We start from the raw sequence: 57,314 nt of genomic DNA on the forward strand, positions 1-57,314 counted from the left end.
CGCTGACCGGCCGCGGCGCCGAGCCGGCGGCGCTCGTGGTGCACGCGAGCGGGCTGCTCGAATCGCTGATGGGCCTGTTCGAGGCGGTGTGGCGGGACGCGCTGCCGCTGCGGCTGGGCGCCGGCGGCCGCGACGTCGTCGAGGACGGGGCCGGCCCCGACGCGACCGACCTGGAGATCCTGTCGCTGCTGCTCGCCGGGATGACGGACGCCAGCGCCGCCAAGCAGCTGGATCTCGGCCTGCGGACCGTGCAGCGCCGGGTCAAGGGCCTGATGGAGCTCACCGGAGTGACGACCCGGCTCCAGTTGGGCTGGCACGCCTACGAGCGGGGCTGGGTGGCCCGCTGACCCTCGCGCCCGCGGCGCCGCGATCGCCCGGAACTGCGGGAACGGGCCGCTTCCTGCACCCTTGGCAGATGGGTGTGTGGCAGCTCCTCGCGGTCGGGGCGGTGATCCTCATGGGCCTGTGCGGCGTGCTGGTGCCCGGTATTCCGGGGCAGGCGATCGTGTGGGCCGCCCTGGCGTGGTGGGCGCTCGACGACGCGAGCGGCCTCGCCTGGGCCGTCCTCGCGGGGGCCACCGGCGTCCTCCTCCTGAACCAGGCACTCAGGCCGTTCCTGCCGCCGCGCCGCTTCAAGGCGGCCGGGGTGTCCAAGCGGTCGGTGCTGACCGCGGGCGCGGCGTCCGTCGCGGGGTTCTTCGTGCTGCCGGTGGTGGGCGGGATCGCCGGGTTCCTCGGCGGGCTCTACGGCGCGGAACGGGTGCGCCTGGGCAGCCACGCGAGCGGCTGGGCCTCGGCCCGTACGATCCTGCGCGCGGGCGGCTACTCGGTGATGGCCGAGCTCTTCGCCTGCCTCCTGGTGACGGGTGCCTGGATCGGCGCGGTCGTGTGGGGGTGACCGGGCACGGCGTACGACCGAAGTCCTGGGCCCGCGTGCCGATGACGGGGCGGCGGCGGGCGTGTGAGGGTGATCCCATGACCGAATTCAGCGAGGCCGAGCGCACCTATCTCAAGAGCCAGCGCCTTGGCCGGCTCGCCACCGTGGACGGCAAGGGCCAGCCGCAGGCGAACCCCGTCGGTTTCTTCCCGCAGGACGACGGGACGATCCTCATCGGCGGCTACGCACTGGGCACGACGAAGAAGTGGCGCAACCTCCAGGGCAACCCGAAGGCCGCCCTGGTGATCGACGACGTGGTGAGCGTACGCCCGTGGAAGGTGCGCGGGGTCGAGATCCGCGGCACGGCCGAACTCCTCACCGGGCCGCATGCGTTGGGGCCGCACTTCAGTGAGGAGCTCATCCGCATCCACCCGGACAAGATCCACAGCTGGGGCCTGGACGAGGAGCCCGGCCCCAGCTAGGCGGCGGCTACGACAGCTTCACCTCCGGCTTGTACAGGTCGAGCCAGATCGCGAGGTCCAGGGAGCGCTCAAGGCCGCGGCGCGAGGCCTGGTGGATCTGCGGGGCGCTCACCTCGGCGGCACGGCGCAGGCCGTCCCGGTCGATGAGGTCGAAGACCGGGTGGGAGGGCTGGGCCAGCAGGTCCTTGGCGTGGGCCTGGAGTGCGGTGGCGTACTTCGGGTCCTGCGTGGAGGGGTAGGGGCTCTTGACCCGGTCGTACACCGACTGCGGGATGACGTCCCTGGCCGCCTCGCGCAGCAGGCTCTTCTCGCGGCCGTCGAAGGACTTCACCGACCAGGGCGCGTTGTAGACGTACTCGACGAGGCGGTGGTCGCAGAACGGCACGCGCACTTCGAGCCCGACGGCCATGCTCGCGCGGTCCTTGCGGTCGAGCAGGACGCGCACGAAGCGGGTCAGGTGGAGGTGGCAGATCTTGCGCATCCGGTACTCGAAGTCGCTCTCGCCGTCGAGGCGTTGGATGCCGGCGACGGCGGTGTCGTAGGAGTCCTTGACGTAGGCGGGGACGTTCAGCGCGGCGGTCAGGTCGGGGCGCAGCAGGCCCGAGTCGTCGCCGAACTGCTCGGCGAACTTGACGAGCCAGGGGAAGGTGTCGGCGGCCCGCGCGTCCTCGTCGAAGAACTGCTTGTAGCCGCCGAAGACCTCGTCGGCGGACTCGCCGGACAGCGCGACCGTGGAGTGCTCGCGTATCGCCTTGAACAGCAGGTAGAGGGAGGCGTCCATGTCGCCGAAGCCCATGGGGATGTCGCGGGCGCGGATGACCTTGGCGCGCACCGCGGGGTCGGCGAGCGCCTGGGCGTCCAGGACGATGTCCTGGTGGAGGGTGCCGGAGGTGCGGGCCACGTCGTGGACGTAGGGCGTGTCGGGGGTGGCGCGGAGTTCGTCGGCGACGAAGTTCTCCGTCTGGCCGACGAAGTCCACCGCGAAGCTGCGTACCTGCTGGTCCACCTCGCCGAGCTGGCGGGCGGCGATGGCGGTGAGCGCCGAGGAGTCGAGGCCGCCGGAGAGCAGCATGCAGCGCGGCACGTCGGCGACGAGCTGACGCCGGACGATGTCGTCGAGCAGGTCGCGGACGTGGGCGATGCTGGTGGCGCGGTCGTCCTCGTGCGGGCGGGTCTCCAAGGACCAGTAGGTGTGGGTGCGCAGTCCGCCGCGGTCGACGGTGACGACGGTGCCGGGCTCGACCTCCTTCATGCCGTCCCACACGGCGTGACCGGGGGTCTTGACGAAGGTGAACAGCTCGCGCAGCCCGTCGAGCGAGACGGAGCGCCGGGCCAACGGGTTGGCGAGGATCGCCTTGGGCTCGGAGCCGAAGAGGACGCCGTCGGGCGTCTCGTAGTAGTAGAAGGGCTTGATGCCCATCCGGTCGCGGATCATGACGAGGCGCTGGACGCGCTCGTCCCAGATCGCGAACGCGTACATGCCGTTGAGGCGTTCGGCGACGGCCTCGCCCCATTCGAGGTAGCCGTGCAGGACGACCTCGGTGTCGGAGTCGGTGGTGAACCGGTGCCCGCGGGCGGCGAGTTCGGACTTGAGCTCGGTGAAGTTGTAGGCCTCGCCGGAGTAGACGAGGGCGACGCTGCGGCCGCCTGCTTCGACGGTCATGGGCTGGCGCCCGCCCGGAAGGTCGATGATCGCGAGCCTGCGGTGGCCGAGGGCGGCCGGCCCGGCGGCCCAGATCCCGCGGTCGTCGGGACCGCGGCAGTCCATCGTCTCGGTCATCGCGTCCAGGGTGTCCCGCTCGGCGCGCAGTTCACGGTCGAAGGAGATCCAGCCGGTGATGCCACACATGGTGCCTCCTGCCTCGCCGCTCCGGCCGGAGGGGGGACGTGCCGCCGGCCCAAGCGGATGTATTGAGCAACTACCTACGTTTCGATCGTGTGACTCGACAGGGGGGTCCGTCAACGGGGCGATGGTGGGGGTGGCTTGAATGGGGTGGGTCGACGGCTGGGACGCGCGGGTCGGGGTGTGTGCCGAGCCCCTTTCCGCGCAGTTCCCCGCGCCCCTTGTGGGGCTCGGCAGGAGGCAACCTCAGCCTGTCATGCGGGTCCCCCCTGGCCCGTGAGGCCTTGGGGAGATTGCGTACGAGCGCCCTTGAGGCGCGAACGGGGCCCGGGGCGGAGCCCCAGGGGGTCAGGGGCTGACTGCCAGGACGATGTACGCGGCGAACAGCGAAAGGTGCACCCCGCCCTGCATCAGCGTGGCCCGCCCCGGCACAACCGTCAGAATCCCGACCGCGACGGTCAACGCGAGCAGCACCATGTGGCTCGCGCCGAGCCCGAGCACCAACGGCCCGGAGAGCCAGATCGTGGCGAGCGCGACGGCCGGAATGGTCAGGCCGATACTGGCCATGGCCGAGCCGAGCGCCAGATTGAGGCTGGTCTGGACACGGTCGCGCCGCGCCGCACGCACCGCGGCGATCGTCTCGGGCAGCAGCACCAGCAGCGCGATGACCACGCCCACCACCGAGGCGGGCAGCCCGGCCGCCGCCACACCCCGCTCGATGGTGGGCGACACGCCCTTGGCCAGGCCCACGACCGCGACGAGCGCCACCCCGAGCAGGGCGACGCTGATCCAGGCGGTGCGCGCGGAGGGCGGGTTGGCATGGGCGTCGTCCCGCATCACCTCGCCCTGCTGGGTCACCGGCAGGAAGTAGTCCCGGTGGCGCACGGTCTGGGTCGCGACGAAGAGTCCGTACAGGAAGACCGAGGCGATCGCGGCGAAGATCAGCTGTGCCGGCGAGAACTCGGGGCCCGGCTTGCTGGTGGTGAAGGTCGGCAGGGCCAGGCTGAGCCCCGCGAGCGTGGTGACCGTGGCGAACGCGGTGACGGTGCCCTCGGCGTTGAAGACGGTGACCCTGCGGCGCAGCGCTCCCACCAGGAGGCACACCCCGACGATGCCGTTGCAGGTGATCATCACGGCGGCGAAGACGGTGTCGCGGGCCAGGGACGCGCTCTTGTCGCCGCCGTCCGACATCAGGGTGACGATCAGCGCGACCTCGATGACCGTCACCGCGACGGCGAGCACCAGGGATCCGAACGGTTCGCCCACCCGGTGGGCGACCACCTCGGCGTGGTGCACCGCGGCGAGCACCGCGCCGGCCAGGAAGCAGGCGACCAGCGCCACGAGCCCGGCGGGCAGCGAGCGCCCCCAGGTGAGCGCGAGCAGCACGACGGCGAGCAGCGGCATCACCGCCGACCAGCGGTCCAGGGGCAGGCGCGCGAGACGGATCATGCCTCCGACGTTCTCAGAAGTGGCCGGTACCCGCCCGTCGGACTACTGCTCCCCTGCCGCCGCGACCGCCATGTGGCGCCGGGCGTAGGAGCGCCACGGCCGCCAGGCGTCCTCCCCCGTCGCCGCCCCCACGTCCGGGTCGCCGAGCGCCCGGGTCCGGATCACCGCGACGGTCTCGTCGTCCATGCCGGGCAGCGTACGCAGTACCCGTACAGCCTCCTCGCGGTCGGCGCCGGCGTCCAGGCGCAGCGCTGTGTCGGCCAGGGCGGTGGCGAGGGCGGCGATGCGCTGATCGGGGTGGGCGGCGAGCGCGGCGGGCTCGGGGAACAGGTGGGTGAGCGTGCCGCAGGGCACGTCGAGCCGTTTGCCGTACGTCTCGACGAGGGCGGCCGCGCGGTCCCGGCCGGCCAGGGCCCGCACCGCGCACTCGTCGGGGTCCGCGGCGCCCGGCGAGCGAAGGCCCGGGGTCCGCGCGACGAGCGGCGCGAGCAGCGGGTCGGCACCGAGCCGCTCGTCCACGGCGTACGGGTCGGCGTCCAGGTCGAACAGGCGCCGCAGGCGCTGCACGGCGGTGGTGAGGTCGCGCAGGTCCGTGAGGTGGATCCGGGCCTCGAGCCAGCCCTGGCGGACCGCGGTGTGCGCGGGGGCCGCCTCGTCGACGGCCACGACGGCGGTGCCGTGGGGCAGCCGCAGCGTACGGCGGTAGATGCGCGAGCCCGGCCCGCCCGTGACCGCCTCGACATGCTCGACGGCTTCGGCGGCCAGCAGGTCGAAGGTCTCCTTCACCGCGTACGCGCCCCGGTAGGCGAGCCGCAGCGGGACCCCGGCGGCGGTGGCGACGCCCGGCCTGACGGCGCGGGTACCGGCCTCTTCGCGCAGGGCGCTGGGGGTACGGGCGTAGATCTGCCGGATCGTGTCGTTGAACTGGCGCACGCTGGCGAATCCGGCGGCGAAGGCGATCTCGGTGACGGGCAGCGAGGTCGTCTGGAGCAGGACGCGGGCCGTGTGGGCGCGCTGGGCTCGGGCGAGGGCGACGGGGCCCGCGCCCACCTCGGCGGTGAGCTGGCGCTGCACCTGGCGGGTGCTGTAGCCGAGCCGCGTGGCGAGTCCGGGCACGCCCTCGCGGTCCACCACGCCGTCACCGATCATGCGCATGGCACGGCCCACGACGTCGGCTCGGGCGTTCCACGCCGCGGAGCCGGGCACGGCGTCCGGGCGGCAGCGGCGGCATGCGCGGAATCCGTTGCCCTGGGCGGCGGCGGCGCTGGGGAAGAACCGGACGTTCTTGCGGCGGGGGGTGACCGCGGGGCAGCTCGGACGGCAGTAGATGCCGGTCGTCGCCACGGCGAAGAAGAACTCGCCGTCGAAACGGGCGTCCCTGCTGCTGACGGCCTCGTACTGGGCTTCTGCGTCCATCACGGTGTCCATTGTGCGGGGTCCCCTGCGGGGTTGCTGGCGGATTTCAGACACCCAGGTATCCCCCACCCGGGGCTCCGCCCCGGACCCCGTTCGCCCGTTTTCCCACCCTCCCGCCCGTGCGGCTACTTGAGGAGTGCGGCTCCCTGGGGCTCCGCCCCAGACCCCGTATCGCGCCTTAGGGGCGCTCGTCCTCAATCTCCCCCAAGGCCTTAAGGGCCAGGGGGGACCCCCATGACGGGCTGAGGATGCCCATGCCGCCCGGCACCGAGCAGCTAAGGGGCGCGGGGCTGTGACACTGCGCGGCTCCGCCGCGGTGGGCGCGAGCCGTCGGCGCCCGGGTGCCCTACAGGGGCGCGGGGAACTGCGCGAGAAGCGAGCACGGTCCGCACACGAAAACGGGGTTAGGGGCGCGGGGAACTGCGCGAGAGGCGGGCACGGTCCGCACCCGAAAACCGGCCGTTCAAGGGGCGCGGGGAACTGCGCGAGAAGCGGGCACGGTCCGCACCCGAAAACCGGCCGTTCAAGGGGCGCGGGGAACTGCGCGAGCGGCCCCCACCGGCCCGCAGACGAAAGCGAACCGGGCTCAGGGCGTGCCCAGCCGGGCGGGGGCGGGGGCGCCCCGCTCGGCTCGGCCAACTGCTACGGCTCAGCGCATGCGCCCCCGCTTCGCCTCCCCCCGGGCCCGCCCCTCCGCCCCCTTCGCCTTCCAGTCGCGCCGAATCTCCGCCCGCATCCGCGCGTCCGTCTTCGCCACGATGCGCTGGTTCTCGCGCAGCAGCTTGCGGTAGCTGTCCAGGCGCCGCTCGGGCAGCGAGCCGTCCTCGATCGCGGCACGCACCGCGCACCCCGGCTCCGCGTGGTGCGCGCAGTCGTGGAAGCGGCAGCCGGCGGCCAGTTCCTCGATCTCGGAGAACACCTGGCCGACGCCGCTCTCCGCGTCGTACAGGCCGACGCCCCGCAGCCCCGGGGTGTCGATGAGCGTGCCGCCGCCGGGCAGCACGAGGAGGTTGCGCGTGGTCGTGGTGTGGCGGCCCTTGCCGTCGACCTCGCGGGCCGCCTGGACCGCCATCACCTCCTCGCCGAGCAGCGCGTTGGCGAGCGTGGACTTGCCCGCACCTGACTGCCCGAGCAGCACACTGGTGCCGCCCGCGACGACCGCGCGGAGGACCTCGACGCCCTCACCGGTCCTCGCGCTGACGGGAACGACCCGCACGCCGGGCGCGGTGGTCTCGACGTCCTGGACGAGGTAGGAGAGCCCGACCGGGTCGGGGACCAGGTCGCACTTGGTGAGGACGACCACGGGCTGCGCACCCGACTCCCAGGCGAGGGCCAGGAAGCGCTCGATGCGGCCGAGGTCGAGCTCCACGGCCAGCGACACCGCGATGATCGCGTGGTCGACGTTGGCCGCGAGGATCTGCGCCTCGGAGCGGTTGGAGGAGGTGCTGCGCACGAAGGCGGTGCGGCGCGGCAGATACGTACGGACGAACAGGGGGTCGCCGCCCGGCTCGACGGCGGCCCAGTCGCCCGTGCAGATGACCCGCATCGGGTCGTGCGGGGTGACGAACGCGGTGTCGGCACGCAGCGTGCCGGAAGCGGTCACCACGTCGCACAGGCCGCGGTCGACGCGTACGACGCGGCCGGGCACCAGGCCCTGCGCGGCGTACGGGGCGAACTCCGCGGCCCAGTCGTCGTCCCAGCCGTAGGCGGCGAGCGGACGCGAGGGGGCGGAGGTGTTGAGCGACGTCGTGCAGGAAACGGCGGTGTCGCAGGCAGAGTTGTTCAACGCGGTGGAGAACGAGGAAGACAAGGGGAACCCTTCGAAGGGCGGTCCCGGCGCCACGCACACGGGCGTGGAGGACGATACGGTCGGTCAGCCGGAGACCACGGGGATATGAGGGATGAGCTTCGGGATGCGGGCAGCGCCCTTCGCAACGACAGCCATCGGTCACACCTCCCCGTACATGTCTCAACACCGGCGACGACGTGGTGTCGTCCCGCTCGAACAGTCCCGACTCTAGGGGCCGCCGGCCCGCGGCGCCAGGGAATTGTCGACGGTGCGCGGCGCGTCCCGCCTACCTCACGTCTCGCCCGTGCGGGGCGTTCTCGCGCAACACCGCACCGCGGACAAAAGCGTCAACTTACAGTGCCATCATGGGATTTCAGGTGCGTTCGGCGGAGCAGATGCGCCGCTACGCCTTTCGGCTGGACGAGTGGAACCGCTCCCTGGGCGACGGCTTCGGCTGGACCATCCTGCTCATCGGCGACGGCGGCCCGACGACCCGGGAGTTCCTGCTGCGCCACGGGGTGGACCTCAGCGTGAAGACGGCACACCGGGTGCGCTTCGCCTTCTTCTCGGACCTTTCCGAGAGGGAGACGCAGCGCTTCGAGTGGGAGCGCGCCTACGGCGGACGCTCCTCGCGGTCCTTCCTCGACCTGCTGCGGACGACGTTGGGCCGCATGTCCGGGCGCCACCATCCGCTCGACTGGGAGGGGGAAGGCTGGCGGGAGCTGCGCCCGGAGGCGCTCGCGCCCTTCACCGGCTCGGGACAGATCCATGCGCACCTCCACGACGCGGAGCGCTTCTTCGAGGGAGCGGTCCCGGGCACCGACGCGGCGGCCGAGTTCGCCGCGAAGCTGGGGATCGGGCGCCATGTGCCCTGTCTGCTGATGTTCACCGACCTCGGCGCTCCCCACTACCACGTGCTGCCGTTCGAGGATCTGTCCGCCTCCGAGGTCTACGACCGGGTGCGCGGCTGGGTCGACGCGTACTACGAGATCAACCGCGAGCTCCTGGCGCACTGGTCGTCCGTCGAGCAGCGCATCCACCAGCTGTCGTCGCGGGCCGGCGCCTCCCTGGCCCGCATCAGGCACTGGCCGGTCCAACGCCGCGACGACTGGGCCCAGTTGAGCCTCCTGTCGGAGTCGGCCCGCATCGCACGGGCGGATCCGGACGCGGCGGCGGAAGAGCTGGAGTCGTTGACGCGAAGCCATCGCATCTCGACGCGGTTCGGCGACGAGGTGCGGGATCTGCGGGGCCGGGTCCGCGAGCTGTGCGTGCGCGAGGAGCAGGCGGCCCGGCTGACCCGGATCGCCGAAAGGCTCCGGGAGACCGACGACCCGGCCCGGCTCTCGCACGTCCTGACGGCGCTGGCCCGCAAGGAGCACCCCGGCCTGGGCGGGAGCACCCGGCAGCTGGCCAAGGAGACCGCCGCCCTGGTCGCCGGGCCGTGGCCGGCCACCCCCGAGGAGGAATTGTTCCGCTGGTGGCGGCGGCATTCCCCACCCACGGCCAAGTGGCAGGTGCTGGCTCAACTCCTGTCGGATCACGGCGATTCCGGGCACGCGGAGGCGGGCCGGGGGGCCCGGACCGACCCCGCCCCGCACCCCGGCCACGCCGCTTCCCCGCACCCCGACCACGCCGCTTTCTGGTCCGCCCTCGGAGCGTGCCCGCTGGAGGCCGACGCCGAGGACACCGCGGGCCGCGCGCTCGCCGCCCTGGCCGCCCACTACGGCGTCTCCCCCACGGCACCCGCCTGGACGAACGCCTCCGCGAACCTGCGTCACCACCTGACCGAGAGCGTGCGCGGCGCCCAACGCGGCGCTCCCGCATGGCTGTTGCGGCCGCGTCCCGCAGTACTGCTGTGCGAGTGCCTGTTCACCGAGGGCCCTCACGACGACGACGCGCTGCGGAAGTACCTCGCCTCGCGCCCCCGTCCGGCCGCCGCCCTGCGCGACATCACCGATGATCCCGAGCAGTTCGCCGCGGACGCGAAGGAGCGCCTGGCTCGTGTCCTGGCCCGGCGGGACGCCGTCGTGCGGGCGCTGGCCGAGGACGCGCACCGGACGGCGACCCGGCCGGTGGACCGGGCCACGCTCGGCCGGCACATCGGCGACACCCTGGAGAGCGTGCGCGCGACGTTCCGGGCGGAGGTCGAGCGCAACGGCCGGGACCAGGTCTCCCGGGAGGCGGGGATCGCCCATCTGGCGAAGGACCTGGAGACGGCGGCCCGCCTCGACTCGGCCCTGCGGCAGTACGACGAGGCGGTCCGCGGGGTGGTCCATCCGCACGTCGACGACCCGCTCGTCATCCCCCTGACCGGCGCCTCCACGGTGGCCGGCGCCCTGCGGCTCGGCCCCGTACCCACCGCGTCCCAGGCCGAGGAGATGCTGCACGCGACCTACGAACAGACACGGGAGGCCACCCGCCGGGCGCTTGCGGGGCACGAGCGGGCGCAGCGGGAGGGTGAGCACTGGGATCCGGACGTCCGCTTCGGACGGGTACTGGCCTCGGTGCTGCCCGCGCCCCGGGCCGCCGACGTCCTCGCGGCGTTCCCCGGTTCCGCACCCGACGACAGGGCGACCCGTGCGGCGCGGGAGCAGCGGGCGGCGGAGGTGCTGGGCCGGCTCAGCCGCGACGAGTTGGCGGCGGTCCTGGACCGGGCCCGCCCCGCGGGGCTCCCCGAGCCACGGGTGCGGCCCGGGGAGCGGATCACGCCCGCCCTGGTGCTTTCCGTGTTCGGGCTGTGCACCGCGCCGCGCGTCTTCATCTCGTACGCCCACGAGGACGACGGCGGGGCCCACATCGACCGGGTGCGTGCGCTGTGGCGGCTCCTTCGATCCCTCGGCATCGACGCACGCCTCGACCTGCCGGCCGGCGAGGCCCCCCAGGACTGGGCGCTGTGGACGCACGAGCAGTACAGGGCGGCGGACTTCGTCCTGGTCATCGCCTCGCCGGCCTACAAGCGCCGCGCCGAGGGCACCGAGGCACCCGGCACCGGCGCGGGCGTCATCTGGGAGGCCCGTCTCATCCGCGGCGAGATCTACGACCGCCCCGACGACTGGTACCGGCGCATCCTGAGGGTCGTCCTTCCCGGGTGCTCCCTCGACGACCTGCCGGACTATCTCGGCGGACGCACCACCACGTACTACGAGGTCGCGCCGCTGACCGCCGAGGGCGCCGAGAGGCTGGTCCGCTACCTCACCGACCAGCCGTACGAGACGGGCACCCCGATCGGCACCGTTCCGCACCTGCCGCCCCGCCCCCGGGATTGAGGCCGCCCGCGCTCCCGCCTTCCGTCAACTTCCTCTGACGCACGGCCGGTTGGGACGCCACGGCAGGCCGTCCCGGACCCCGGACCGCGGCGCTCGCAGCCCTTATTTGCACATCAGCGCAATAAGCGGCAGACTGCATGCGGCACCAAAAGCCGCATCGCCGGTATCCACCCATATTCACGGATATCCACCGACTTCACGGAAGGGGGCAGTCATGGACGCCGATCCTCCCAGTACGCGCTGCCCCGCCGACCGCGCCTGACTCCCAGCACCCCGCCCCGCCCCGCCCCGCTCCGGGGTCCGGGCGTACGGCGAGCGGTTCTTCACGGGGTTCTCCAGGGCCGGCGGCCCTCCCCCCCTTGCTTCCGCTTTCCCTTTCTCACCACGCCGGGCCCGCGCCCCGCCGGGGTGCGCCGTCGCGCGCCCTCCGGGGCTCCCGTGCCCCACAGCGTGGTCGGAGGTTTCCTGTGATGTCGTTCCGGACGAGCCGCCCCGCACCGCGGCCCGCCTCCCGTTCCGCCGGGCGCCCTGCCCGCCTGAGCTGGGTCGACGCGGTGATCGCGGCGGCCGTGCTCGTACTCTTCTACGTCGTGCTCCACGTGGGGCACGGGACCACGGTCCGCTTCTCCACCGATCAGTCGATCAAGGTCGACACCGATCCCTCCCAGCTGCCCTACGATGCGGCGCGTTCGCTGCTGCGCATGTTCATCGCGCTGGCCGCTTCGATCGTCTTCACGTTCGTCTACGCCCTGGCCGCCGCGAAGAGCAGGCGCCTCGAACGCGTCCTGATCCCGGCGCTCGACATCCTCCAGTCGGTGCCGGTGCTCGGCTTCCTGACGGTCGCCGTCAGCGGGTTCGTCGCCCTGTTCCCGGGCTCCCTCCTCGGCCTGGAGTGCGCCTCGATCTTCGCGATCTTCACCTCGCAGGCCTGGAACATGACGTTCGGCTTCTACCACTCCCTGACCTCGCTCCCCCGCGAACTCGACGAACTGTCAAGGTCGTTCGGCTTCACACGCTGGATGCGGTTCTGGCAGGTCGAGCTTCCGTCGGGAATGATCGGGCTCGTCTGGAACGGCATGATGAGCTTCGGCGGAGGCTGGTTCTTCCTCGTGGCCTCCGAGGCGATCAGCGTCAACAACAAGGACTACGCGCTGCCCGGCGTCGGTTCGTACGCGGGCGCCGCCATCGCCGACGGCGACCTCGGCAAGGTCGGCTGGGCCATCCTCACCATGGCCGTCATGGTCATCGGGGTGAACTTCCTCTTCTGGCGGCCGCTGACCGCGTGGGCCGAGAAGTTCAAGAACGAACAGTCGGAGGCGAGCGAGGTCCAGCGTTCGGTGGTGCTCGGCTTCCTGCGCCGCTCCCACTGGCCTCGGCTGCTGGGCAAGCTGTTCCGCCCGGTGGGGCGGACGCTGAGCCGCGTGGGCCGGATCTTCGGCACCGACGACCGGCCGCTCGCCGTCGACCCGGCCAGGCGGCGCACCGGCGACATCGTGTTCGCCGTCGTCGCGGGCGCCCTCATCCTGTGGGGCCTGTTCGACCTGGGCCGCTACCTCCACGACGAGACGGGCCTCGGCGTCTTCGGCGAACCACTGCTCCTCGGGCTCGCCACGCTCGCCCGGGTGGTGGTCCTGGTGGCCGCGGCCACCGTCATCTGGGTGCCGGTCGGCGTGAGGATCGGCTTCTCGCCGCGGCTGACCCGGATCGCCCAGCCCGTCGTACAGGTCCTCGCGAGCTTCCCCGCCAACTTCCTCTTCCCGCTGGCCGTCTGGTTCTTCCTGAAGACCGGCCTGTCGATCAACATCGGCGGCATCCTCCTGATGGCGCTCGGCGCCCAGTGGTACATCCTCTTCAACACCATCGCGGGCGCCATGTCGATCCCCAGCGATCTGCGCGAGGCCATGGACGACTTGGGCGTACGGGGCTGGCAGCGCTGGAAGCGGCTGATCCTGCCCGGCGTCTTCCCGGCGTACGTCACCGGCGGCATCACCGCGTCGGGCGGCGCCTGGAACGCCTCGATCGTCGCGGAGGTCGTCACCTTCGGCGGCACCACCCTGACGGCCACCGGCCTCGGCGCCTACATCGCGCAGGCCACGGCATCCGGCGATTTCCCGCACCTGCTCGCGGGCGTGGCGGTGATGAGCCTGTACGTCGTCGCTCTCAACCGCCTGCTGTGGCGCCGCCTGTACCGACTCGCCGACACCCGCTTCGTCCTCTGACGGTGCCGATTACGGCAACGCGACCGCAGCAACTGCCGCCGCTCACTCCTTTTTTGACTACACGTCACTTCTCTTGCGTCTGGAGCTCCTCATGGTTCTGAACACCCTTCGCACCCTGCGCGGCGCGCGGCGCACCACCGCCCCGAGGGCGCCCCGCCCCGTCGACGGCGAGATCCTGCTCGAAACGGTGGGCCTCACCAAGGCGTACGCCGGTGCCGACGGCGAGCTGCCCGTGCTCGGCGGCATCGACCTCCAGGTACGGGCCGGCGAAGTCGTCGCGCTGCTCGGCAAGTCGGGGTCGGGCAAGTCGACGCTGCTGCGCTGCCTGGCCGGGCTCGTGCCGCCGAGCTCCGGCACGGTCTCCTACCGAGGCTCCCCGCTGACCGGCGCCAACCCGGGCACCGCCATGGTGTTCCAGACCTTCGCGCTGCTGCCCTGGCTGACCGTGCTCCAGAACGTCGAACTCGGCCTCGAGGCACGGGGCGTGGCCGCCGACGCGCGGGCCGACGCGGCACGCCAGGCCATCGACCTGATCGGTCTCGACGGCTTCGAGTCGGCCTACCCCAAGGAGCTGTCCGGCGGCATGCGTCAGCGCGTCGGCTTCGCGCGGGCGCTGGTCGTCGAGCCGGACGTCCTGATGATGGACGAGCCGTTCTCCGCGCTCGACGTGCTGACCGCGGAGAACCTGCGCGGCGAGCTGATGGAGCTGTGGGAGTCGGGGCAGTTCCCGACCCGGGCGATCGTCCTGGTCACCCACAACATCGAGGAGGCCGTCCTGATGGCCGACCGGATCGTCGTGCTCGGATCGCGGCCGTACGGCACGATCCGCGAGACGTTCGAGGTGGGGCTCGACCGGCCGCGCGACCGCGAGGCGGCCGCCTTCGACGAGCTCATCGACCGTGTGTACCGCACGATGACGGGCCGCACGAAGGAGACGTCGCCGCCCGCCGTGCACGCCGTCCGGGCGGCGCGGGCGCCGTCCGCCGCCGGTCACCCCGCGGGGGCCGGGGGCGTCGGTGTCGAGGGCGTCGACGCGGACCGGCGCACCCCCGCGAACACGCCGCTTCCCGGTGCGAGCGTGGACGGACTGTCGGGGCTCGCCGAGATGGTCGCCCACCGCGGTGGCGGCTGCGACCTGGCCGACCTGGCCGACGATCTCGGCCTGGAGATCGACGACGTGCTGCCGCTGGTGGACGCCCTTGAGCTGCTCGGCTTCGCGGCCGTCGGCGGGGACGACCTGGTGCTGACCGACCGGGGCGCGACGTTCGCCGGCGCGGACGTGCGCCGCTCGAAGGAGATCTTCGCGGACGCCGCGCCGGACGCCCCGCTGATCCACCTGATCACGACCAGCCTCCGCCAGAGCCCCGACGGCGCCCTGCGTGCGGGCTTTTTCCGCGACGTTCTGGCCCACCACTACACGAGCGAACAGGTGGCGCGGCAACTGGAGACCGCGACGGACTGGGGCCGGTACGGGGAGCTGTACGGGTACGACGCGGAGCGGGAGGAGTACGCGCTGGACGAGGGCGCGGGCGATGCGCCCCCGGACGCGTGAGGTGGCCGTCCGCCTCCCGGCCGGAGGTGGTCGCTCGCGCAGTTCCCCGCGCCCCTTCGGGTGCCCTCGTGCCGTTACGCTATTTGCATGGGAGCGCAAGTGGAGAGCTGGGACGCCGAGCGGGCCGAGCGGGCGGTCGGGGTGCTGAAGGCGGTGGCGGATCCGTCGCGGTACCGGCTTCTGTGGGCGCTGAGCGGGGCCGAACTGCCGGTCAGCGCGCTCGCCGAGCTCCTCGGCGCTCATGTCGCCGCCACCTCCCAGCACTTGGCCAAGCTGCGTGCGGCGGGGCTCGTCACCTCGCGCCGGGACGGTACGCGGATCTTCTACCGGGCGGCCGGACCGGGGGTGCGCGCCCTGCTGGAGGAGGCATCGGTCGTGGCGCTCGCCGTCTCCCCCGAGCCCGACGAACGGGCCTCCTCCTCCCTGGCCGAAACCCCCGCGCCAGTACGAGCACCCCGCAGGACAAGGGCCCCGCGCCCGGCGACCGAATGACAAGGGGCGCGGGGACTCCGCCCCGAAGGGGCGCGGGGAACCGCGCGAGCAACCACGCCCGGCGCGCGGACGAACACCCACGCCGAACAACCCCTGACGCACCCCGCGGGGCGTCCGTTTCGTTCAAGACGGACCCGTCCCGCCCTGCCTACGGTGGCGTCATGACTCCACGACTCGACGCCTTCGGCCTTGTGGTGGCCGACATGGCCGCATCCCTCGCCTTCTACCGCCGTCTCGGCCTCGACCTCCCCGCCGACGCCGACACCCAGCCGCATGTGGAGTGCACGCTCCCTGGCGGCACCCGGATCCTGTGGGACACCGAGGACACCGTCCGCTCCTTCGACCCCGCCTGGACGCGCCCCGAGGGCACGGGCCGCGCGGGCCTCGCCTTCGCCTGCGCGACGCCCGCCGAGGTGGACGCGGCGTACGAGGCGCTGACCGCGGCGGGACACCACGGGCATCTCAAGCCCTGGGACGCGTTCTGGGGCCAGCGTTACGCGATCGTCCACGACCCGGACGGCACCGAGGTGTCCCTGTTCGCCGCCTCGGCGTAGTCGGTCAGGGTCATCCCGGCCAGCGCCCGCATCTCGCGTGCCAGGTGGGCCTGATCGGCGCAGCCCGCGGCGAGCGCGGCCTCGGCGTACGGCACGCCGCGCCGTACCAGGTCGAGGGCGCGCTGGAGGCGCAGGATGCGGGCCAGCGTCTTGGGCCCGTAGCCGAACGCGTCCAGACAGCGCCGGTGCAGCCGGCGGACGCCGAGGCCCGCGTCCGCGGCCGTGGCGGCCACGCTCCATCCGGCCTCGATGCGGTCGGCGACGGCCCGGATCAGCGGGTCGGGCGCGGGCTCCCTGGCCAGGGCCACGGCTTCGAGGGCCGCCGCCGGGGCCGCCGCCTCCCCGATCCGTTCGGCGAGCAGCCGCACCTCGGCGCCGGACCAGATCCCGTCGAGCGCCACCCTGCTGTCACGCACCTCGTGTGCGGGCACGCCGAGGACGGCGGGCCCGGCGCCGGGCGCGAACCGGATCCCGGCGTAGCGCGTGCCCGGGGCCGCACCGGGCACGTGGGCGCGGGTGTCGGGGCCCGCCACCAGGAGGCGTCCTTCGCACCAGAGCAGGTCCATGCAGCCGTCGGGGAGCACGGGCCGCGCGTCGTCGTCGCCCATGGTCCGGGTCCACACGACCGCTCCGGCCAGCCGTGAGGGCCGCTCTCGGTACATGCTTCGAGGGTAGTCCGGGTGGTCCCGCGCCCGCCGGTGGTGCCGGCCCGTCAGTCGTGGTGGTGGCGGCGCGGGGACTTCTCGTGGTCGCGAGGCCCCTTCTCGGGCTCCTTCTCGGGGCCCTTCTCCGCCGGCTTGTCCTCGTGCTTCTTCACCGTGTGCAGCCGGGACTTGACGTCCTCGGGGGGCAGGAACTTCGACCAGCGTTCGGGGAACTCGGACGGCATGCCCGGATCGTTGCCCTCGTCCGCGTCCTCCTCGCCGTCCTCGTCGCCGTCGTCGAAGAGCGTCGGCTCGAAGTAGTGGGCGCGGGCCACCAGCTCGGCGGCCTGGGCGGCACGGGCCCGTTCGCCCGCGGCGCGGGCCGCGGCCGTGGCCACCGACGGCCAGACCCGGTCGATGGCCGCGTTGACGGCCGCGCCGACCAGGACCGCGAACGCCGAGATGCCGATCCAGAGCAGCACCGCGATGGGCGCCGCGAGCGAGCCGTAGATGGTGGGGCCCTCGACCGTACTGGTCAGGTAGATCCGCAGCAGGAACGAGCCGAGCACCCACATCGCGAGGGCCACCAGGGCGCCCGGCACGTCCTCGATCCAGGGCGAGCGCACCGGCACCGAGACGTGGAAGAGCGTGGTGAGGAAGGCGATGGAGAGCAGGATCATCGTGGGCCAGTACAGGAAGCTGATCACGTCCGTGCCCCACGGGACCCACTCCACGACCCGGTCGGGACCCACCACCGCGAGCGGCAGCACGACCGCGCCGATGAGCAGCGCCACGATGTAGAGCAGCAGGGAGAGCAGCCGGGTCTTCACGATGCCGCGCTGCCCGTCGAGCCCGTACATCACGGTGATGGTGTCGATGAAGACGTTGACGGCCCGCGAGCCCGACCACAGGGCGATCGCGAAGCCGATGGAGACGATGTCGGGGCGCTTGCCCTTGGTGACGTCCTCGAGGAGCGGCTGCGCGAACTCGTGGACGCCGCGGTCGGAGAGAACGGTTCCGGCCGCGTTGAGGATGTTCTGTTCGATGCTGGCGACGGTGTGGGTACTGGTCCAGCCGTCCACGTAGCCGAGCAGCGCGATGACGCTGAGCAGCAGCGGGGGCAGCGAGAGCAGGGTGAAGAACGCGGCCTCGGCGGCCAGGCCCAGGATCCGGTACTCGACGCAGGAGTTGACGGTGTCCTTGAGGAGCAGCCAGCCCAATTTCCGCTTCGAGACGTTGCGGTAGACGACGCGGGCCCGATGGAGGCGGCCGGATGTCCGCTCGGGTGTTTCATTTGCTGGCTGCACGTCCATACCGTATCGGCATGGCAGCCACCACCCACACAGTGACCAACCAGGCTCCGCCCCTGGTGGGGTACGACGTCTTCACCGCCGACCGGGCCCTTGGCGAGGCGGTCGAGCGGCACACCGCGCCGGAGCTCGTCGACGAGGTACGAGAGGAGCTCGCCGGTCTGGGAAGGACCGCGGGATCGGCCCAGGCCCAGGAATGGGGGGTGCTGGCCAACGAGAACCCGCCGAAGCTGCGCACCCACGACCGGTACGGCAATCGGATCGACGAGGTCGAGTTCCATCCGAGCTGGCACCGCCTGCTCGGCAAGGCCGTCACGTCGGGGCTCACCGACGCCTGGGGGCGCCCCGCCGGCCACGTGCGGCGCGCGGCCGGATTCCTGGTGTGGACCCAGGCGGAGGGCGGGCACGGCTGCCCGGTCTCCATGACGCACGCGGCGGTGCCGGCGCTGCGCACCGACCCGGCGCTCGCCGCCGAGTGGGAGCCGCGGCTCACCTCCCACGTGTACGAGCAGGGGCTGCGGCCCGCCGCCGAGAAGGCCGGCGTGCTTTTCGGCATGGGCATGACGGAGAAGCAGGGCGGCAGCGACGTACGGGCGAACACCACGTCCGCTGCGCCGCTTTCCGCCGACGGCGAGTACGTGCTGACCGGGCACAAGTGGTTCTGCTCGGCGCCGATGAGCGACGGGTTCCTGGTCCTGGCCCAGGCTCCGGGCGGCCTCACCTGCTTCCTGGTGCCGCGGGTGCTCGCCGACGGCACCCGCAACGCATTCGCGATCCAGCGGCTCAAGGACAAGCTGGGCAACAAGTCGAACGCGTCCAGCGAGGTCGAGTTCGACGGGACGTGGGCGCGCCGGGTCGGCGAGGAGGGGCGCGGGGTGCGCACCATCATCGAGATGGTGGCGGCGACGCGGCTCGACTGTGTGATCGGCTCGGCGGCGATCATGCGCCAGGCGGTGACGCAGGCCGTGCACCACGCCTCGTACCGCAGCGCGTTCGGCGGGCTGCTCGTCGACAAGCCGCTGATGCGCAACGTACTGGCCGATCTGGCCCTGGAGTCGGAGGCCGCCACGACGCTGGCGCTCCGCCTGGCGGCCGCCTACGACGCGGACACCGAGCAGGAGCGGGCGTTCCTGCGGCTCGCGGTGCCGGCCGCCAAGTACTGGGTCACCAAGCGGTGTACGCCGGTGGCGGGCGAGGCGCTGGAATGCCTGGGCGGCAACGGGTACGTGGAGGAGTCGGGGATGCCGCGGCTGCTGCGCGAGGCGCCGCTCAACTCGATCTGGGAGGGTTCGGGCAACGTCCAGGCGCTCGACGTCCTGCGGGCGCTCCAGCGCGAGCCGCAGGCGATCAACGCGTTCCTCCAGGAGGTCGGCACGGCGCGCGGCGCCGACCACCGCCTGGACGCGGCCATCAAGGACCTGCTGACCGAACTCGCCGATCTGGACGGCATCGAGGGGCGGGCGCGGCGCCTGGTGGAGCGGATGGCGCTGGTCCTCCAGGGGTCGCTGCTCGTGCGCTGGGCACCGCCCGCGGTCGCGGACGCGTTCTGTGCCTCGCGGCTCGGCGGCGACTGGGGTGCGGCCTTCGGGACACTGCCCCACTCGCTCGACCTGGCGTCGGTGGTGGAGCGGGCGCGCGCCGAGGCGTGAGGAGCCGCCCGCGGCGCGGTAGGGAGCCGGCGCCCCGGGCGGCCCGTCGGGGGTGGTGCCGCGCCGACACGGCGCCACCCCCTCGCTCTCATGCCTCCGTGGATGAAGCATGACGACCGGACAACCGGTGCATGCTCACCTTCGTCTCTCCGTGTGCGGCCCGCGAGAGTTGCACGGGGTTGCAACCCGAGCGGGGCCCGCGCGCGGAGGCCGTGCGGTGTCAACCACCGCACGGACAGGACGAGTTGAGCACGTCCGGGCGCCGGTCGCCGGTTGCCGGGCGGGCGTCGGAGCCGACCGCAGGAGGTTCGCGTGGAGACCAGCACGCTCGATGTGGCCCGGCTGGCCGCCATGGACTCCCGGGAGGCGACGCGGCTCCTGCAGCGCGTGCGCGCGGCCGCCCTCGCCGGCCGGCGCTCGACGGTCGTGCCGCGCAGGGAGATCGGCGAGTCCTGGCGACGGGCGCTGCGCAGCGGGCTCGACCCCGACGGCGACAGCCACCCGGGCCTGCTGCCGCCGGCCGAGGTCGAACGGCGCCGGCGCCACTCGCCGTTGACGCAGGTCCTGCCGGTCCTCAGGGACGCCTTGGTGTCGGTCGCCGACGCGGCGCAGCACATCATGGTCGTCTCGGACGCCGAGGGGAGGGTGTTGTGGCGCGAGGGCCACTCCTCGGTGCTGAGGCTGGCCGACACCCTGGGCTTCGAGGTGGGCGCCGACTGGAGCGAGCCGGCCGTCGGCACCAACGGGGTGGGCACGCCGCTCGTCACCGGGCGGCCGGTGCAGGTGTTCTCGGCCGAGCACTTCGTCGCCGCCCACCACACGTGGACCTGTGCGGGCTCGCCCGTCGTCGATCCGCGCGACGGGCGGCTGATCGGCGTGGTCGACATCAGCGGACCGCTCGCCACCATGCACCCGGCCACGCTGTCCTTCGTGACGTCGGTGACCCGGCTGGCCGCGGCCGAGCTGCGCGCCCAGCATCTGCTCGCCCTGGAACGCCTGCGCGCGGTCGCCGCGCCGGTGCTCTGCCGGGTCGGCGGGCGTGCGCTGGCCGTCGACGCCAACGGCTGGGTGGCCGCGGTGACCGGCATGCCGCCGAAGGACCGGCTCGCGCTGCCGGCGCCGTTGGCCACGGGCCGCGTGTGGCTTCCCTCGCTCGGCATGTGCACCGTCGAGCCGCTGCCGGGCGGCCGGCTCGTCCAGGCCGTCGACGGGGCCCGCGGCGCGCCGGCCGCGCGGACCCTGCGGGTGGTGCTCGACCTCAGCAGGCCGCGGCACTGCTCGGTGACGGTGTCGGGGGACGCGGGCAGCTGGGCCCAGGGGCTCAGCCCACGCCATGCCGAGCTCCTGTTCGTCCTCGCCCTGCACCGGGAGGGGCGCAGCGCCGCGCAGCTCGCGCAGGACATCTTCGAGGACCCGACGCGCACGGTGACGGTACGGGCCGAGATGTCGCGGCTGCGCCGCCGGCTCGCGGAGGTGCTCGCCCATCGCCCCTACCGTTTCGGCGAGGACGTGCGGGTGGAGGTGGTCCGGCCGGAGCGCGCCGCGGACCTGCTGCCCCGCTCCTCGTCGCCCGCCGTCAGACAGGCCCGGGAGCGGCAGTCCTGACCTGCGTTGTACGCCGCGGCGGCCGCATGATTGCCTGGCCCGCATGAGTACCACCGTGACCATCTGGTCCCTGGAGCAGACCTCCGCCGCCGATCTGCGCCCGGCCGCCGAGCCGACGGGCGACATCACGATCGTGCGCGCCGAGGTCCCCTCGCCCGAGTTCAGCCGCTTCCTCTATACGGCGGTCGGTGGCGACATCATGTGGACCGACCGGCTCGGCATGACGTACGCCGAGTGGGAGCGAGCCCTGGACCGGCCGGGCACGGAGACCTGGGTCGCCTACGAGCGGGGCACCCCCGCGGGCTACGTCGAGCTGGAGGCGCAGCCCGGCGGCACCGTCGAGATCGTCTACTTCGGTCTGATCCCGGCCTTCCGCGGGCGGCGCATCGGCGGCCACCTCCTGACGCACGGGGTCCGGCGGGCCTGGGACCTGGCCGGGCGCTGGCCCGGTCTGCCCGCCACCGAGCGGGTGTGGCTGCACACCTGCTCGCTCGACGGCGAGCACGCCATGGACAACTACCTGCGGCGCGGTTTCAAGCTCTTCGACACGAAGGAGGAGCAGGCGAAGGACGCCGCCGCGCCGGGTCCTTGGCCCGGCGCTTTCTGAACCGCCGACCGCGCGGACGCGGGCCCGACCAGTGATCCGAAACACACTGTCTCGTTCTTCGAGACACTAGTGTCCACATTTTGGATAGTGGTGGACTGGGTCCAAAGTCCCGTGACACGCTTCCGTCATGTCTGGAACTGGAATTGCCTTGGTGAGTCGGCGGCACGTCGACCTCGGCCGCATGTCCAGCGCCATCTGTCCGGCACGCTGACGCCTCCGGCAGCGCCGCGAACCCGTTTCTTCCTCACCTGCCTGCGCACCGCCGCGCCGAAGCGCGAGTGTGCAGGTCAGAGCCGCCCTCCTGCAGTCCCGAAGGACATATGCCATGGCCGCCAGCCCAGAAAACCCTGCCCCGACGACGCCCCGCCGCAAGCCGGGCCGCCACCGTGGTGAAGGCCAGTGGGCCGTCGGGCACTTCACCCCGCTCAACGGCAACGAGCAGGTGAAGAAGGACGACGACGGTCTCAATGTGCGGACACGCATTGAGACGATCTACTCCAAGCGCGGTTTCGACTCCATCGACCCCAGCGACCTGCGCGGCCGGATGCGCTGGTGGGGGCTCTACACCCAGCGCCGGCAGGGCATCGACGGTGGCAAGACGGCCATCCTGGAGCCGGAGGAGCTGGACGACGAGTTCTTCATGCTGCGCGTCCGCATCGACGGCGGCCGGCTGACCACCGAGCAGCTGCGGGTCATCGGCGAGATCTCGCAGGAGTTCGCGCGCGGCACCGCCGACCTCACCGACCGGCAGAACGTCCAGTACCACTGGATCCGCATCGAGGACGTCCCGGAGATCTGGAACCGTCTCGAAGCGGTCGGCCTCTCCACCACCGAGGCGTGCGGCGACACCCCGCGCACCATCCTCGGCTCGCCGGTCGCCGGGATCGCGGCGGACGAGATCATCGACGGCACCCCGGCCGTCGACGAGATCCACCGCCGCTTCATCGGCAACCCCGCCTTCTCCAACCTGCCCCGCAAGTTCAAGACGGCGATCTCCGGCTCGCCGCAGCTGGACGTCGCGCACGAGATCAACGACATCGCGTTCGTCGGCGTCGAACACCCCGAGCACGGCCCCGGCTTCGACCTGTGGGTCGGCGGCGGCCTCTCCACCAACCCCAAGCTCGGTGTGCGGCTCGGCGCGTGGGTGCCGCTCGACGACGTGCCGGACGTCTTCGAGGGCGTCATCTCGATCTTCCGCGACTACGGCTACCGGCGGCTGCGCACCCGCGCCCGTCTGAAGTTCCTCGTCGCCGACTGGGGCCCGGAGAAGTTCCGCCAGGTCCTCCAGGACGAGTACCTCAAGCGCGACCTGCTCGACGGGCCCGCCCCCGAGCTCCCCAAGGACGTCTGGCGCGACCACCTGGGGGTGCACCGCCAGAACGACGGCCGCTTCTACATCGGCTTCGCCCCGCGCGTCGGACGCGTGGACGGCGCGACCCTGAGCAAGATCGCCGAGCTCGCCGAGACACACGGCTCGGGCCGCCTGCGCACCACCACCGAACAGAAGCTGATCGTGCTCGACGTCGAGGAGGCCCGCGTCGACTCGCTCGTGGCCGGCCTGGAGGCCCTCGGGCTCAAGGTCAACGCCTCGCCGTTCCGGCGCGGCACGATGGCCTGCACCGGCATCGAGTTCTGCAAGCTCGCCATCGTCGAGACCAAGGCGCGCGGCGCGTCCCTCATCGACGAACTGGAGCGCCGCCTGCCGGAGTTCGACGAGCCGATCACCATCAACATCAACGGCTGCCCCAACTCCTGCGCCCGCATCCAGGTCGCCGACATCGGCCTCAAGGGCCAGCTGGTCCTGGACGGCGAGGGCAACCAGGTCGAGGGCTTCCAGGTGCACCTGGGCGGTGCGCTCGGCCTGGAGGCCGGCTTCGGCCGCAAGGTCCGCGGCCTGAAGGTCACATCGGCCGAACTGCCCGACTACGTCGAGCGCGTGCTGGGCCGCTTCCAGGCGGAGCGCGCCGAGGGCGAGCGGTTCGCGACCTGGGCCGCCCGTGCGAGCGAAGAGGCCCTGTCATGAGCGAGCGGGCGGCGCCCTTCTACTGCCCGTACTGCGGCGACGAGGACCTGCGCCCCAACGAGACCGGACACGGCGCGTGGGAATGCGCGGCGTGCAACCGGGCCTTCCAGCTGAAGTTCCTCGGGCTGCTCGCCCGCGGAGTGACGCGCAACGACACGGGAGGGGAAGCGATATGACGGCCACTCGGAGCGACACCCGGACCGCCGGAGAGCTCAGGGCACTCGCCGAACAGGCGGGCCGCGACCTCGAAGAGGCCTCCCCGCTGGAGATCCTGCGGTGGGCCGCCGACACCTTCGGCGAGCGCTTCTGCGTCACCTCCTCCATGGAGGACGCGGTCGTCGCCCACCTCGCCTCCCGCGCCAGGCCCGGTGTGGACGTGGTGTTCCTCGACACCGGCTACCACTTCCCCGAGACCATCGGCACCCGCGACGCCGTCGCCGAGGTGATGGACGTCAACGTCATCACGCTCACCCCGCGTCAGAGCGTCGCCGAGCAGGACGCCCAGTACGGCCCGAAGCTGCACGACCGCGACCCCGACCTGTGCTGCGCGCTGCGCAAGGTCAAGCCCCTTGAAGAGGGCCTGAGTTCGTACGCCGCGTGGGCCACCGGACTGCGCCGCGACGAGTCCCCGACCCGGGCCGACACCCCGGTCGTCGGCTGGGACGAGAAGCGGCAGAAGGTCAAGGTGTCGCCGATCGCCCGCTGGACGCAGGACGACGTGGACGCCTACGTCGCCGAGCACGGCGTGATCACCAACCTGCTCCTCATGGACGGCTACCCCTCGATCGGCTGCGCCCCCTGCACCCGCCGGGTCGCCGAGGGCGAGGACGCGCGCGCCGGACGCTGGGCCGGGCGCAACAAGACCGAATGCGGACTGCACGGATGACGGACCGTCAGAAGAACGATCAGGAGACTTCGATGAGCGTGACGGAGGCGGGAGCCACCATCTGGCTGACCGGTCTGCCGAGCGCCGGCAAGACGACCATCGCCCACGAACTCGCGGGCCGGCTGCGCGCGGACGGCCACCGGGTGGAGGTGCTCGACGGCGACGAGATCCGCGAGTTCCTCTCGGCGGGCCTCGGCTTCAGCCGCGAGGACCGGCACACCAATGTGCAGCGGATCGGCTTCGTCGCCGAACTGCTCGCCGCCAACGGCGTGAAGGCGCTGGTCCCGGTCATCGCCCCGTACGCCGACAGCCGCGAAGCCGTGCGGGGGCGCCACCGGAGCGAGGGCACCGCCTATCTGGAGGTGCACGTCGCGACGCCGGTGGAGGTCTGCTCCGTACGCGATGTGAAGGGTCTGTACGCCAAGCAGGCGGCGGGCGAGATCAGCGGTCTGACCGGTGTCGACGACCCGTACGAGGCGCCTGTCGTGCCGGATCTGCGCATCGAGTCGCACACCCAGACCGTGCAGGAGTCCGCGGCGGCGCTCTTCGCGCTGCTCAGTGAGAGGGGCCTGGCATGACGTCGGCAGTGACCGTGAACGAGGGCGTCGACAGCCCGTACGCGCTCAGCCACCTGGACGCCCTCGAATCCGAGGCGGTGCACATCTTCCGTGAGGTGGCGGGTGAGTTCGAGCGGCCGGTGATCCTTTTCTCCGGCGGCAAGGACTCCATCGTCATGCTGCACCTGGCGCTGAAGGCGTTCGCCCCGGCGGCCGTGCCCTTCACGCTGCTTCACGTCGACACCGGGCACAACTTCCCCGAGGTCCTCGCCTACCGCGACCGCGTGGTGGCCGAGCACGGCCTGCGCCTGCACGTCGCGTCGGTGCAGGAGTACATCGACGCCGGCAAGCTGCGCGAGCGGCCCGACGGTGTGCGCAATCCGCTCCAGACGGTGCCGCTGACGGAAGCCATCCAGCAGCACCGCTTCGACGCGGTGTTCGGCGGCGGCCGCCGCGACGAGGAGAAGGCCCGCGCCAAGGAGCGGGTGTTCTCGCTGCGCGACGAGTTCTCGCAGTGGGACCCGCGCCGCCAGCGCCCCGAGCTGTGGCAGCTCTACAACGGCCGGCACGCCCCCGGCGAGCACGTGCGCGTGTTCCCGCTGTCCAACTGGACCGAGCTGGACGTGTGGCAGTACATCGCCCGCGAGGACATCGACCTGCCGCAGATCTACTTCGCCCACGAGCGCGAGGTGTTCAAGCGGTCCGGGATGTGGCTGACCGCCGGCGAGTGGGGCGGGCCCAAGGACCAGGAGACGGTCGAGACCCGCCTGGTGCGCTACCGCACCGTCGGCGACATGTCCTGCACCGGCGCCGTCGACTCCGACGCGACGACGCTGGACGCCGTCATCACCGAGATCGCCGCATCGAGGCTGACCGAGCGGGGCGCCACCCGTGCCGACGACAAGATGTCCGAGGCCGCGATGGAAGACCGCAAGCGCGAGGGGTACTTCTAAAGTGAGCACTACCGCCGAGAACGCCAAGCAGCTGGCCGACCTGTCGGCCACCACCCTGCTGCGCTTCGCGACCGCCGGCTCCGTCGACGACGGCAAGTCCACCCTGGTGGGCCGGCTCCTGCACGACTCCAAGTCGGTCCTCACCGACCAGCTGGAGGCCGTGGAGGCCGCCTCCCTCAAGCGCGGCCAGGAGGCCCCCGACCTGGCGCTGCTCACCGACGGCCTGCGGGCCGAGCGCGAGCAGGGCATCACCATCGACGTGGCCTACCGCTACTTCGCGACCCCGCGGCGCCGGTTCATCCTGGCCGACACCCCCGGGCACGTGCAGTACACCCGCAACATGGTGACCGGCGCCTCCACCGCCGACCTGGCCGTGGTCCTGGTCGACGCCCGCAACGGCGTCATCGAGCAGACCCGCAGGCACGCCGCCGTCGCGGCCCTGCTGCGGGTGCCGCACGTGGTCCTCGCCGTCAACAAGATGGACCTGGTGGCGTACGAGGAGAAGGTCTTCGCGACGATCGCCGAGGAATTCACCGCGTACGCGAGCGAGTTGGGCGTTCCGGAGATCACGGCCATCCCGATCTCGGCCCTCGCCGGGGACAACGTGGTCGAGCCCAGCGCCCACATGGACTGGTACGGCGGCCCCACCGTCCTCGAACACCTGGAGACGGTGCCGGTCAGCCACGACCTGACCTCCTGCCACGCCCGGCTGCCGGTGCAGTACGTGATCCGGCCGCAGACCGCCGAGCTCCCCGACTACCGGGGCTACGCGGGCCAGATCGCGGCCGGTACGTTCCGGGTCGGCGAGCCGGTGACCGTCCTTCCGTCGGGCCGCACCAGCACGATCGCGGGGATCGACCTGCTCGGCGAGTCCGTCGACGTGGCCTGGACCCCGCAGTCGGTCACGCTCCTGCTGGCGGACGACATCGACATCTCGCGCGGCGATCTGATCGTGCCGAGCGGGGACGCGCCCCCCACCACCCAGGACGTCGAGGCGACGGTGTGCCACGTGGCCGACCAGCCCCTGACGGTGGGTCAGCGGGTACTGCTCAAGCACACCACCCGCACGGTCAAGGCGATCGTGAAGGGGATCGAGTCCCGGCTCACCCTGGACGACCTCTCCCAGCACCCGAACCCGGGCCAGCTCGTCGCCAACGACATCGGCCGCGTCACGGTGCGCACCGCCGAGCCGCTGGCGCTGGACTCCTACGCGGCGTCCCGGCGTACCGGATCCTTCCTTCTGATCGACCCCGCCGACGGCACCACGCTGGCCGCCGGCATGGCGGGCGAGTCGTTCGCCACCCACAAGGTCCTCACCACGGTCGAGGACGAAGAGGGCTGGGACTTCTGATGACCAACGACGTCTACTCGACCTTCGCGAAGGAGGGCGGCCGCGTCGGCAGCGGCGCCCTCGGCAGCGGCCAGGGCGGGGTGGCGCGATGTGCGCGATGACGTACGCGCACCGCTCGCGCGCCCGGCTGCACCACCAGCACGTCCCGCACCGCCGAAGACCTGCCGACTTCCCGGCCGCGTCCCGGAGTTGAGACTCCTGACGTAAGTACCGGGCCTCCGAGAGGACACCCTCCCGTGCCTGCCAGCTCCACCCTGCGGCGCAGCCTCGTCGCCGCCGCCACCCTGCCGCTGCTTTTCGGCGCCCTCGCCGCCTGCGGCTACGGCTCGTCCGCCGACAAGGACGACACGGCGAAGGCCACGCCCGCCGCCAACGGCAAGAAGCTCTCCGCCGACTCCGTGAAGATCGGCTACTTCCCGAACCTGACCCACGCCACGCCGCTGATCGGTGTCCAGGAGGGGCTCTTCCAGAAGGAGCTGGGCGGCACGGCCGTCAAGACGGCCACCTTCAACGCCGGCCCCTCCGAGATCGAGGCCCTCAACGCGGGCTCGATCGACATCGGCTGGATCGGCCCCTCCCCGGCCATCAACGGCTTCACCAAGTCCAAGGGCCAGAGCCTGCGCATCATCGGCGGCTCCGCGTCCGGCGGCGTGAAGCTGGTGGTCAACCCCAGCAAGGTCAAGTCCCTCGACGACCTCAAGGGCAAGAACATAGCGACGCCGCAGCTCGGCAACACGCAGGACGTGGCGTTCTTGAACTGGATCGCCGAAAAGGGCTGGAAGGTCGACGCGCAGAGCGGCAAGGGCGACGTCAACGTGGTCCGCACCGACAACAAGATCACCCCGGACGCCTTCAAGTCCGGTTCGGTCGACGGCGCGTGGGTGCCCGAGCCGACCGCGTCCAAGCTGGTGTCCGAGGGCGGCAAGGTGCTGCTCGACGAGTCCGACCTGTGGCCGGACAAGCAGTTCGTGATCACCAACATCATCGTGTCGCAGAAGTTCCTCAAGGAGCACCCCGACGTCGTCGAGGCGGTCCTGCGCGGCTCGGTGAAGACCAACGAGTGGATCGGGTCCCACCCCGACCAGGCGAAGGCCTCGGCGAACGCCGCGCTCAAGAAGCTCTCCGGCAAGGCCCTTCCGGCGGACATCATCGACCCGGCGTGGACGTCCATCAAGACGCTCGACGACCCGCTGGCGGCGACCCTCCAGGCGCAGGCCGACCATGCGGTGAAGGCCGGGCTCCTGAAGCAGCCCGACCTCAAGGGCATCTACGACCTGGCGCCGCTCAACAAGGTCCTGAAGTCCCTGGGCAAGCCCGAGGTCGCCGACGCCGGTCTCGGCGTCAAGTAGTCCCCCACCCAGCCGGTTCCACAGGTTTCCCAGGAGGTGACGACCATGGCCACCGCACTCGTCAAGGCCACGGACCGTACGACGGCGACGCACGAGTACGCCGCGCGCATCGGGCACGTCTCGAAGTCCTTCGGCGGTCCCACGGGGCCGCAGCTCGTCCTCGACGACATCACCCTCGATGTCGCGCCCGGCGAGTTCGTCACCCTCCTGGGTGCCTCAGGCTGCGGCAAGTCGACGCTGCTCAACCTGGTCGCGGGCCTGGACGCCCCGACCGCGGGCACGATCGAGACGCCCGGCGGACGGCCCGCCCTGATGTTCCAGGAGCACGCCCTGTTCCCGTGGCTGACCGCGGGCAAGAACATCGAGCTCGCCCTCAGGCTGCGCGGGGTGCCCAAGAACGACCGGCGCGAGCGGGCCGAGGAGCTCCTCGCCCTGGTCCGCCTCCAGGGCGCGTACGGCAAGCGGGTGCACGAGCTGTCCGGCGGGATGCGCCAGCGCGTCGCGATGGCCCGCGCGATCGCCCAGGACTCCCAACTCCTTTTGATGGACGAACCGTTCGCGGCGCTCGACGCGATCACCCGGGACGTCCTGCACGACGAACTGACCCGCATCTGGCGGGAGACGAACCTGTCGGTGCTCTTCGTGACGCACAACGTGCGCGAGGCGGTCCGGCTCGCGCAGCGCGTGGTGCTGCTCTCCTCGCGGCCCGGCCGGGTCGCCCACGAGTGGACGGTGGACATCGAGCAGCCGCGCCGCATCGAGGACGCCGAAGTGGCGGAACTCTCCGTCGAGATCACCGAACAACTGCGTGGGGAGATCCGCCGCCATGGCCAGCACTGAGACCACCGCCGTGAAGGACGCCACGGACTCCCCCGGACTCGGCAGCCTGGAAGCCGGGCTCGACGCGCTCGAGACCGTCCAGGCCCACCGCACCCCGGTGCGCGAGGTCCTCGTCAAGAAGGTCCTGCCGCCGCTGACCGCGGTCGCCCTTGTCCTGGTGGTGTGGCAGGTCCTGGTCTCGGCGAAGGTCACCGACGAGTACAAGCTGCCCGCGCCGTCCGCGGTGTGGTCGAGCCTGACCGACATGTGGCTCCAGGGCACCCTGCTCGACGTGGTGTGGACCAGCGTCTCGCGCGGCCTGCTCGGCTTCCTGCTCGCCCTGGCCATCGGCACCCCGCTCGGCCTGCTCGTCGCCCGGGTCAGGTTCGTACGGGCGGCCATCGGGCCGATCCTGTCCGGTCTCCAGTCGCTGCCGTCGGTGGCCTGGGTGCCGCCGGCCGTGCTGTGGCTGGGTCTGAACGACTCGATGATGTACGCGGTGATCCTGCTCGGCGCGGTCCCCTCGATCGCCAACGGCCTCGTCTCCGGCGTCGACCAGGTGCCCCCGCTGTACCTTCGGGCGGGCCGCACCCTCGGCGCGACCGGGGTGCGCGGGGCCTGGCACATCCTGATGCCGGCCGCGCTGCCGGGCTATCTCGCGGGCCTCAAGCAGGGCTGGGCGTTCTCCTGGCGCTCCCTGATGGCCGCCGAGATCATCGCGTCCTCGCCCGATCTGGGCCTGGGGCTCGGTCAGTTGCTGGAGAACGGCCGCAACAACTCCGACATGCCCGGCATCTTCCTGGCGATCTTCCTGATCCTGATCGTGGGCATCGCCATCGACCTGCTGATCTTCAGCCCGCTGGAGCGCAGGGTGCTGCGCGGCCGCGGCCTGCTCGTGAAGGGCTGAGGCGCCCGTGCACCGCCCGGTCCTCCTCGTCATCGCCCACGGCAGCCGCGATCCCCGGCACGCCGCGACCGTCGACGCCCTGGTGCGCCGGGCGCGGGCGCTGCGGCCGGGGCTGCGCGTGGAGACCGGTTTCCTGGACTTCAACGCGCCGTCCGTCCCGCGGGTCCTCGACCGGCTCGCCCTCGAAGGCGTACGGGACGTCGTGGCCCTGCCGCTGCTCCTGACCCGCGCCTTCCACGCCAAGTCCGACATCCCGGCGGTCCTCGACCGGGCGCCCGCGCGCCTGGACATCAGGCTCGCCGATGTCCTCGGCCCTTCTCCGCTGCTGCTCGCCACGGTGGAGCGGCGGCTGTACGAGGCGGGGCTCGCCCCCGCCGACAAACGCTCGACCGGGGTCGTCCTGGCCTCGGCGGGCTCCACCGACCCGGAGGCGATCGCAGTGATCGCTGAAATTGCGCGGGAGCTGCGGCACACCGGTTGGTGCGCCGTGCGGCCTGCGTTCGCCTCCGCGGCTCTGCCCCGTACGGAAGACGCCGTACGGGAGTTGCGGGCCACGCCGGGGGTGCGCCGCGTGGCCGTCGCGCCCTACGTCATCGCGCCCGGCTTCCTGCCCGACCGGATCGCCAGGGGCGCGGCACAGGCCGACGTCCTCGCCGGCGTCCTGGGCTCCGCGCCGGAGGTGGCACGCCTCCTGCTCGACCGGTACGACGAGGCGCGGACGCGCGGGAGCGTCGCCGCGCTCAGCGCCTGACAGCGCGCGGGCCGGTGGCGGCCCGCGGCCCTCAGTCGAAGCTCAGGGACCCGGTCCTCGCCCTCTTCAGCTCGAAGAAGCCGGCGTGCGCCGCGAGGGTGCGCACGCTGTCGAAGAGCCGTGCGGCTTCCTCGCCGCGCGGGATCGAGCCGAGGACCGGGCCGAAGTGGACCGCGCCGTCCAGGTGCATGGTCGGGGTGCCGACATAGCCGTCCTGCGCCGGGTCCTTGCCCGCGTCGTGGCTGCGCAGCACGGCCTCGTCGTACGCCGGGTCGTGGGCGGCCCCGGCGAGGGCGGCGGGCAGGCCCAGTTCCGCGAGCGACTGGGCGATCACCTCGTCGAAGTCCTGATTGCCGCCGCCGTGGATCCGGGTGCCGAACGCGGTGTAGAGATCGCGGAGCACCTCGTCTCCGTGTCCCTCGGCGGCCGCGACGGCGACCCGGACCGGGCCGATCGAGCGGTCCACCAAGTCCCGGTACCAGTCGGGCAGTTCGTTGCCGATGTTGTGGAAGTACAGGCTCATCGGCCGGAAGCGGAGGTCGATGTCGCGATGCCGCTCGACCTCCAGCATCCAGCGGGAGGTGATCCAGGCGAAGGGGCAGGCGGGGTCGAAGTAGAAGTCGACGGTGGCGCGGTCGACGGTGGTGCGTGGCGCGGGGTCGGTCGTGGGATGGGGTGTCCGGTCTGTTCTCGGGTCCGTCATGGGTCGAGCCTAGCGGGGCAGTGGCCCTTGCTCCTGGGCCAATACGATTCCGATGCGCTGGGCCATTTCGGCCGGCCCGCGTCCCGTCCGCCATGCGGGCCGGCCGGCGGGGGGCGAGGTGTCGAGGGGTCGATGGGTGGATGCCGGACCCCGGGCAGTGGTGCCGGAGCCCGCCGGATACGGTCCGGGGATGATCTCCCAGACCTTCACCTTCGGCCAGGGACACACCGTGCGGCGCCTCGGCTTCGGCACCGCGCAGCTCACCGGTCCCGGCTACTGGGGCCCGCGGGGCGAGCGCGCGGAGGCCCTGACCGTGCTGCGGCGGGCCGTGGAGCGGGGCGTCACCCTGATCGACACCGCCGACAACTACGGCCCGGGGCTCGCCGAGGAACTCGTCGCTCAGGCACTGCACCCCTACCCCGCCGGCGTCGTCGTCGCGACCAAGGGCGGTGTCGTACGGACCGGCGACAGCGCCTGGCACATCGCGGGGCGGCCCGAGCAGCTGCGGGCGATGTGTGAGGCGAGCCTGCGCCGGCTGCGCGTGGAGATCATCGATCTGTACCAGCTGCACCGGCTCGACCCCGCCGTGCCGATGGCCGAACAGCTCGGCGCCCTGGACGAGTTGAGGCGGGCGGGCAAGATCCGGCACATCGGCCTCGACAGCGTGAGCGCCGGCCAACTGGAGCAGGCTCTGCGGCTGACCGCCATCGCCTCCGTGCAGAACCGCTTCAACCTCCTGGACCGGGAGTCGGAGCCGGTCCTCGCCCTGTGCGAGGCGCGCGGTCTGGCGTTCCTGCCGTGGTTCCCGCTGGCGAACGGCGCCCTCACCGCGGGCGGGGCGGCCGTCCTCGACCGGATCGCGGGCGATCACGGTGCGACCAGGGGCCAGATCGCCCTCGCCTGGCTGCTGCACCGCTCCCCCGCGCTGTGCCCGACGCCCGGCACCGGTTCCCCCACGCACCTGGAGGAGAACCTCGACGCGGGTCGTGTACGGCTTTCGGAGGGGGAGTTGGCGGAGCTGAACGATCTCGTGCCGTCCTGAGCGGGGCGGTCGCGGCCGTCATCCCCGGGCGGCCTCCGTCATCTCCGCCAGTGCCTTGACGGTGTTCCAGTTGCGGGAGGTCGCCGATACGCCCTTGAGCAGGCCGGGCCGGGACAGGACCGGGGCGAGCTTCGAGACGCCCAGGCCCCCGGGCGCGTACAGGTAGAGGACCTGGTCGCCGAGGCGGAACTCCTCGGGGAGGAAGGCCGCCGCGTCGATGCCGGCGAAGCGGTCGGCGGTGACGGGCGGGCCCGCGAAGAAGGTGGCGTGCAGCTGCTTGCCCGCGAGCCGCTCGGCGGGGAAGGGGCAGGCGTCGAGGACGGCGCGCAGATAGGGGCCGCCGCGCACCATGCACGCGACGGAGAAGCCGAAGTGCTTCTCGATGGCGGCCTCCAGTTCCGCGGCGAGTGCGTCCTGGTCGCGGGAGGCACTGCTGAAGACGGCGTTGCCGCTGTTGAGATACGTCTTCACGTCGCCGTGTCCCAGGTCGCCGAGGAGCTTCCGCAGCTCGGCCATGGGAACTTTCTTGGCCCCGCCCACATTGATGCCGCGCAGCAGAGCGGCGTACGTCGTCGTCATGGGCCACACCCTAGGACGGCCCCCGCGCCCCGTGGGGGACGGGCGCGGAGGCCGTCGTTCAGCGCTGCCGGATGCCGACTACTCGACGACCTTCAGCAGCTTGTTCGGGGTGCCCTGGCTCGCGTTGGAGATCTTGTCCGCCGTCGCGCCCCGGGTGAGGGCGTCGGCGACCTGGGCGGGGGTGGCGTCCTGGTGGCCGGCCAGGTAGACGGCGGCGGCGCCGACGACGTGCGGGGTGGCCATGGACGTGCCGGAGATGGTGTTGGTGGCCGTGTCGCCGGTGTTCCAGTCGGATGTGATGTCCGAGCCGGGGGCGTAAAGGTCCACCACCGAACCGAAGTTGGAGAAGCTCGACTGCTCGTCGTCCTTGGTGGACGAGGCGACGGTGATGGCTTCCTTCACCCGGGACGGCGAGCCGTTGCCCGCGTCGGCCGACTCGTTGCCGGCCGCCACGCCGAAGGTGACGCCGGAGGCGATCGCCTTCTGGACGGCTGCGTCGAGCGCCGGGTCGGCGGTGCCGCCGAGGCTCATATTGGCGACGGAGGGGCCCTTGTGGTTCTTGGTGACCCAGTCGATGCCGGCGACGACCTGATCGGTGCTGCCGGACCCGTTGTTGTCGAGCACCCGAACGGCGACTATCTTCGCCTTCTTGGCCACGCCGTGCGCTGTGCCCGCGATGGTGCCCGCGACGTGCGTGCCGTGGCCGTTGCCGTCGTCGGCCTTGTCGTTGTTGTCGACGGCGTTGAAGCCGTAGGAGGCCCGCCCGCCGAAGTCCTTGTGGGTGATGCGGACTCCGGTGTCGATCACATAGGCGGTGACGCCGTCCCCGGCCGCGGCCGGGTAGGTGTAGGCGCCGTCGCCCGCGGTGCCCGTCTGGTCGATCCGGTCGAGACCCCAGGACGGCGGATTGTTCTGGGTCTCGTCGATGTGGAACTTCTTGTTCTGCACGACCTTGCCGACGGCGGGGTCGGCGGCGAGCCGCTTGGCCTCGGTCTGTGAAAGCCCCGCGGCGGAGAAGCCGTTGAGCGAGGAGGAGTAGTCGCGCTTGAGTTCGCCGCCGTATTCCTCGGCGAGTTTGCGCTTGGAGTCCGCCGATGCGGATGCGTCGAGCAGGACGATATAGCTTCCGTCGACGGCGTCCTGGGCGTTCAGGCCGTAAACGGTGCCTTCGGCGGGAGAGGCCCCGGCGAACGGAGAGTTGAGGGCGGTCGCTCCGGCCGCGGCCAGCACGGCGGTTGTCGCCACCGCGAGTTTGATCTTGCTCGCACGCTTGTGGGATGCCATGAAGAGGGGTCTCCTCGTCACTGAATGTGGGGGGTTGACCTACCGGAGGCAAACCCTCCGGGGCTGGTTCGAAACCCTTGCCGATTGACGCGCGCAGATCAAGGTCTTCATGAAGCTGTGATTTAGGCAACAAGATTTCGTAATGCGATACCGACCACGAAGGGGGCAACTCGGGCTTTATGGAGGGCCGCTGGACATCCGGCGCGCACCGTCGAATTCCCCGGCTCCCGACTTCTCCCGGATCACGGGAATTTCCGCCCCGGCGCCCGGCTCAGCGCCGATAGCGGGCGAGAACCCGGTTTCCGTCCTGGACCAGGCGTTTCTTCAGCTCGGCCGCGTCGATCGCTCCGCTGTAGTACTCCTGAAGGGCGGGGGTGGCGACCTTGTCCTTCCATTCCGGGTATCCCCGGACGGACTGCGCGGGAGCGGACCGCAGATGGGGTGCGAGCGCCGCGCCGGTCGCCCAGCCGTTCTCGACGGTGTGCAGCGCCGGGTCCTTGAGCGCCTCGGTTCCCGTCGGCAGCATCCAGTCCCCCTCTGCCAGGCGCACCATGTGGGCCGGGCTCAGCAGGAAGTCGATGAACGCGACGGCTTCCTTCGGGTGCGGGCTGTCCTTGGCGACCGACAGGGTCTGGGGGCTCACTCCCTGGTCGAGCCCGGCGCTGCCCGCGGGGGCGGGGAGCACCGTCCAGTCGAAGCCGGGCGGTGCCTGCTGGACGATCTGCTGACGGTAGGAGAAGCCGAGCGGCACCAGGGCGTACTTGCCGCCGAAGAAGCCGGGCAGGGTGTCCGAACCACCCATGCCGAGCGTGCTGCGTGCGGCGCTCCTGTCGGTGTTGACCTGGTCCTTGATGGTGTCGGGGACGACCGCGTCGCCGGCCGTGAACGTCACCTTGGCCTTGCCGGCCGCGTCGCGCGTGAAGAGCCGGCCGCCGGTCGAGAGGCTCAGGTTGAGGGTGGCCGAGACGGGCTCCTTGAGCGGCCAGGCCACGCCGTACCGTCCCTCGCCGCTCAGCTTCTTGGCCGCCTGCCCGAACTCGGCCCAGCTCCAAGGCCGTTGAGGTGTCGGAATGCGCACCCCGGACGCCTTGAGCAGCTTGGTGTTGGCGATGAGGACGCGGGGTTCCTGGAGGAACGGCACCCCGTAGACACCCGTGCCGAAGGTGCCCGACTCCCAGCTCCGGGCCGCGATGCCGTCCTTGAGCCGCCGAGGCAGCAGACCGCTCAGGTCCGCGAGGTAGCCGCCGTAGGCGAAGTCGGCCAGGTCGTCGGAGGCGTCGTGGATGATGTCGGGCGCCTCGCCGCCCTCGAAGGACGTCAGCAGCTGGTCGTGGACGGTGTCCCAGCTGCCCTGCACATAGTCGACCTGGACGGCCGGATGCGCCGCGTTCCACTCGTTGACGAGGCTCTTGGTCGCCGCGACCGACTCCTTCTGCCAGGCCAGGGACTGGAAGCGGAGCCTGATCACTCCCCCGCCGTCCGATCTGCCTCCCCCGCACCCCGTGAGCAGCGGTGCCAGCAGCGCGAGGGTGGCCATCACCATCAACAGGCGCCTGTGCGGGCCCGGTTCGCCCCCGCGCATCAGCTCTTCACCGCCCCGGTCAGCATGCCGCCGGTGATCCGCCTCTGGATGACCGCGAAGATCACCAGGGAGGGCAGGGTGGCGAGGAAGGCCGCGGCAGCCAGCGGGCCGAGGTCGGCCGCCCCCTCCGCGCCGAGGAAGTGGGTCAGGACGACGGGCAGGGTCTGCCTCTCCGGGGTCTTCAGCAGGACGAGCGCGAAGAAGAACTCGTTCCACGCCGTGATGAACGCGAACAGGGCGGTGGCCACGATGCCGGGGGCGAGCAGCGGCGCGGTGACCGAGACGAGGGTGCGCAGCCGCCCCGCCCCGTCGACGGCGGCCGCCTCCTCCAGCTCCGCGGGCACGGCGCGTACGTAGCCGCTCAGCATCCACAGCGCGAACGGCAGCGACCAGACCACGTACACCATGACCAGGCCTGCCACCGAGTTGATCGCGTGCAGGTTCTTGAGGACGAGGAAGAGCGGAATGATCAGCAGGACGAAGGGGAACGCCTGGCTGACCACGACCCAGCCGGTGGCGGCGGCCGCGAGCCGGCCCCGGTGGCGGGCCATGACGTACGCCATCGGCGTGGCGATGACCACCGCGATGAACGAGGCCGACACCGCGGCGACCAGGCTGTTCAGGCCTGCGTGGAGCAGGGGCTGTTCGTCGAAGGCCTGGCGGAAATTGGCGAGCGTGGGGTGCCGGGGGATCCAGGTGGGGTGGAGCGAGCCCAGTTCGCGGGCCGGCTTGAAGGCGGTGGAGATCAGCCACAGGAAGGGAAAGGCGAGGAAGACCAGGTAGGCGAGGAGGGCGAGGTACTGTCCGGCCCGTCCCGCCCTTCGCGTCCGCGCGCTCATCGGCCGTCTCCCTCCTTGAGCCGCCCGACGAGGAAGAAGGCGAGGCAGGCCGCGACGACCGCGACCATGACGCAGCCCATGGCCGCCGCGTACCCGAACTGGCCGTAGCGGAAGGCCTCTTCGTAGGCGAAGAGCATGGGGAGCCGGGTTCGGCCGCCGGGGCCCCCGTTGGTCAGGACGTAGACCAGGGCGAAGGAATTGAAGTTCCAGATGAAATTGAGCGCCGTGATCGCGAGGGCCACCGGTTTCAGGGCGGGCCAGGTCACCGTGCGAAAGCGCCGCCACGCACCGGCCCCGTCGATCGCGGCGGCCTCGTGCAGCTCCCGCGGGGTGTTCTGCAGCCCGGCGAGGAGGGCGACCGTGGTCTGCGGCATTCCGGCCCAGATGCCGACGACGATCACCGCGGGCAGCGCGGTGGTGAGGCCGGTGAGCCAGTCCCGTCCGTCGCCGAGGCCCAGGTCGCGGAGGGTCTCGTTGAGGAGACCCGCGTCCGGGTGGTAGACCAGGCGCCAGATGATGCCGACCACGACCTCGGGCATCGCCCAGGGGATGATCGCGAGCGCCCGTGCCAGCCAGCGCAGCCGGAGTTTCTGGTTGAGGAGCAGGGCGAGGCCGAGGGACAGGAGGAACTGCGGCACGGTGACACCGACCGCCCACAGCAGCCCGATCCTGAACGACTCCCAGAACAGGCCGTCATGGGCCAGATCGCGGAAGTTGAGCAACCCGGTCCACCGGGTGGCGGCGGTGCGGCCCGACTGCGCGTCGGTGAACGCGAGCGCGATCCCGTAGAGGAGGGGGCCCACGCTGAGCACCAGAATCGGCAGGAGGGCCGGGAGCACGAGGAACCAGGCGCCGCCGGGCCCGTGCGTCGGCTCTCTGGTGGCCGACCGTGTCCGCATGGTCGTTGATGACACGATTCGCCCCCTTTTGTCCCACGCCGACCAGCCCCCGTCATCGTGCTGACGGTCCGTCCATTCGTCAAGACGATCTGCGTGAATGCGAGACTTGACCGGCATCTCAACGATCACCGGGAGACGACCATGGACGAGGCACGGGCACGCGAGCTCCTGACCGCGGCGGCGCTGCACGACCCCGGCGCCCTGCCCGGAGCCGCCCACGCCGACCTGCTGGCGCTCGGCGAGAACGCGGTCTTCGCCCTGCCCGGCACCGGGCCGGCCGGCGCGGGCGGTTTCGTCGTCAAGGTCGGCCGTGACGCCTCGCGCCACCCGGAGCTGATGGAGCGCGCCGAGCGCGAAGTGGCCATCGCCACCTGGCTCGCCGAGGCCGGGGTACCCGCGGTACGGGCCGCCGAGCCGAAGCCGCGGCTGGCCGAGGGCCACCCCCTGACGGTGTGGCACCGGCTGCCCGCCGCCGAACGCCCCGCCACCGCGGCCGACCTGGCCGCCCTGCTGCGTCGCGTCCACGCCCTGCCGGCCCCGGGCTTCGCGCTGCCCCGCCGCGAACTGCTCGGCGGTGTCGAGCGCTGGCTTACCCTGGCCGGCGCGGCGGTCGACCCGGACGACGCGGCGTATCTGCGCGCCCGCAGGGACGGCTTCGCGGCCGCGGCCGCGGCGCTCACCCCGCGCCTCCCGCTCGGGCCCATCCACGGCGACGCACTGCCGCGCAATGTGCACATCGGGCCCGAAGGGCCGGTCCTGGTCGACCTGGAGACGTTCTCCTTCGACCTGCGCGAGCACGACCTGGTCGTGATGGCCCTGTCCCGCGACCGCTACGGGCTGCCCGCCGAGCAGTACGACGCGTTCGTCGCCGCGTACGGCTGGGACGTGCGCGAGTGGGAGGGCTGTGCGGTGCTGCGCGGCGCCCGCGAGACGGCCAGCTGCGCCTGGGTGGCACAGCACGCCCCCACCAACCCGAAGGCGCTCGACGAGTTCCGCCGCCGGGTCGCCTCGCTGCGCGACGGCGACCCCCAGGTGCGCTGGTACCCCTTCTGACCTTCCCGGCCGGGGCGGTTCAGCCCTGGGCGGGCGTCAGCTCGCGCAGCGGCCAGGCGCCGTCGATCACTGCGTCGGCGGTGCCCTTCGTGCGCAGGAACTGCTGGAAGTCGGCCGCCCACTGCGCGTACCAGTGGATTTGACGCTCGTGCAGCTCGGCCGGCGCGAGACGCGCCACCTGCGGGTGGCGCTCGGCTATCGCCACGGCCACCAGGGCCGCGGCCAGCGCGTCGGCGCCCGCGTCGTGGGCCGCTTCGAGGATCACTCCGTACTCGACGCACACCGCTTCGAGGGTGCGCTTGCCCTTGCGGTAGCGGTCCACGGAGCGGTCGATCGTATAGGGGTCGACGACGGGGCCTATGGGCGCGCCGCCCAGCCGGTCGGTGAGCGAGGGCAGTTGGTGGCGGCGCAGCTCGGCGGCGAGCAGCGTCAGGTCGAAGGGCTTATCCACGCACGACCGTGTCTCACGATCTCCCTCGTCGTTGATCGACCAGGGGGTGCGATCAGATGGAGATCTTCTTCACCGACCCGGGAGCGCTGGAAGCGGCCGGGGTGACCGATACACAGAGGGCACTGGAGAGACACGGGTTGCATGCCGGTGCGCCGTTCATCCTCAGCGATGACGGCAGCTACGACGTCCAACTCAACCGCTTCTTGTGGTCCCTGCCGACTCTCGGCGTGAGGTCGGCAAACTCCTGGCGGGCCTACGCTCTCGATCTGCTGACCTGGGGGCGGTTCCTCCAGGAACATCGCGGCAAAACCTTGTGGCACGCCGACCGTGACGACGTCACGGCCTTCCACCGGGCGCGGCGTGTCTCTCCCGACCCGACACAGGTTGTCTCGGCCTCGACCTGGAACCGGGGCGTCGCGGCCTTGGACAAGTTCTACACATGGGCGGTGGACGAGGCCCTGATCGAGCGGACGCCGTTCAAGTACTACGAGAGCTCGCGGCGCACTGGCCCCGGGCAGCAGGTGCGAGTCCGCAACAACCATGCGGCTGAGAAGGCCGCCAAGCGCGGAAACGTGAAGTTCCTCTCCGTCGCCCGTTACGCGGCCTTCCGCGATGTCGGATTGCGCGGTCAGCTGCTGACCAGGGCCACCGATTCGTCCTTCCGTGGCCGTAACGCGGAGCGGAACGTCGTCATGGCGGAGTTGCTGGTCACCACCGGCCTTCGTATCGAGGAGGCCGCGTCGCTCTGCTGGCCGGAACTCCCCGCTATGGACGACCAGAGCGGTATGAAAAGTGTGCCGTTCGACCTGTCTCCGCCGACCGCCAAACGGGACAAGGGACGCAGGATCCTGCTGCCGAACCGAGTCCTCCGTGCGGTGGTCGACTACGTGGAGATCGAGCGTTCCCTGATGCTCGACCGCTGGCACGCCCGAGGCTGCCCGCTGCCGGCCGGTGCGGTGCTCGGAAGTCAAGCCGACCGGCGGGGTGTGCGGATGCCCTCGAAGGACGGCCGGCTCCGAAAAGTTCCCTGGTCACATGTGCCGCCGGCGGTCCGCTCCCGGCTCTACCTCGTTGACGAGCAGGGCCAGCCCGTCGGGCCGGCGTGCGTATGGCTGGGCCAGGAAGCTCGGCCTGTGACCCTGTCGGCCTGGGAGTCCGTATTCGTGCGGGCCTCGGAGAGATGCCGTACGTACGAGATCGACGTCGCCGCCACGCCCCATGTGCTCAGGCACACCTTCGCCGTGCATCTACTGTCTGCCCTGATCCATGAACAGATCGGCTCGGTTGCGAGGCATGAGGTGGCCGACGGCGTGTACCGCCGGATCATCGGTGACCCGCTCGATCACTTGCGCCGCCTGCTGGGGCACTCCTCGATCACCACGACGTACATCTACCTCGACTGCACCGACCAGGCTCAGGCATTGATCGATGGTGCGGTGGACGCTTGGACGTCCGAGGTCGCGGACACGGCAACTCAGGTGTCGCAGACACAGGGAGCGAGCGCGTGGTAACCCGGGGACGACGTCGGGCTCGGTTGAACGCACCCGTGCTCCAGACCGTTGACCAGACTCCAACCACGCTCGGACTCCTGAAGATCGAGGTCACGTTCCCGGACGACCGGAAGGCTGTCGTGGACTGGACCCACGAGCCGCAGCAGCGGTTGCTGCGCGCGCTGGGTGCCGAGCTGGCGGCGTCATGCACCGTAGGCCAGGGGACTGGATCTCCACATACTCTCCGGAATCGCGCACGCTCTTGCCTGGAATGGGCGCGCTGGCTGGACTCCACGGAAGGCGTGGGCCTGCGAGTAGATGCTCTCCTCCCACATCACCTCGACGGGTTCGAGAGCCACCTCCGAGAGAGGCATCCGGAGTCCTCCAGGACGCCGTACTCACGTATCGCCGACATCGTCTGGATCTTGCGCCGCCTCAGCGACAAGAAACCCGGCTTGTCTGCAGCAATGCTCCGACGGCTCTCCCATACCTCTGCCGGTCCAGTGGGCTCGTACACGCCTCGTGACGCCTATTCACCGCACATCGTCGAGCAGTTGCGTGCCGCTGCACGTTCCGATGTCGGCGATGCAGTTCGGCGCCTGACGCTTGACGGGCCGACACTCCTCGCGCAGGGGCAGGATCCACGGATGGCGGGTTGGGACTCCGACGCCAATGTGCTGTGGGAGATCCACCGGAGCAAAGGAACATTCACCCGGCAGCAGCTGGCCCAACTGGTCGGCACCGCGCTGGCTGATGCTCATACTCCTGGCCGTCTCGCACCGTTGGTGTACCCGACCAGCCGCGACCTGTTCGCCCTGCTCCTTCTGTTCTGCCTCGAAAGCGGCATGGAGGTGGAAGCGGCCAGAGAGTTGGCCTCCGACTGCTTGAAGAATCCCAACCGGGGCTATGTGCAGGTCGAATACCTCAAGCGGCGTCGGCACGGCCAGGAGTGGAACACGATGCGGGTGCGGGACGGCTCGTCCAACTCGCCCGGCGGGCTGCTGCGTTTGGCCCTGCGGATCACTGCCCCTGTCAGAGAGGCCACGGGCTCGTCGGCGCTGTGGCAGTTCCGGACGAAGGACGGGATTCTGTCCGCCGGCTTCAGCGCTGGATCTGCGTCAAGCGTGGCGCGGAGCTTCGTGTCGACACACCGGCTCACTGATGGGGGGAAACCCGTCGACTTGCGCCTTTCCCGGCTTCGCAAGACGTACAAAGCAGCGGTCTACAAGGTAACCGGCGGGAGGATGTCGGCGTTCGTGCAGGGGCATTCACCGGATGTCGCCGCGGCGCACTACGCGGACATCCCCTCATTGCGCAATCTGCACGAACAGGCCGTGGCAGACGGCCTGCAGGATGCACTCGATGACGCCCAGGCTCCCGCGGTGCTGACGCCAGAGGAGGAAGAGAGGCTCACGCAAAATCCTGCGGACGCATGGGAGTCACTCGGCGTTTCCGCCGAGGAGCTGCCGCCGCTTCTGTCGGGCGAATCCGACCTGTGGTTGTCGTCCTGTCGCAGCTTCTTCGACTCGCCTTTCGGCATCAAGGGCAAGGCATGCCCCGTCTCCTTCTTCTCTTGTCTGGGGTGCAGCAACGCCGTGATCACCCGAAGGAAACTCCCAGCCATCCTGGCCTTCCTCAACCACATCGAGGCTGAACGGGCCAAGACGCCCGCAGCGGAGTGGGCAGCGCGCTTCGGCAAGGCTCACCATCAGATTCTGCAACTGATCGTTCCGAGGTTCAGCGAGGGCGACGTGCTGAACGCCAGGGCAATCGCCGAGTCTTCCGAGCCACTGCTGTTCCTGCCCCGCAACCTGCTGGGAGGCCACTGATGCCCGTCCAGCCACTACCACTTGGCCATGGTGCCAACCGCCCTGCCGACACGACACCGGTTCTGTCCGGACGACCTCTCGCCGCCGATCCATCCCTCATGCCGCAATTCGGGGACCGTTTCTGGGATCTCGCGGTCGCCGGGCACGCGGGGAACCGCTACGCCAGCGAGTTCTTCATCGACTTCGCGTCACTCGGTGATGCCACCCGGCGCGAGGCCGCGCGCGAGTTTCTCTTCTGGAGACTCAACACACACCCGGTTCGCGGTGCGCTTCCTTCCATCTCGACAGTGGCGGCGGAGTGGTGGAATCTGCGGTGCTTCTTCCGGTTCCTCGACACCGAACACGCTGGGATTCGGCTGGACACCGTGACACAGCCGATTCTCGATTCCTATCTGCTTCACTGCCACGGCGAAGAACTGATGCCGAGCAGTCTGCGCCATCGCCTCCAGGTCATCCCACGCCTCCACCTCGCGGCAGAGGGCATGCCATCGGACGCGTTGGAGATCAATCCGTGGAACGGCCGCCCCCTCTCCCGCATCATCGGCGGCCCGGCGGTGAGTAGACACGAGAACCAGACTCCCCGGATCCCGCCCAGGGTCATCGCCCCGCTGGTACAGGCCGCCCTGTTCTACGTACGTACCGCAGCACCGGACATCATCAGTGCGCGCGCCGAATTGACGGAACTGCAGGCCTCTGTCAGCGAGATCCACGGGCTGTCTCTCGCACGGCTGGACCGCTATCTCGACAGTCTTGCGGCAGGTGGGCGCGGGGTCCCGGTTCTGGACGGCACCGGTCTCCAACCGCACCTGGCCGGTTCACCCGCCTACACGTACATCATGCGCAAGTCGGGGGCGGGGCGGGATATAGCCGGCGGCTCCTACGACGACCACATCGTCAGGGCACTGGAGCGGCTCGGAGCTGAGCCTGGCGGCATGGACACACCCATCACTCCGCATCCGCAGACCGGGCGCCCCTGGCGGGACAGGTTCAGTCCTCCCGCAGTCCCCCATGAGGAACGGCTCCTGCGAGCCGCCTGCTACATCCTCATCGCCTATCTGTCCGGAATGCGCGACTCCGAGGTCAAGGAACTCCGAGACGGCTGTCACTTCACCGAACGGAGTACGGACGGCGTCGTCGTCAGGCACAAAGTGCGATCGCAACTCGTCAAGGGCGGGCGAGGGGCGCCGGAGAGCTGGGTGGTCATCGAGCCCGTCGCGCAGGCCATCGAAGTCCTGGAATGCCTGCCCCACCGTGACCTGCTGTTCTGCCGACCGGTCGCTGGTCGCCCGTACTCGACGATCTCCGCCAACCGAATGAATGAGAACCTCAACGCGTTCCGGGCACACTGCGCGGACATCGGCTTTCCAGTACCCGATGTCGACGGAGAGCCGTGGAATCTGACAACGCGCCAGTTCCGCAGAACCGTGGCCTGGCACATCGCTCACCGTCCGTACGGAACCGTCGCGGGGATGGTCCAGTACAAGCACCTCTCCGTAGCCATGTTCGAGGGCTACGCAGGGACTTCGCCCTCCGGCTTCCGCGCGGAAGTCGCCGCCGAAGAGGCCCTGGCCCGCTTGGCCGACATCGTGGAACGCTACGACGACTTCAAGGCCGGGGTGCGCTCAACCGCTCCAGGGGGTACACGGACCGACAACGAGTTTTCCCGCGTGCAGGAGGATTTGCAGGACTTTCCCGGCAGGGTGGTCGATGAGCGCCGCCTCCACGCCATGCTCAAGACCTCGGCGCACACTCTGCACGTCGGGACTCTGAACGACTGCTACTACCAACCTGAAACCGCCCTGTGCCGAACCGCAGGCACCGAGGACCGCCCCCTCCTCAACAACTGCCGTCCCGAGCGCTGCGGGAACTCGACCATCACGATCCGGCACCGCCCAGGATGGGAAGCGGCGCGCAGCGACACCGAGCGGGCGTTGGCCTTCGTCGGACTCTCCGATCTCCAGCGCACGGCTCTGCGAGGGCACACGAGCGACATCATCAGAGTGATCGAGGGAATCGACCGTGCCCACAGCTGAACCCATCGAAGCAGCCCTCAAAGCGGCGTCCGAGCGTCTGCTCCGCGGAGAGCCCACCCGTAGTGACGGTTCCCTCACCGTCGCCTCACTCGCAGTTGAAGCCGACGTCAGCAGAGCCAGCGCCTACCGCTACCCCCAGGTTCTGGCGGAGTTCCGAAACCTCGTAGCCGAACGAGAAGACGCAGCCGCACCCTCAGCGTCCCTCCGGCAAGAAGTCCAGTCTCTGAAAGCAGCCGAGCGTGGGCTTCGCCAGGAGCACGCGCGCGAGGTGCGGGAGCTCCGGTCCTCCATCAACGTCCTCGCACAGCAGGTTCAGTTCCTCACGCTCGAGAACCAGCGCCTCTCTCAAGCCTCAAGCCACCATGACCGGGTTACCCGCATCGACCGACGTTGAACTGGCTCAGAACCATCTACAGCACATGTTGTAAAGGAATCTTTCTAAAGATATCTTTACAACATGTCGAACAGTCAGAAGGACGAACCACCAAGAGCCCCTGCTCGCACGACCCAGCTCACCGACCCTCACGCTCTGCGCGCCTACGCCCATCCCACCCGCATGCGCCTCGTCGGCCTGCTCCGTACCGAAGGCCCCTTCACCGCGACTCGCGCGGCCGAGCTCACTGGCGAATCCGTCGCCAGTTGCTCGTACCACCTGCGGATGCTCGCAAAGTACGGGCTGGTCGAGGTCGCGCCGGGTGGCCAGGGCCGCGAGAAACCCTGGCGGGCCACTGCACGCTTCACCCAGTGGCCCAACTACTCCGAGGACCCTGCCGTCGCAGAGGCCAGCAGGGCACTGGAAACTGCGGTCGTCGAACGCTACTTCGAGCTGATCACCCGCGCCATCGAAGAGCGCCACGATCTACCGCGCGAGTGGCAGGAAGCCGAGCACATCGGCGACCAAGTGCTCTACCTGACGGCAGAGGAGCTCGCCGACCTCGGCGAAAAACTCGACCGTCTACTGCGCCCCTACGAGGACCGGCAGGGCGACCCGGCCGCCCGCCCCCAGGACGCACGGCTCGTCCAGATCGTCCGGGCCGCCTTTCCCTTGCCGCAACGGCCCGCAGGCAACGAGGAGACTTCCATCGCTCCGGACAGCACGGGCGGCCCGCGATGACAGCCTCGGGCCGCTTATCCGCGAAGGTCCCCGACCTCCTGCGCAAGCGCTCCTTCCGCCGTTACTGGACCGGCCAGAGCATCTCCCTAGTCGGCGACCAGATATCCCAGATCGCCCTCCCTCTCGTCGCCGTCCTCGCCCTCCACGCCGACGCCGCCCAGATGGGCTGGCTCGCCACGGCCCAGCTCATGCCCGCCCTGCTGCTCTCGCTTCCCGCTGGTGCGTGGGCCGACAGCAGAGCGCACCGCCGCCGCATCATGATCGCCACAGACCTCGCACGAGCCCTGCTCATCGCGTCGGTTCCCATCGCATACGCGCTCGACGCGCTCACCTTCACGCAGCTCTACGCGGTGGCCTTGGGGATCGGCGCGCTGACCGTCCTCTTCGACGTCTGCAACACCATCCTGTTCGTCTCGCTCATCCCCGCCGAGCGCTATATCGAGGGCAACGCCCTCGTCAACGGCAGCCGCGCCATGTCCTTCGTCGCGGGTCCCAGCGCCGGCGGTCTCCTCGTCCAGTTCTTCACCGCGCCGCTCGCGCTCCTCGCTGACGCGGTGACCTATCTGGCCTCCGCCTGCTGCCTGGCCCGTATAACCCCCGTCGAACCGTCGGCCGTGCCACCGACGAAAGGACACTTCACCGCAGGCCTGCGGTGGATCCTCCGCTCGCGCGTCATGCGCGCCACATTCGCCGCATCCGCCACGGTTCAGTTCTTCAATTTCATTTTTCACACACTCTTCGTGCTCTACGCCACCACAGAACTCGGCCTGAGCGCAGGCGTGCTGGGGTCGGTCCTCGGAGTCGGCGCGATCGGCGGGCTGGTCGGTGCCGCCCTCACTGGCCGTCTCGTGCGCCGCGTCGGCGTCGGGCCCGCCGTCGTCATCGGCTTCGCGGCCTTCCCAGTCCCGCTGCTGCTCGTACCCCTCGCGGACGGGCCGGACGCGCTCGTCCTCAGCCTCCTCTTCCTCGCCGAATTTGGTTCGTGCGTGGGCGCGATGATCGTCGACATCTCATCGGGCTCACTTCAGACGGCCCTCATCCCCCACCCCCTGCGCGCCCGCGTCAACGGGGCTTACCGCACCCTCACCCACGGAATGCGCCCGCTGGGCGCGCTCGCGGGAGGAGCACTCGGCACGGCCATCGGGCTACGCCCGACACTGTGGATCGCAACGGCCGGGGCCGTGCTGTGCCTGGTCTGGGTGCTACCTTCGCCGGTCCCACATATCCGCGAGTTGCCCGACTCTCCGCCGGAACCAGCACACGCCGCACCATCGGCATCGGCGTCCGCATCCTCACCCTCGTCCAGTTAGCCTCGCGTCAGAGGACCTTCGCCTTGCGACTGAACGGTATGACCGGCCATGCCGGCTCGACATAGGCGGTCGCATCCGATGAACGCCGCAGATACCTCTGGAGCGAGGCAGCCTGCTCGGCCGCCGCACGGACTTGAAGATCATGCAGATCCGCGAGAGGCAGCGATCCTATGGATGAGTACTTCTCACCCAGTCTGCGTGCCGTCCGAGCGGCAGCCGCTGCGTCCGCTGCCGCGTTATGCGCATCATCCAGCGGCACCCCGTAGTGGGCACAGAGTGCCTGAAGATTGCGCCGCCCCTTCCGATACTGGTCTGCGTGCTTGTCCAGCACCAAGGGATCGATGACCGGAGAAGGCGTCGCTTCCAGCCGCTCTGTGAGCGGAGTGACGTTGTGCCGTCGGCATTCACGGTCCAGAAGGGAGAGGTCGTACCGCGCGTTCATGACCACCAACGCCGTCCCAGAGCTGAGAACTTCGGTAATGGCCCGCGTGATCTCTGTGATTACGGAAGCAGCCGGGGCTCCATGCCTGCGGGCACGCTCAGTCGTGATGCCGTGAATCGCTATGGCTTGCGCAGGGATCAGAATTCCCGGGTCGACCAGCCACGTCCGCTCCTCCGCTGGGTTCCCGTCCGGATCCAGCCTGACGAGTGCTCCGGTGACGATGCGGTCGGTCTCAATGTCGGTGCCCGTGGTCTCCAGATCGAAAGCCACCATCGATTCGCTGGTCCAGGTCATCACAGCACTCCGGTGGAGCAGCTGGGCGCCAGCTCGTGACCGGCCGGCTCAAGGCGCGGCAGATCCCTCGTACGCCCTGTGCGACGAGACACCTGAGACGCACATGGAGTGCGTGGATAAAACGCCGCGTTGTAGGCAACCACCGGCACGCCGCGGCGCCAGTGGCCCGCCAGGGTGTCGGCGATCTCGTCGGCCACCTCGCGGGCGGGCCGGCCCTCCGCCGCCGCCCGTTCGCTGCTGATGCCGTGGACGGCGGAGGCCTGCGCCGGGATCCTGATGCCCGGATCCGCGAGCCAGCCGCACCGCCCCACCACATCGGTGCCCCGCACTTCGACGATCGCGGCCGTCACGATGCGTGCCTCGCGCGGCTCGGTGCCGGTCGTCTCCAGGTCGAAGCCGACCAGCGGCTCCAGGTGCCAGCTCATGCTGCTGCCCCTCCTTCGTGGTGCTTTCCCCCAGTGACGACCACCCTCGCACGCGGCACTGACAATCGGCCGCGCGGCCGGAAACGCACCGCACCGCCTTCGGAGCAATTCAGGACACGGGGCGCGAATCGACCCAGACCGACTCGAACTCCTCGCGGTAGGTCTCGAAAAGGCCGTGCTCCACGTCCTGCCCCGGCCGCACCACACCCCGCCGGCCGCCCCCGCGCAGCACCAGGACCGGCGCCTCCATGCCCCGGGCGCGGCGCAGATAGGACTGCACGACCGCGAGGCCGTCGGCGCCGTCGCCGTCCACCAGGTACGCGGTGAAGCGCGGCGTCTCGTCGAAGACCTGGATCTCGAAGGCCCCCGGATCGCGCAGCGCCGTCCGCACCCGCCGCATGTGCAGGATGTTCATCTCGACCGAGCGGCTCAACTCGCCCTTTTTAAGGCCGAGTTCCCGCTCGCGGCGCTTGACGGCGCTGCTGGCCGGGTTGAGGAACAGCAGCCGGATGCGGCAGCCCGACTCGGCGAGCCGCACCAGGCGCCGACCCGAGTAGTTCTGCACCAGCAGGTTGAGGCCGATGCCTATCGCGTCGAGACGGCGGGACCCCCCGAACAGGTCCTCGGCCGGCAGCTGACGCTGCAGGCGCACCCGGTCGGAGTGGACGGATACGACATCGGCGTAGCGGTCGCCGACGAGGTCCTCGACGGCGTCGATGGGCAGCCGGTGCGCGGCCGGGGCGCCGCTGCCGCCGCCGAGCACGTCCAGGAGCCGCGCCGAGGCCCGCTCCGCCTGCGCGAGCACCGCCTCGTTGAGCGCACGGTTGCGCGAGACGACGTTGCGCGCCACCTCCAGCTCGTCAAGGGCCAGCTCGACGTCGCGCCGGTCGTCCACGTACGGCTCGAAGCAGGGCCAGTGCTGCACCATCAGCTCCCGCAGCTGCGGCAGGGTGAGGAAGCTGAGCACGTTGTCGTCGGCGGGGTCCAGCAGATAGCCCTTGCGGCGCGAGACCTCGCGCACCGCCACGGCCCGCTGCACCCACTCCTGGCCGGCCGGCCCGGCCGCGGCGACCACCCAGTCGTCGCCGTGGACCGGTTCGTAGATCGGCCGGAGCACGGCGGCCACCACGGCGCGCAGCCGCTGCTCCACCAGGTTCAGCCAGATGTAGGCGCGCCCGGCCCGCTGGGCGCGCGTACGCACCTCGCTCCAGGCGTCGGCGCCCCAGTCCAGTTCGGCCCCGATCTCCATCGGGCGCGCGAGAGAGACGGCTCCGGGCGGGATGTCGCCGGACTCCCCCTCATGACCCGTGTCACCAGGGGGCAGCTCAAGACCTCCCGAGCTCACCCGCGCACCGCCTTCCGCCCCCCGGCAAACCCGGGCGGGCCGAGCCCGCCCCACCCTTCAACGATCAAGGAAGGGTACTCCGGGAGCGGGAGGCGGTGCAGCCGGATGGCGAGTCGAGTTTGCCAACTCGCCGGAGGGTACGGCCTGTTCTGGTGGGCACTATCTGTCGGGGTGAGCCGATTCACGGCCCTTGGCTCCGCCGGCCACCGCCGGGTCACCCGCCCGCGCACCCGGACGTCCCGGGTGCCCCCTGTTTTTTCAGGGAGGATCTGGCTTGCAGAGAGGAACTGGCCGAACAGCCCCTCAGTACCCCGAGCGGAAGTGGAAGAGTCTTGCCCATGCAGGTGTGGCCGGGACAGGCTTACCCACTCGGCGCCACGTACGACGGCGCCGGGACAAATTTCGCGGTCTTCTCCGAGGCCGCCCGTCGGATCGAATTGTGTCTGCTGCACGACGACGGTTCGGAGACAGCCGTCGAACTGCGCGAGTCCGATGCGTTCGTACGCCACGCCTATCTGCCCGGCGTGCTGCCGGGCCAGCGGTACGGCTTTCGGGTGCACGGGCCCTACGAGCCGCAGGGAGGCCATCGCTGCAACTCGGCGAAGCTGCTCCTCGACCCCTACGCGCGCGCCATGAGCGGCCGGATCGAGTGGAACGAGTCGGTCTACGGCTACCACTTCGGGCGCCCCGACAGCCGCAACGACCTGGACTCGGCGCCGCACACCATGGCCTCGGTGGTGGTCAACCCCTTCTTCGACTGGGGCGACGACCGGCCGCCCCGCACCGACTACCACCACACCGTCTTCTACGAGGCCCACGTCAAGGGCCTCACCATGCTCCACCCCGAACTCCCGCCGGAACAGCGCGGCACCTACGCGGCGCTCGCGCACCCGGCCGTCATCGAGCACCTCACTCAACTGGGTGTCACCGCGCTCGAGTTGATGCCGGTGCACCAGTTCGTCAACGACCACCGGCTGGTCGACGCCGGCATGTCCAACTACTGGGGCTACAACACCATCGGCTTCTTCGCGCCGCACAACGCCTACGCCTCGTGGGGCGACCGCGGGCAGCAGGTCCTGGAGTTCAAACAGGCGGTGCGGGCGCTGCACGAGGCCGGCATCGAGGTCATCCTCGACGTGGTCTACAACCACACCGCGGAGGGCAACCACTTGGGGCCCACCCTCTCCTTCCGGGGCCTGGACAACGCGCAGTACTACCGGCTCGCGGACGACGCGCGCTACTACGAGGACACCACCGGCACCGGCAACAGCCTCTTGATGCGGTCCCCGCACGTCCTGCAGCTGATCATGGATTCGCTGCGCTACTGGGTGACCGAGATGCATGTGGACGGGTTCCGCTTCGACCTCGCCGCGACGCTTGCCCGCCAGTTCCACGAGGTGGACCGTCTCTCGTCCTTCTTCGACCTGGTGCAGCAGGACCCGGTGGTCAGCCAGGTCAAGCTGATCGCCGAGCCGTGGGACGTGGGCGAGGGCGGCTACCAGGTGGGTAACTTCCCCCCGCTGTGGACCGAGTGGAACGGCAAGTACCGCGACACCGTACGGGACCTGTGGCGCGGCGAACCGCGCACGCTCGCCGAGTTCGCGGGCCGGCTCACCGGGTCGTCCGACCTCTACCAGGACGACGGAAGGCGGCCGCTCGCGTCCATCAACTTCCACACCTGCCACGACGGCTTCACCCTGAACGACCTGGTCTCGTACAACGACAAGCGCAACGACGCCAACGGCGAGGGCAACCGCGACGGCGAGAGCCACAACCGGTCCTGGAACTGCGGCGCGGAGGGTCCGACCGACGACGAGGAGGTCACGGAGCTGCGCGAGCGGCAGATGCGGAACTTCGTCGCCACCCTCATGCTGTCGCAGGGCGTGCCCATGATCAGCCACGGCGACGAGTTCGGCCGCACCCAGGGCGGCAACAACAACGCGTACTGCCAGGACAACGAGGTCGCCTGGGTGCGCTGGCCGGACCCGGACGACGATCCCGAGGGAACGCTCCTGGAGTTCACCCGGGCCATGGTGTGGCTGCGCAGGGACCACCCGGTCTTCCGGCGCAGGCGCTTCTTCCACGGCCGGCCGGTGCAGGGCACGCACGACGAACTGTCCGACATCGCCTGGTTCACCCCCGAGGGCCAGGAGATGACGGAGCGGGACTGGCAGTCGGCGAACGCGAAGGCGCTGTCGGTGTTCCTCAACGGCAACGCGATCTCCGAGCCGGGGCCACGCGGCGAGCGGATCAGCGACGATTCGTTCCTGCTGATGTTCAACGCGAGCGCCGAGACCCTCGACTTCGTGGTGCCGGTGAACCACGGCCGCCAGTGGCAGGTGGTCGTGGAGACCGCCCGTCGCGAGGGCGTGCCGCCCGAGGGGGGTGCGAAGGTCGAGGCCGGGGGACGGATCACGCTGATCGGCCGGAGCATGACGGTGCTGCGCCGCCCGGCGTAGCAGGTCGCCGCGTCCACCCCAACCGCCGTGACGTGGGCCGGAGTTCGCCTCCCGGCGGGCTCCGGCGCGGCGGGCGCCCTCCCCCGCGCCCGCCGCCAGGCGGAATCCGGCCATCGGGCGGCTCGAACACCGCCGACCGGAGCAACCACATGCGTCCGAACGCACACAACCCGCTCAACGGGGTACGTACGTTGCCATGACCCCGCCCATCGCGACCTACCGGCTCCAGCTCCAGCCTGCGTTCCCGTTCGCCGCCGCCGAGGAGGCGCTGCCCTACCTCGCGGGTCTCGGAGTCTCCCACCTCCATCTGTCACCGATCCTGGAAGCCGTGCCCGGCTCGACGCACGGCTACGACGTCACCGACCACACGACGGTCCGCCAAGAACTCGGCGGCGAGTCCGGCCTGCGACGGCTGTCCGCCAGGGCACGGGAGTCCGGCCTCGGCCTGATCCTCGACATCGTGCCGAACCACATGTCGGCGTCCGCGCACCACAACCGCCCGCTGTGGGACGTGCTGCGCGCCGGCCCCTCCTCCCCGTACGCCCCCTGGTTCGACATCGACTGGGCGTCGGAAGGGGGCCGGGTCCTGCTGCCGGTCCTCGGCGGGCCGCTCGGCTCGGAAATCGACCGCCTCACGGTGCGGGGCGACGTACTGCACTACGGCGAGGCGCGCTTCCCCCTGCGGGAGGGCACGGCCCACCTCCCGATGGCCGATCTGCTCGACGCCCAGTGGTACCGGCTCGGCTGGTGGCGGCTGGCCAGGACCGAGCTCAACTACCGTCGTTTCTTCACCATCTCCGACCTGATCGGCCTGCGGGTGGAGGACGAGGGCGTCTTCGCGGCGACCCACGCCAAGATCCTGGAGCTGCTCCACGACGGCGTGGTGGACGGGCTGCGCATCGACCACCCGGACGGCCTCGCGGACCCGGAGGCGTATCTGCGCCGCCTGAACACGGCGACCGCAGGGCGCTGGACGGTCGTCGAGAAGATCCTCACCGGCGACGAGCGTCTTCCGGCCGACTGGCAGGTCGCCGGCACGACCGGCTACGACGCCCTGCGGCACATCGACGGCCTCTTCACCGACCCGTCGGGGACGAAACAACTCGGCGCCCTCTACCGGCAGTTCACCGGCGTACAGGACGACCGGGGCGGGCTGTGGGAGCCGACGGTGCGCAGTGCGGCGCACCGGGTTCTCACGCACGATCTGGCGGCCGAGACCGAGTACCTGGTGCGGCTCGCCCGTCGGATCTGCGCGGCCGGCGGGCCCGAGCTGCGCGACCACGCCCCCTGGGCCCTGCGGCTGGCCCTGCGCGAGCTCCTGGTGCGGGTCCCGGTGTACCGGCCCTACCGGGCCGGGGCGGAGCTCGTGCTGCCCGCCTCTGCGGCCGATGAGGCGAAGGCCGCCTTCTCGGTGGCCGAGGAGGCGGCGGCGGTGGACGTGGTGCGGGAGCTGGCCCTCGGCCTGCTCGGCGACGGCCCCGACCGCGACCGCTTCCGTGCGCGCTTCGCGCAGACCTCGTCGGCGCTGCACGCCAAGTCCGTCGAGGACGCGGCCTTCTACCGGTACACGCCGCTGCTGTCGGTGAACGAGGTGGGCGGGGACCCGGCCCGTCCGTCGGTGGAGCCCGGCGAGTTCCACGCGTTCTGCTCCCGCCTGGCCCGCGACTGGCCGGCCACCGGCACCGTCCTTTCCACCCACGACACCAAGCGCAGCGCGGAGGTGCGGGCCAGGATCGCCGTGCTGTCCGAGTGCCCCGAGCGGTGGGCGGCGCTCCTGGAGCGGGTCGCGGGGGCGCAGGCGCCCGACGCGCATCTCGCCTGGGTCGCGTGGCAGACCTCGGTCGGGCTCGGCGGCGCGGCGGAGACGGAACGGATCGGCGCCGCGCTGGTCAAGGCCGTGCGCGAGGCCGGTCTGCGCACGGGCTGGACGGAGCAGGATTGCGGCTACGAGCAGGCCGTGAGCGATTTCGTCGCGGCCGGCCCGGGGGGCCAACAGGCAGCTGCGGCAAGGGAGTTCGCCCAGGAGACCGAGGAAGCCGCGCGGGCCAACAGCCTCGGCGCCGCGCTGCTCCATCTCACGATGCCGGGCGTGCCGGAGCTCTACCAGGGCACGGAGGCCGAGTACACGGCACTGGTGGACCCGGACAACCGGCGTCCGGTCCCCTTCGATCCGGCGGCCCTCGCCGACCCCGGTGACAAGCTCGGGGTGACCCTGGCCGCGCTGCGGCTGCGCCGCGCGCTTCCCGCGGCGTTCGGCCCGTCGTCGAGCTACGCGCCGCTGGAGGCCCGCGGTCCGCGCGCCGCCCACTGCGTGGCGTTCTGCCGCTCGGAGCAGGTGGTGACGGCGGTGACCCGGCTGTCGCTGCGGCTCGCCGATTCGGGCGGCTGGGGCGGCACGGAGCTGGCGCTGCCGGACGGCGTGTGGGCGGACGTCCTCACCCCGGGGCGCGAGTTCAGGGGCGCCGCTGAACTCGACAAGCTGTTCGCGCAGCGACCGGTGGCGCTGCTCAGGAGGGTCGAACCAGAAGAAGGCGAGGGGCCCGGGTGAGCAGCCCGCTCTCGGCCGGATCGAACCCGTCGGCCCGGCGAAGGCCGGGCATCGCGGTGAGCAGGGCGCTCACGGCACACTCGGCCTGAAGTTCGGCGACCCGCGCGGCCGGACAGCCGGCGGGCCCGGAGGCCAGTCCTCCGGGTGCGGTGCGGTGCAGGTCGAAGCGGTCGGGGTCGGCGAACCGGTCGGGGTCGCGGTTGGCGGCCCCGACGAGCAGGGCGACCGGCGCCCCGGCCGGGACGACACCGCCGGACAGGGCACGGTCACGGGCGGCCCTGCGCAGCACCGCGTGGACGGGCGGATTGCGCCGCAGCGATTCCTCCCACGCCTGCCCGATCAGCGCGGGCACCGCCTTGACGAGCTCCAACTGCTCCGGATTGTCAAGGAGGTTGGCCATGAGCGAGGCGAGGGCCCGACCGGTGAGGACCGCCTGCCCGGCGGAGCGTGCGGCGAGCAGCGCCACCCCGGTGCCGCCCCGGCGCCGCCCCACGTCGACGGCGGCGGGTGCCTCCGCGCGGCTACGGGCCGCAACCGGGCCGCAGCGGCCCATGACCGCCCCGTAGGAGAGGCCGGTCGCGGCGGCTATGGTCCCGGTCGGCAGCCAGCGGCAGAACTCCTCGACGAGGTCCGTCTCCTCGCGCCCGGCCAGGCGACGGGCCAGCACGTACGCGGTGCGGGCGCACACCTCGCGCAGCAGCGCGAAGGCGCTCTCTGGCGCGGCGTACTCCTGGGCGCAGCGCACCGCACCGGACCCGCAGCAGAAGCCGCGGCGGGCTCCGGCGAGGCCGGGGTCGCCGAGGGCGGGGGCCACGTCGGCGTACCGTCCGACCAGCCAGGCTCCGAGCCTCGCGTCCCACAGCAGGGGGTGCTCCTCGCGCAGGGTCCGGTAGAAGGCGTACGGGTCGCTGCGGGCGGCGGGGCCGAGCAGCGAGAGCGCCCTCGGGGAGAAGGCGGGAGCCGCTGCGTCGGCCGGCTCGACGGTCGTCATGGCGCGCCTCCCCGTTGGGCGCCCGGCGGGGCGCGGCCGGTGCGGCCCGTGCGGCCCCGAGGGACCGCCGGGCGCCGGTGACTGCTCTCAGCGGACCACTTCCGCGGCGCGGTCGCGATCGGCGTTCGGCCGTACGGGTGAGAGGCCGGCCGCGCCGTACGGCGTTGACCTGCGGAGCAGTTCGGTGAAGGCGGCCGCGGCGCCGGCCAGCTCGACCCGCGAGAACACCGTCAGGTCGCGCTTCCACGACGGTTCGACCGAGAGCACCACGCAGTCCTCGCCGATGCCGCCGCGCACGACATGGGTGGGCACCGCGACGACGCCGACCCCGGCGGCCGCCATGCGCACCGCCGTCGAGGTGTGCTCGGTCCGCACGACGGTGCGCGGGGTGAAGCCGGCGCGGCCGCAGACCAGGTCGAGGAAGGGCCGCCCCTCGATGACGGGCTCCATCGCGCATCGCACCCAGGCGTGGTCCGCGAACTCTTCAAGACGCACCGATGTGCGGCCGGCCAGGGGGTCGTCGAAGGCGACGACGAGCGCGATCTCCTCCTCTCCGACGCGCACCACGGGGCCCTCCCAGTGCTGCGGCGGCGGCCCGACGGCCAGGTCGGCGGCGCCGCGTTCGAGCGCCTCCTCCAGCGCCTCGGTGCCGGCGTACTCGTGGAGGAGCAGCCGCACACCGGGATGGGTGCGCCGCCAGCGGGCGAACGCCTCGGGCAGCACGCCCACGGCCACCGAGTGCACACAGGCGATGTGCAGTTCGCCGCCCTCGGCGCCGGCCGCCGCGCGGGCGGCGCGCCGGGCCTGGAGGGCGCTGCGCACCGCGAGCCGGGCGTGCGGCAGGAACGCGCGGCCCATGGGGGTGAGCCGCACACCGCGCGGCAGCCGTTCCAGGAGTTCGCCTCCGACGGACTTCTCCAGCGCCTTGATCTGGTGGGACAGCGCGGGCTGGGTGACGTGCAGCAGTTCGGCGGCCCGGGTGAACGACACCTCCTCCACCACCGTGACGAAGTACTCCATCTGTCGCAGGCTCACGCCGTGCCCCCTTGTCCCCGGTCCGAGCGGCCCGTGCCGCGGACGGCATGCCATGAACATCATGCATCGATCCCACGCACAGATTGCCTTGGACTCATGGCGGCGTCCGGGCGGAGGCTTGTCCCGTGAACGGGCCCCGAGGGGCCTTCGAGTGAGAACGAGAACGGGGACCGACCCATGACGGACAGCGTGACCCACGACCCGACGCCCGGCCTGA

The 57,314-nt window shown here is 71.2% G+C and carries 49 protein-coding genes and 2 pseudogenes (2 of these 51 running past the window's edge); 33 read left to right on the top strand and 18 right to left on the bottom strand.

Annotated elements, in window-relative coordinates:
- The 3 genes from OG432_RS05665 to OG432_RS05675 form a co-directional block, all read left to right on the top strand.
- Positions 1-347, top strand: the 3' portion of a protein-coding gene (locus OG432_RS05665) for a helix-turn-helix domain-containing protein (protein WP_328315011.1). Its footprint begins 634 nt before the window's first position; only the last 347 of its 981 coding nucleotides appear in the window; the start codon falls outside the window, past its left edge; it ends in the stop codon at positions 345-347.
- A 68-nt stretch (positions 348-415) separates the two neighbouring features.
- Positions 416-898 carry a DUF456 domain-containing protein gene (locus OG432_RS05670; protein ID WP_328308361.1) on the top strand — a complete coding sequence of 161 codons (483 nt, stop codon included), beginning with the start codon at positions 416-418 and terminating at the stop codon, positions 896-898.
- Positions 899-975: 77 nt separating this feature from the next.
- Positions 976-1,359, top strand: coding sequence for a PPOX class F420-dependent oxidoreductase (locus OG432_RS05675; RefSeq protein WP_328308363.1), 384 nt, complete (start codon positions 976-978; stop codon positions 1,357-1,359).
- Between the two features lie 7 nt (positions 1,360-1,366).
- Here the strand turns inward: OG432_RS05675 and asnB are convergent, their stop codons facing one another.
- The 4 genes from asnB to rsgA form a co-directional block, all read right to left on the bottom strand.
- Positions 1,367-3,208, bottom strand: coding sequence for an asparagine synthase (glutamine-hydrolyzing) (gene asnB, locus OG432_RS05680; protein WP_328308365.1), 1,842 nt, complete (start codon positions 3,206-3,208; stop codon positions 1,367-1,369).
- A gap of 342 nt (positions 3,209-3,550) precedes the next feature.
- On the bottom strand, positions 3,551-4,651 hold the full coding sequence (locus OG432_RS05685; protein ID WP_328308367.1) for a calcium:proton antiporter: 1,101 nt from the start codon (positions 4,649-4,651) through the stop codon (positions 3,551-3,553).
- Positions 4,652-4,693: 42 nt separating this feature from the next.
- The gene (locus OG432_RS05690; RefSeq protein WP_328315012.1) at positions 4,694-6,067 is read right to left on the bottom strand and encodes a bifunctional transcriptional activator/DNA repair enzyme AdaA; all 1,374 of its coding nucleotides are present in this window, start codon (positions 6,065-6,067) and stop codon (positions 4,694-4,696) included.
- Positions 6,068-6,716: 649 nt separating this feature from the next.
- Entirely contained in the window at positions 6,717-7,853 is a 1,137-nt protein-coding gene (gene rsgA, locus OG432_RS05695; protein ID WP_328315013.1) for a ribosome small subunit-dependent GTPase A, read from the bottom strand.
- A gap of 368 nt (positions 7,854-8,221) precedes the next feature.
- On the opposite strand from rsgA, the gene OG432_RS05700 reads away from it, so the two are divergent.
- The 5 genes from OG432_RS05700 (at position 8,222) to OG432_RS05720 (ending at position 15,939) form a co-directional block, all read left to right on the top strand.
- Positions 8,222-11,122: a toll/interleukin-1 receptor domain-containing protein gene (locus tag OG432_RS05700; protein ID WP_328308369.1), complete on the top strand. Its 2,901-nt coding sequence runs from the start codon at positions 8,222-8,224 to the stop codon at positions 11,120-11,122.
- A gap of 470 nt (positions 11,123-11,592) precedes the next feature.
- A complete protein-coding gene (locus tag OG432_RS05705) occupies positions 11,593-13,341 on the top strand; it encodes an ABC transporter permease (RefSeq protein ID WP_328308370.1) in 1,749 nt (582 codons plus the stop codon).
- A gap of 91 nt (positions 13,342-13,432) precedes the next feature.
- The gene (locus tag OG432_RS05710; protein WP_328308372.1) at positions 13,433-14,893 is read left to right on the top strand and encodes an ABC transporter ATP-binding protein; all 1,461 of its coding nucleotides are present in this window, start codon (positions 13,433-13,435) and stop codon (positions 14,891-14,893) included.
- Between the two features lie 87 nt (positions 14,894-14,980).
- Positions 14,981-15,385 carry an ArsR/SmtB family transcription factor gene (locus OG432_RS05715; protein ID WP_328308374.1) on the top strand — a complete coding sequence of 135 codons (405 nt, stop codon included), beginning with the start codon at positions 14,981-14,983 and terminating at the stop codon, positions 15,383-15,385.
- Positions 15,386-15,546: 161 nt separating this feature from the next.
- Entirely contained in the window at positions 15,547-15,939 is a 393-nt protein-coding gene (locus tag OG432_RS05720) for a VOC family protein (protein WP_328308376.1), read from the top strand.
- Here the strand turns inward: OG432_RS05720 and OG432_RS05725 are convergent.
- On the bottom strand, positions 15,879-16,601 hold the full coding sequence (locus OG432_RS05725) for an AraC family transcriptional regulator (protein WP_328308378.1): 723 nt from the start codon (positions 16,599-16,601) through the stop codon (positions 15,879-15,881). The two genes, OG432_RS05720 and OG432_RS05725, sit on opposite strands and share 61 nt — an antisense overlap.
- Positions 16,602-16,651: 50 nt before the next feature.
- Entirely contained in the window at positions 16,652-17,890 is a 1,239-nt protein-coding gene (locus tag OG432_RS05730; protein WP_328308380.1) for a YihY/virulence factor BrkB family protein, read from the bottom strand.
- Between the two features lie 17 nt (positions 17,891-17,907).
- Between OG432_RS05730 and OG432_RS05735 the strand changes: the two genes are divergently transcribed.
- From OG432_RS05735 to OG432_RS05800, 14 genes are all read left to right on the top strand, one after another.
- Positions 17,908-19,542, top strand: a complete 1,635-nt coding sequence (locus OG432_RS05735) for an acyl-CoA dehydrogenase family protein (protein ID WP_328308382.1) — start codon at positions 17,908-17,910, stop codon at positions 19,540-19,542.
- Between the two features lie 312 nt (positions 19,543-19,854).
- Positions 19,855-21,147 carry a helix-turn-helix domain-containing protein gene (locus OG432_RS05740; RefSeq protein WP_328308383.1) on the top strand — a complete coding sequence of 431 codons (1,293 nt, stop codon included), beginning with the start codon at positions 19,855-19,857 and terminating at the stop codon, positions 21,145-21,147.
- A 43-nt stretch (positions 21,148-21,190) separates the two neighbouring features.
- On the top strand, positions 21,191-21,754 hold the full coding sequence (locus OG432_RS05745; protein ID WP_328308385.1) for a GNAT family N-acetyltransferase: 564 nt from the start codon (positions 21,191-21,193) through the stop codon (positions 21,752-21,754).
- A 127-nt stretch (positions 21,755-21,881) separates the two neighbouring features.
- The gene (locus tag OG432_RS05750; RefSeq protein WP_310591794.1) at positions 21,882-21,965 is read left to right on the top strand and encodes a putative leader peptide; all 84 of its coding nucleotides are present in this window, start codon (positions 21,882-21,884) and stop codon (positions 21,963-21,965) included.
- Positions 21,966-22,079: 114 nt separating this feature from the next.
- Positions 22,080-23,777, top strand: coding sequence for a nitrite/sulfite reductase (locus OG432_RS05755; RefSeq protein WP_328308387.1), 1,698 nt, complete (start codon positions 22,080-22,082; stop codon positions 23,775-23,777).
- Positions 23,774-23,953, top strand: coding sequence for a hypothetical protein (locus OG432_RS05760; protein WP_328308389.1), 180 nt, complete (start codon positions 23,774-23,776; stop codon positions 23,951-23,953). Before OG432_RS05755 ends, OG432_RS05760 begins: the two co-directional genes overlap by 4 nt.
- Positions 23,950-24,663, top strand: coding sequence for a phosphoadenylyl-sulfate reductase (locus OG432_RS05765; protein WP_328308391.1), 714 nt, complete (start codon positions 23,950-23,952; stop codon positions 24,661-24,663). The genes OG432_RS05760 and OG432_RS05765 overlap by 4 nt, the downstream gene beginning before the upstream one ends.
- Positions 24,664-24,695: 32 nt before the next feature.
- Positions 24,696-25,241, top strand: a complete 546-nt coding sequence (gene cysC / locus OG432_RS05770; protein WP_328308393.1) for an adenylyl-sulfate kinase — start codon at positions 24,696-24,698, stop codon at positions 25,239-25,241.
- A complete protein-coding gene (gene cysD / locus OG432_RS05775) occupies positions 25,238-26,173 on the top strand; it encodes a sulfate adenylyltransferase subunit CysD (RefSeq protein WP_328308395.1) in 936 nt (311 codons plus the stop codon). The genes cysC and cysD overlap by 4 nt, the downstream gene beginning before the upstream one ends.
- A 1-nt stretch (position 26,174) precedes the next feature.
- Complete coding sequence (locus OG432_RS05780; protein ID WP_328308397.1) at positions 26,175-27,524, top strand: sulfate adenylyltransferase subunit 1; 1,350 nt, start codon at positions 26,175-26,177, stop codon at positions 27,522-27,524.
- Positions 27,525-27,760: 236 nt separating this feature from the next.
- On the top strand, positions 27,761-28,873 hold the full coding sequence (locus OG432_RS05785; RefSeq protein WP_328308399.1) for an aliphatic sulfonate ABC transporter substrate-binding protein: 1,113 nt from the start codon (positions 27,761-27,763) through the stop codon (positions 28,871-28,873).
- A gap of 45 nt (positions 28,874-28,918) precedes the next feature.
- On the top strand, positions 28,919-29,713 hold the full coding sequence (locus tag OG432_RS05790) for an ABC transporter ATP-binding protein (protein ID WP_328308401.1): 795 nt from the start codon (positions 28,919-28,921) through the stop codon (positions 29,711-29,713).
- Positions 29,700-30,599, top strand: a complete 900-nt coding sequence (locus tag OG432_RS05795) for an ABC transporter permease (RefSeq protein WP_328308402.1) — start codon at positions 29,700-29,702, stop codon at positions 30,597-30,599. The genes OG432_RS05790 and OG432_RS05795 overlap by 14 nt, the downstream gene beginning before the upstream one ends.
- Before the next feature lie 7 nt (positions 30,600-30,606).
- Entirely contained in the window at positions 30,607-31,350 is a 744-nt protein-coding gene (locus tag OG432_RS05800) for a sirohydrochlorin chelatase (protein ID WP_328308404.1), read from the top strand.
- Between the two features lie 31 nt (positions 31,351-31,381).
- Here OG432_RS05800 and OG432_RS05805 read toward each other — a convergent pair whose 3' ends face one another.
- On the bottom strand, positions 31,382-32,053 hold the full coding sequence (locus tag OG432_RS05805) for a mycothiol-dependent nitroreductase Rv2466c family protein (RefSeq protein ID WP_328308406.1): 672 nt from the start codon (positions 32,051-32,053) through the stop codon (positions 31,382-31,384).
- Positions 32,054-32,243: 190 nt separating this feature from the next.
- Here OG432_RS05805 and OG432_RS05810 point away from each other — a divergent pair, with 190 nt between their 5' ends.
- Positions 32,244-33,095 (top strand): aldo/keto reductase, encoded by an 852-nt coding sequence (locus OG432_RS05810; protein WP_328308408.1) that lies wholly within the window; start codon positions 32,244-32,246, stop codon positions 33,093-33,095.
- Between the two features lie 18 nt (positions 33,096-33,113).
- Here the strand turns inward: OG432_RS05810 and OG432_RS05815 are convergent, their stop codons facing one another.
- From OG432_RS05815 to OG432_RS05835, 5 genes are all read right to left on the bottom strand, one after another.
- Positions 33,114-33,674 carry a DUF1697 domain-containing protein gene (locus OG432_RS05815; protein WP_328308410.1) on the bottom strand — a complete coding sequence of 187 codons (561 nt, stop codon included), beginning with the start codon at positions 33,672-33,674 and terminating at the stop codon, positions 33,114-33,116.
- A 78-nt stretch (positions 33,675-33,752) separates the two neighbouring features.
- Positions 33,753-34,958: a S8 family peptidase gene (locus OG432_RS05820; RefSeq protein ID WP_328308412.1), complete on the bottom strand. Its 1,206-nt coding sequence runs from the start codon at positions 34,956-34,958 to the stop codon at positions 33,753-33,755.
- A 271-nt stretch (positions 34,959-35,229) separates the two neighbouring features.
- A complete protein-coding gene (locus OG432_RS05825; protein WP_328308414.1) occupies positions 35,230-36,501 on the bottom strand; it encodes an ABC transporter substrate-binding protein in 1,272 nt (423 codons plus the stop codon).
- 38 nt (positions 36,502-36,539) lie between these two features.
- Positions 36,540-37,379: a carbohydrate ABC transporter permease gene (locus OG432_RS05830; protein ID WP_328308416.1), complete on the bottom strand. Its 840-nt coding sequence runs from the start codon at positions 37,377-37,379 to the stop codon at positions 36,540-36,542.
- Positions 37,376-38,278 carry a carbohydrate ABC transporter permease gene (locus tag OG432_RS05835; RefSeq protein ID WP_328315014.1) on the bottom strand — a complete coding sequence of 301 codons (903 nt, stop codon included), beginning with the start codon at positions 38,276-38,278 and terminating at the stop codon, positions 37,376-37,378. Before OG432_RS05835 ends, OG432_RS05830 begins: the two co-directional genes overlap by 4 nt.
- Before the next feature lie 141 nt (positions 38,279-38,419).
- Here OG432_RS05835 and OG432_RS05840 point away from each other — a divergent pair, with 141 nt between their 5' ends.
- Complete coding sequence (locus tag OG432_RS05840) at positions 38,420-39,331, top strand: aminoglycoside phosphotransferase family protein (protein ID WP_328308417.1); 912 nt, start codon at positions 38,420-38,422, stop codon at positions 39,329-39,331.
- 19 nt (positions 39,332-39,350) lie between these two features.
- Here OG432_RS05840 and OG432_RS05845 read toward each other — a convergent pair.
- Positions 39,351-39,770: pseudogene (locus OG432_RS05845) on the bottom strand (3'-5' exonuclease); the annotation flags it as partial.
- Between the two features lie 68 nt (positions 39,771-39,838).
- On the opposite strand from OG432_RS05845, the gene OG432_RS05850 reads away from it, so the two are divergent.
- From OG432_RS05850 to OG432_RS05875, 6 genes are all read left to right on the top strand, one after another.
- Positions 39,839-41,293: a tyrosine-type recombinase/integrase gene (locus OG432_RS05850; protein WP_328308419.1), complete on the top strand. Its 1,455-nt coding sequence runs from the start codon at positions 39,839-39,841 to the stop codon at positions 41,291-41,293.
- Positions 41,294-41,328: 35 nt separating this feature from the next.
- A complete protein-coding gene (locus OG432_RS05855; RefSeq protein ID WP_328308421.1) occupies positions 41,329-43,101 on the top strand; it encodes a hypothetical protein in 1,773 nt (590 codons plus the stop codon).
- Positions 43,101-45,134 carry a hypothetical protein gene (locus OG432_RS05860; protein WP_328308423.1) on the top strand — a complete coding sequence of 678 codons (2,034 nt, stop codon included), beginning with the start codon at positions 43,101-43,103 and terminating at the stop codon, positions 45,132-45,134. Before OG432_RS05855 ends, OG432_RS05860 begins: the two co-directional genes overlap by 1 nt.
- Entirely contained in the window at positions 45,121-45,528 is a 408-nt protein-coding gene (locus OG432_RS05865; RefSeq protein WP_328308425.1) for a hypothetical protein, read from the top strand. The genes OG432_RS05860 and OG432_RS05865 overlap by 14 nt, the downstream gene beginning before the upstream one ends.
- 63 nt (positions 45,529-45,591) lie before the next feature.
- On the top strand, positions 45,592-46,248 hold the full coding sequence (locus OG432_RS05870; protein ID WP_328308427.1) for a winged helix-turn-helix domain-containing protein: 657 nt from the start codon (positions 45,592-45,594) through the stop codon (positions 46,246-46,248).
- Positions 46,245-47,558, top strand: coding sequence for an MFS transporter (locus OG432_RS05875; RefSeq protein WP_328308429.1), 1,314 nt, complete (start codon positions 46,245-46,247; stop codon positions 47,556-47,558). Before OG432_RS05870 ends, OG432_RS05875 begins: the two co-directional genes overlap by 4 nt.
- A gap of 7 nt (positions 47,559-47,565) precedes the next feature.
- Here OG432_RS05875 and OG432_RS05880 read toward each other — a convergent pair whose 3' ends face one another.
- The 3 genes and pseudogenes from OG432_RS05880 to OG432_RS05890 all read right to left on the bottom strand — a co-directional run bounded on the left by OG432_RS05880 (position 47,566) and on the right by OG432_RS05890 (position 50,064).
- Entirely contained in the window at positions 47,566-48,294 is a 729-nt protein-coding gene (locus OG432_RS05880) for a 3'-5' exonuclease (protein ID WP_328308431.1), read from the bottom strand.
- Between the two features lie 119 nt (positions 48,295-48,413).
- Positions 48,414-48,719: pseudogene (locus OG432_RS05885) on the bottom strand (exonuclease domain-containing protein); the annotation flags it as partial.
- Between the two features lie 109 nt (positions 48,720-48,828).
- A complete protein-coding gene (locus tag OG432_RS05890; RefSeq protein ID WP_328308433.1) occupies positions 48,829-50,064 on the bottom strand; it encodes an SAV2148 family HEPN domain-containing protein in 1,236 nt (411 codons plus the stop codon).
- Between the two features lie 338 nt (positions 50,065-50,402).
- On the opposite strand from OG432_RS05890, the gene glgX reads away from it, so the two are divergent.
- Together glgX and treY are read left to right on the top strand one after the other, a co-directional pair.
- Positions 50,403-52,523: a glycogen debranching protein GlgX gene (gene glgX / locus OG432_RS05895; RefSeq protein WP_328308435.1), complete on the top strand. Its 2,121-nt coding sequence runs from the start codon at positions 50,403-50,405 to the stop codon at positions 52,521-52,523.
- Positions 52,524-52,719: 196 nt separating this feature from the next.
- Positions 52,720-55,071 (top strand): malto-oligosyltrehalose synthase, encoded by a 2,352-nt coding sequence (gene treY, locus OG432_RS05900; protein WP_328308437.1) that lies wholly within the window; start codon positions 52,720-52,722, stop codon positions 55,069-55,071.
- On the opposite strand, the gene OG432_RS05905 is transcribed toward treY, so the two are convergent.
- A complete protein-coding gene (locus OG432_RS05905; protein WP_328308439.1) occupies positions 55,031-56,062 on the bottom strand; it encodes a cytochrome P450 in 1,032 nt (343 codons plus the stop codon). The two genes, treY and OG432_RS05905, sit on opposite strands and share 41 nt — an antisense overlap.
- A gap of 87 nt (positions 56,063-56,149) precedes the next feature.
- Positions 56,150-57,082: a LysR family transcriptional regulator gene (locus tag OG432_RS05910; protein WP_328315015.1), complete on the bottom strand. Its 933-nt coding sequence runs from the start codon at positions 57,080-57,082 to the stop codon at positions 56,150-56,152.
- Between the two features lie 192 nt (positions 57,083-57,274).
- Between OG432_RS05910 and lpdA the strand changes: the two genes are divergently transcribed.
- Positions 57,275-57,314 carry the beginning of a dihydrolipoyl dehydrogenase gene (gene lpdA / locus OG432_RS05915; protein ID WP_328308441.1) on the top strand. It continues 1,430 nt past the right edge of the window, so the window shows 40 of its 1,470 coding nt (coding positions 1-40); it begins with the start codon at positions 57,275-57,277; its stop codon lies off the right edge, out of view.

This window comes from Streptomyces sp. NBC_00442 (genome assembly GCF_036014195.1).
GTDB lineage: Bacteria > Actinomycetota > Actinomycetes > Streptomycetales > Streptomycetaceae > Streptomyces.

Bases quoted from the DNA above. Each gene is read 5' to 3' on its own strand.
- OG432_RS05670 (WP_328308361.1), top strand. From the start codon at position 416: ATGGGTGTGTGGCAGCTCCTCGCGGTCGGGGCGGTGATCCTCATGGGC.
- OG432_RS05675 (WP_328308363.1), top strand. From the start codon at position 976: ATGACCGAATTCAGCGAGGCCGAGCGCACCTATCTCAAGAGCCAGCGC.
- asnB (WP_328308365.1), bottom strand. From the start codon at position 3,208: ATGTGTGGCATCACCGGCTGGATCTCCTTCGACCGTGAACTGCGCGCC.
- OG432_RS05685 (WP_328308367.1), bottom strand. From the start codon at position 4,651: ATGATCCGTCTCGCGCGCCTGCCCCTGGACCGCTGGTCGGCGGTGATG.
- OG432_RS05690 (WP_328315012.1), bottom strand. From the start codon at position 6,067: ATGGACGCAGAAGCCCAGTACGAGGCCGTCAGCAGCAGGGACGCCCGT.
- OG432_RS05700 (WP_328308369.1), top strand. From the start codon at position 8,222: ATGGGATTTCAGGTGCGTTCGGCGGAGCAGATGCGCCGCTACGCCTTT.
- OG432_RS05705 (WP_328308370.1), top strand. From the start codon at position 11,593: ATGTCGTTCCGGACGAGCCGCCCCGCACCGCGGCCCGCCTCCCGTTCC.
- OG432_RS05710 (WP_328308372.1), top strand. From the start codon at position 13,433: ATGGTTCTGAACACCCTTCGCACCCTGCGCGGCGCGCGGCGCACCACC.
- OG432_RS05715 (WP_328308374.1), top strand. From the start codon at position 14,981: ATGGGAGCGCAAGTGGAGAGCTGGGACGCCGAGCGGGCCGAGCGGGCG.
- OG432_RS05720 (WP_328308376.1), top strand. From the start codon at position 15,547: ATGACTCCACGACTCGACGCCTTCGGCCTTGTGGTGGCCGACATGGCC.
- OG432_RS05725 (WP_328308378.1), bottom strand. From the start codon at position 16,601: ATGTACCGAGAGCGGCCCTCACGGCTGGCCGGAGCGGTCGTGTGGACC.
- OG432_RS05735 (WP_328308382.1), top strand. From the start codon at position 17,908: ATGGCAGCCACCACCCACACAGTGACCAACCAGGCTCCGCCCCTGGTG.
- OG432_RS05745 (WP_328308385.1), top strand. From the start codon at position 21,191: ATGAGTACCACCGTGACCATCTGGTCCCTGGAGCAGACCTCCGCCGCC.
- OG432_RS05750 (WP_310591794.1), top strand. From the start codon at position 21,882: ATGTCTGGAACTGGAATTGCCTTGGTGAGTCGGCGGCACGTCGACCTC.
- OG432_RS05755 (WP_328308387.1), top strand. From the start codon at position 22,080: ATGGCCGCCAGCCCAGAAAACCCTGCCCCGACGACGCCCCGCCGCAAG.
- OG432_RS05760 (WP_328308389.1), top strand. From the start codon at position 23,774: ATGAGCGAGCGGGCGGCGCCCTTCTACTGCCCGTACTGCGGCGACGAG.
- OG432_RS05765 (WP_328308391.1), top strand. From the start codon at position 23,950: ATGACGGCCACTCGGAGCGACACCCGGACCGCCGGAGAGCTCAGGGCA.
- cysC (WP_328308393.1), top strand. From the start codon at position 24,696: ATGAGCGTGACGGAGGCGGGAGCCACCATCTGGCTGACCGGTCTGCCG.
- cysD (WP_328308395.1), top strand. From the start codon at position 25,238: ATGACGTCGGCAGTGACCGTGAACGAGGGCGTCGACAGCCCGTACGCG.
- OG432_RS05790 (WP_328308401.1), top strand. From the start codon at position 28,919: ATGGCCACCGCACTCGTCAAGGCCACGGACCGTACGACGGCGACGCAC.
- OG432_RS05795 (WP_328308402.1), top strand. From the start codon at position 29,700: ATGGCCAGCACTGAGACCACCGCCGTGAAGGACGCCACGGACTCCCCC.
- OG432_RS05805 (WP_328308406.1), bottom strand. From the start codon at position 32,053: ATGACGGACCCGAGAACAGACCGGACACCCCATCCCACGACCGACCCC.
- OG432_RS05810 (WP_328308408.1), top strand. From the start codon at position 32,244: ATGATCTCCCAGACCTTCACCTTCGGCCAGGGACACACCGTGCGGCGC.
- OG432_RS05815 (WP_328308410.1), bottom strand. From the start codon at position 33,674: ATGACGACGACGTACGCCGCTCTGCTGCGCGGCATCAATGTGGGCGGG.
- OG432_RS05820 (WP_328308412.1), bottom strand. From the start codon at position 34,958: ATGGCATCCCACAAGCGTGCGAGCAAGATCAAACTCGCGGTGGCGACA.
- OG432_RS05825 (WP_328308414.1), bottom strand. From the start codon at position 36,501: ATGGTGATGGCCACCCTCGCGCTGCTGGCACCGCTGCTCACGGGGTGC.
- OG432_RS05830 (WP_328308416.1), bottom strand. From the start codon at position 37,379: ATGAGCGCGCGGACGCGAAGGGCGGGACGGGCCGGACAGTACCTCGCC.
- OG432_RS05835 (WP_328315014.1), bottom strand. From the start codon at position 38,278: ATGCGGACACGGTCGGCCACCAGAGAGCCGACGCACGGGCCCGGCGGC.
- OG432_RS05840 (WP_328308417.1), top strand. From the start codon at position 38,420: ATGGACGAGGCACGGGCACGCGAGCTCCTGACCGCGGCGGCGCTGCAC.
- OG432_RS05850 (WP_328308419.1), top strand. From the start codon at position 39,839: ATGGAGATCTTCTTCACCGACCCGGGAGCGCTGGAAGCGGCCGGGGTG.
- OG432_RS05860 (WP_328308423.1), top strand. From the start codon at position 43,101: ATGCCCGTCCAGCCACTACCACTTGGCCATGGTGCCAACCGCCCTGCC.
- OG432_RS05870 (WP_328308427.1), top strand. From the start codon at position 45,592: ATGTCGAACAGTCAGAAGGACGAACCACCAAGAGCCCCTGCTCGCACG.
- OG432_RS05875 (WP_328308429.1), top strand. From the start codon at position 46,245: ATGACAGCCTCGGGCCGCTTATCCGCGAAGGTCCCCGACCTCCTGCGC.
- OG432_RS05880 (WP_328308431.1), bottom strand. From the start codon at position 48,294: ATGACCTGGACCAGCGAATCGATGGTGGCTTTCGATCTGGAGACCACG.
- glgX (WP_328308435.1), top strand. From the start codon at position 50,403: ATGCAGGTGTGGCCGGGACAGGCTTACCCACTCGGCGCCACGTACGAC.
- treY (WP_328308437.1), top strand. From the start codon at position 52,720: ATGACCCCGCCCATCGCGACCTACCGGCTCCAGCTCCAGCCTGCGTTC.
- OG432_RS05905 (WP_328308439.1), bottom strand. From the start codon at position 56,062: ATGACGACCGTCGAGCCGGCCGACGCAGCGGCTCCCGCCTTCTCCCCG.
- OG432_RS05910 (WP_328315015.1), bottom strand. From the start codon at position 57,082: ATGGAGTACTTCGTCACGGTGGTGGAGGAGGTGTCGTTCACCCGGGCC.